This is a genomic window from Cyanobium sp. LEGE 06113, from assembly GCF_015207615.1.
Genome location: NZ_JADEWM010000005.1, coordinates 52,731 through 108,548, shown reverse-complemented (window position 1 = coordinate 108,548; position 55,818 = coordinate 52,731). Strand labels below are relative to the sequence as shown.

The 55,818-nt window shown below is 69.9% G+C and carries 45 protein-coding genes and 11 pseudogenes (1 of these 56 cut by a window edge); 16 read left to right on the top strand and 40 right to left on the bottom strand.

Features of this window, described 5'->3' with window-relative positions:
• The 3 genes and pseudogenes from IQ220_RS09970 to IQ220_RS09960 all read right to left on the bottom strand — a co-directional run.
• On the bottom strand, positions 1-672 hold the 5' portion of the coding sequence (locus IQ220_RS09970; RefSeq protein ID WP_193914716.1) for an ATP-binding cassette domain-containing protein. The gene continues 84 nt to the left of window position 1, outside the view; 672 of the gene's 756 nt are visible here — the first part of the coding sequence; its start codon is at positions 670-672; its stop codon lies beyond the left edge, outside the window.
• Positions 672-1,626, bottom strand: a pseudogene (locus tag IQ220_RS09965) (putative selenate ABC transporter substrate-binding protein). Before IQ220_RS09965 ends, IQ220_RS09970 begins: the two are co-directional and overlap by 1 nt.
• A 56-nt stretch (positions 1,627-1,682) precedes the next feature.
• Entirely contained in the window at positions 1,683-2,915 is a 1,233-nt protein-coding gene (locus tag IQ220_RS09960) for a pyridoxal phosphate-dependent aminotransferase (protein WP_228009100.1), read from the bottom strand.
• A 178-nt stretch (positions 2,916-3,093) separates the two neighbouring features.
• On the opposite strand from IQ220_RS09960, the gene IQ220_RS09955 reads away from it, so the two are divergent.
• The 4 genes and pseudogenes from IQ220_RS09955 to IQ220_RS09940 all read left to right on the top strand — a co-directional run bounded on the left by IQ220_RS09955 (position 3,094) and on the right by IQ220_RS09940 (position 6,774).
• Positions 3,094-3,786 carry a uracil-DNA glycosylase family protein gene (locus IQ220_RS09955; RefSeq protein ID WP_228009099.1) on the top strand — a complete coding sequence of 231 codons (693 nt, stop codon included), beginning with the start codon at positions 3,094-3,096 and terminating at the stop codon, positions 3,784-3,786.
• A gap of 44 nt (positions 3,787-3,830) precedes the next feature.
• Positions 3,831-5,080: pseudogene (gene ispG / locus IQ220_RS09950) on the top strand ((E)-4-hydroxy-3-methylbut-2-enyl-diphosphate synthase).
• A 107-nt stretch (positions 5,081-5,187) separates the two neighbouring features.
• Positions 5,188-6,528 carry a S41 family peptidase gene (locus IQ220_RS09945; protein WP_193914710.1) on the top strand — a complete coding sequence of 447 codons (1,341 nt, stop codon included), beginning with the start codon at positions 5,188-5,190 and terminating at the stop codon, positions 6,526-6,528.
• Positions 6,529-6,537: 9 nt separating this feature from the next.
• The gene (locus tag IQ220_RS09940) at positions 6,538-6,774 is read left to right on the top strand and encodes a DUF6737 family protein (protein WP_193914708.1); all 237 of its coding nucleotides are present in this window, start codon (positions 6,538-6,540) and stop codon (positions 6,772-6,774) included.
• A 192-nt stretch (positions 6,775-6,966) separates the two neighbouring features.
• Here IQ220_RS09940 and IQ220_RS09935 read toward each other — a convergent pair whose 3' ends face one another.
• Positions 6,967-7,143, bottom strand: a complete 177-nt coding sequence (locus tag IQ220_RS09935; RefSeq protein ID WP_193914706.1) for a hypothetical protein — start codon at positions 7,141-7,143, stop codon at positions 6,967-6,969.
• A 91-nt stretch (positions 7,144-7,234) separates the two neighbouring features.
• A pseudogene (mfd, locus tag IQ220_RS09930) lies at positions 7,235-10,803 on the bottom strand (transcription-repair coupling factor).
• 73 nt (positions 10,804-10,876) lie between these two features.
• On the opposite strand from mfd, the gene IQ220_RS09925 reads away from it, so the two are divergent.
• Entirely contained in the window at positions 10,877-11,860 is a 984-nt protein-coding gene (locus tag IQ220_RS09925; RefSeq protein ID WP_193914704.1) for a hypothetical protein, read from the top strand.
• Here the strand turns inward: IQ220_RS09925 and IQ220_RS09920 are convergent.
• Positions 11,825-12,295: a hypothetical protein gene (locus IQ220_RS09920; RefSeq protein ID WP_193914702.1), complete on the bottom strand. Its 471-nt coding sequence runs from the start codon at positions 12,293-12,295 to the stop codon at positions 11,825-11,827. The genes IQ220_RS09925 and IQ220_RS09920 overlap by 36 nt on opposite strands.
• Positions 12,296-12,641: 346 nt before the next feature.
• Here IQ220_RS09920 and IQ220_RS09915 point away from each other — a divergent pair.
• The 4 genes and pseudogenes from IQ220_RS09915 to IQ220_RS09900 all read left to right on the top strand — a co-directional run bounded on the left by IQ220_RS09915 (position 12,642) and on the right by IQ220_RS09900 (position 15,477).
• Positions 12,642-13,438, top strand: a pseudogene (locus IQ220_RS09915) (hypothetical protein).
• 3 nt (positions 13,439-13,441) lie between these two features.
• Positions 13,442-13,792 carry a DUF6464 family protein gene (locus IQ220_RS09910; protein ID WP_186699326.1) on the top strand — a complete coding sequence of 117 codons (351 nt, stop codon included), beginning with the start codon at positions 13,442-13,444 and terminating at the stop codon, positions 13,790-13,792.
• 196 nt (positions 13,793-13,988) lie between these two features.
• Complete coding sequence (locus tag IQ220_RS09905) at positions 13,989-15,197, top strand: DEAD/DEAH box helicase (RefSeq protein WP_225875814.1); 1,209 nt, start codon at positions 13,989-13,991, stop codon at positions 15,195-15,197.
• Between the two features lie 100 nt (positions 15,198-15,297).
• Positions 15,298-15,477: a hypothetical protein gene (locus IQ220_RS09900; RefSeq protein ID WP_186699328.1), complete on the top strand. Its 180-nt coding sequence runs from the start codon at positions 15,298-15,300 to the stop codon at positions 15,475-15,477.
• Positions 15,478-15,484: 7 nt separating this feature from the next.
• Here IQ220_RS09900 and IQ220_RS09895 read toward each other — a convergent pair whose 3' ends face one another.
• The 12 genes and pseudogenes from IQ220_RS09895 to IQ220_RS09840 form a co-directional block, all read right to left on the bottom strand.
• Complete coding sequence (locus IQ220_RS09895) at positions 15,485-15,796, bottom strand: hypothetical protein (protein WP_193914701.1); 312 nt, start codon at positions 15,794-15,796, stop codon at positions 15,485-15,487.
• A 119-nt stretch (positions 15,797-15,915) separates the two neighbouring features.
• Entirely contained in the window at positions 15,916-16,989 is a 1,074-nt protein-coding gene (gene fmt / locus IQ220_RS09890) for a methionyl-tRNA formyltransferase (protein ID WP_193914699.1), read from the bottom strand.
• An 18-nt stretch (positions 16,990-17,007) separates the two neighbouring features.
• Positions 17,008-18,368, bottom strand: a pseudogene (locus tag IQ220_RS09885) (TldD/PmbA family protein).
• Positions 18,369-18,370: 2 nt separating this feature from the next.
• Positions 18,371-19,812: pseudogene (locus IQ220_RS09880) on the bottom strand (TldD/PmbA family protein).
• 81 nt (positions 19,813-19,893) lie between these two features.
• Complete coding sequence (gene acsF, locus IQ220_RS09875; RefSeq protein WP_186699337.1) at positions 19,894-20,997, bottom strand: magnesium-protoporphyrin IX monomethyl ester (oxidative) cyclase; 1,104 nt, start codon at positions 20,995-20,997, stop codon at positions 19,894-19,896.
• Between the two features lie 120 nt (positions 20,998-21,117).
• Positions 21,118-21,576 carry a DUF2996 domain-containing protein gene (locus tag IQ220_RS09870; RefSeq protein ID WP_370566416.1) on the bottom strand — a complete coding sequence of 153 codons (459 nt, stop codon included), beginning with the start codon at positions 21,574-21,576 and terminating at the stop codon, positions 21,118-21,120.
• Between the two features lie 78 nt (positions 21,577-21,654).
• Positions 21,655-22,245: a LapA family protein gene (locus IQ220_RS09865; RefSeq protein ID WP_193914697.1), complete on the bottom strand. Its 591-nt coding sequence runs from the start codon at positions 22,243-22,245 to the stop codon at positions 21,655-21,657.
• Positions 22,246-22,248: 3 nt separating this feature from the next.
• Positions 22,249-22,905 (bottom strand): flavin prenyltransferase UbiX, encoded by a 657-nt coding sequence (locus IQ220_RS09860; RefSeq protein WP_193815011.1) that lies wholly within the window; start codon positions 22,903-22,905, stop codon positions 22,249-22,251.
• A gap of 4 nt (positions 22,906-22,909) precedes the next feature.
• Positions 22,910-25,249, bottom strand: a complete 2,340-nt coding sequence (locus IQ220_RS09855) for an RNB domain-containing ribonuclease (RefSeq protein WP_193914695.1) — start codon at positions 25,247-25,249, stop codon at positions 22,910-22,912.
• Positions 25,250-25,438: 189 nt separating this feature from the next.
• Positions 25,439-25,809, bottom strand: a pseudogene (locus IQ220_RS09850) (TMEM165/GDT1 family protein).
• Positions 25,810-25,815: 6 nt separating this feature from the next.
• On the bottom strand, positions 25,816-26,178 hold the full coding sequence (locus IQ220_RS09845) for a TMEM165/GDT1 family protein (protein ID WP_228009097.1): 363 nt from the start codon (positions 26,176-26,178) through the stop codon (positions 25,816-25,818).
• Positions 26,175-26,564 (bottom strand): YkgJ family cysteine cluster protein, encoded by a 390-nt coding sequence (locus IQ220_RS09840; protein WP_186699349.1) that lies wholly within the window; start codon positions 26,562-26,564, stop codon positions 26,175-26,177. Before IQ220_RS09840 ends, IQ220_RS09845 begins: the two co-directional genes overlap by 4 nt.
• A 182-nt stretch (positions 26,565-26,746) precedes the next feature.
• Between IQ220_RS09840 and psb30 the strand changes: the two genes are divergently transcribed.
• Positions 26,747-26,854 carry a photosystem II reaction center protein Ycf12/Psb30 gene (gene psb30 / locus IQ220_RS09835; protein ID WP_006041509.1) on the top strand — a complete coding sequence of 36 codons (108 nt, stop codon included), beginning with the start codon at positions 26,747-26,749 and terminating at the stop codon, positions 26,852-26,854.
• Here psb30 and IQ220_RS09830 read toward each other — a convergent pair.
• On the bottom strand, positions 26,833-28,170 hold the full coding sequence (locus IQ220_RS09830) for a chloride channel protein (RefSeq protein WP_186699351.1): 1,338 nt from the start codon (positions 28,168-28,170) through the stop codon (positions 26,833-26,835). The genes psb30 and IQ220_RS09830 overlap by 22 nt on opposite strands.
• A pseudogene (gene recJ, locus IQ220_RS09825) lies at positions 28,170-30,081 on the bottom strand (single-stranded-DNA-specific exonuclease RecJ). The gene IQ220_RS09830 and the pseudogene recJ overlap by 1 nt, the downstream one beginning before the upstream one ends.
• A 52-nt stretch (positions 30,082-30,133) precedes the next feature.
• Between recJ and IQ220_RS09820 the strand changes: the two are divergent.
• Genes IQ220_RS09820 through IQ220_RS09810 form a run of 3 tightly spaced genes read left to right on the top strand, consistent with a single transcriptional unit; the run spans position 30,134 to position 32,195 of the window.
• Complete coding sequence (locus tag IQ220_RS09820) at positions 30,134-30,871, top strand: HAD-IA family hydrolase (RefSeq protein WP_193914693.1); 738 nt, start codon at positions 30,134-30,136, stop codon at positions 30,869-30,871.
• 11 nt (positions 30,872-30,882) lie between these two features.
• Positions 30,883-31,215 (top strand): DUF565 domain-containing protein, encoded by a 333-nt coding sequence (locus IQ220_RS09815; protein ID WP_193815567.1) that lies wholly within the window; start codon positions 30,883-30,885, stop codon positions 31,213-31,215.
• Complete coding sequence (locus IQ220_RS09810; RefSeq protein ID WP_193914691.1) at positions 31,215-32,195, top strand: hypothetical protein; 981 nt, start codon at positions 31,215-31,217, stop codon at positions 32,193-32,195. The genes IQ220_RS09815 and IQ220_RS09810 overlap by 1 nt, the downstream gene beginning before the upstream one ends.
• Here IQ220_RS09810 and rpmF read toward each other — a convergent pair.
• Positions 32,159-32,335 carry a 50S ribosomal protein L32 gene (gene rpmF, locus IQ220_RS09805; RefSeq protein ID WP_186699359.1) on the bottom strand — a complete coding sequence of 59 codons (177 nt, stop codon included), beginning with the start codon at positions 32,333-32,335 and terminating at the stop codon, positions 32,159-32,161. The genes IQ220_RS09810 and rpmF overlap by 37 nt on opposite strands.
• Positions 32,336-32,533: 198 nt before the next feature.
• Here rpmF and ftsH point away from each other — a divergent pair.
• Positions 32,534-34,326: pseudogene (ftsH, locus tag IQ220_RS09800) on the top strand (ATP-dependent zinc metalloprotease FtsH).
• Here ftsH and IQ220_RS09795 read toward each other — a convergent pair.
• The 3 genes from IQ220_RS09795 to thrC all read right to left on the bottom strand — a co-directional run bounded on the left by IQ220_RS09795 (position 34,270) and on the right by thrC (position 37,022).
• Positions 34,270-35,253, bottom strand: a complete 984-nt coding sequence (locus IQ220_RS09795) for a cupin (protein ID WP_228009096.1) — start codon at positions 35,251-35,253, stop codon at positions 34,270-34,272. The pseudogene ftsH and the gene IQ220_RS09795 sit on opposite strands and share 57 nt — an antisense overlap.
• Before the next feature lie 127 nt (positions 35,254-35,380).
• Positions 35,381-35,656 carry a MoaD/ThiS family protein gene (locus tag IQ220_RS09790; RefSeq protein ID WP_186699361.1) on the bottom strand — a complete coding sequence of 92 codons (276 nt, stop codon included), beginning with the start codon at positions 35,654-35,656 and terminating at the stop codon, positions 35,381-35,383.
• Positions 35,657-35,756: 100 nt separating this feature from the next.
• Complete coding sequence (gene thrC, locus IQ220_RS09785; protein ID WP_186699363.1) at positions 35,757-37,022, bottom strand: threonine synthase; 1,266 nt, start codon at positions 37,020-37,022, stop codon at positions 35,757-35,759.
• A 154-nt stretch (positions 37,023-37,176) separates the two neighbouring features.
• Here thrC and IQ220_RS09780 point away from each other — a divergent pair, with 154 nt between their 5' ends.
• Complete coding sequence (locus IQ220_RS09780; protein ID WP_225875818.1) at positions 37,177-40,020, top strand: UPF0182 family protein; 2,844 nt, start codon at positions 37,177-37,179, stop codon at positions 40,018-40,020.
• On the opposite strand, the gene IQ220_RS09775 is transcribed toward IQ220_RS09780, so the two are convergent.
• From IQ220_RS09775 to IQ220_RS09700, 16 genes and pseudogenes are all read right to left on the bottom strand, one after another.
• Positions 39,932-40,627: an alpha-ketoglutarate-dependent dioxygenase AlkB gene (locus IQ220_RS09775; RefSeq protein WP_186699365.1), complete on the bottom strand. Its 696-nt coding sequence runs from the start codon at positions 40,625-40,627 to the stop codon at positions 39,932-39,934. The genes IQ220_RS09780 and IQ220_RS09775 overlap by 89 nt on opposite strands.
• A 109-nt stretch (positions 40,628-40,736) precedes the next feature.
• A complete protein-coding gene (fba, locus tag IQ220_RS09770) occupies positions 40,737-41,810 on the bottom strand; it encodes a class II fructose-bisphosphate aldolase (RefSeq protein WP_186699367.1) in 1,074 nt (357 codons plus the stop codon).
• Positions 41,811-42,101: 291 nt separating this feature from the next.
• The gene (locus tag IQ220_RS09765; RefSeq protein WP_193914690.1) at positions 42,102-43,193 is read right to left on the bottom strand and encodes a Gfo/Idh/MocA family protein; all 1,092 of its coding nucleotides are present in this window, start codon (positions 43,191-43,193) and stop codon (positions 42,102-42,104) included.
• 19 nt (positions 43,194-43,212) lie between these two features.
• Positions 43,213-43,650: a hypothetical protein gene (locus IQ220_RS09760; protein WP_228009095.1), complete on the bottom strand. Its 438-nt coding sequence runs from the start codon at positions 43,648-43,650 to the stop codon at positions 43,213-43,215.
• Positions 43,647-44,534: an acetyl-CoA carboxylase, carboxyltransferase subunit beta gene (gene accD, locus IQ220_RS09755; RefSeq protein ID WP_193914688.1), complete on the bottom strand. Its 888-nt coding sequence runs from the start codon at positions 44,532-44,534 to the stop codon at positions 43,647-43,649. The genes IQ220_RS09760 and accD overlap by 4 nt, the downstream gene beginning before the upstream one ends.
• Before the next feature lie 53 nt (positions 44,535-44,587).
• Positions 44,588-45,463: an A24 family peptidase gene (locus IQ220_RS09750; protein ID WP_193914686.1), complete on the bottom strand. Its 876-nt coding sequence runs from the start codon at positions 45,461-45,463 to the stop codon at positions 44,588-44,590.
• Positions 45,464-45,473: 10 nt separating this feature from the next.
• Positions 45,474-45,725: a hypothetical protein gene (locus tag IQ220_RS09745; protein ID WP_228009094.1), complete on the bottom strand. Its 252-nt coding sequence runs from the start codon at positions 45,723-45,725 to the stop codon at positions 45,474-45,476.
• Positions 45,726-45,871: 146 nt separating this feature from the next.
• Positions 45,872-46,773 (bottom strand): annotated as a pseudogene (locus tag IQ220_RS09740) (phosphoribulokinase).
• Positions 46,774-46,883: 110 nt separating this feature from the next.
• Positions 46,884-47,969 (bottom strand): 3-isopropylmalate dehydrogenase, encoded by a 1,086-nt coding sequence (gene leuB, locus IQ220_RS09735; RefSeq protein WP_193914684.1) that lies wholly within the window; start codon positions 47,967-47,969, stop codon positions 46,884-46,886.
• Positions 47,970-48,022: 53 nt separating this feature from the next.
• Positions 48,023-49,114, bottom strand: coding sequence for a UDP-3-O-(3-hydroxymyristoyl)glucosamine N-acyltransferase (gene lpxD / locus IQ220_RS09730; RefSeq protein WP_193914682.1), 1,092 nt, complete (start codon positions 49,112-49,114; stop codon positions 48,023-48,025).
• Positions 49,115-49,125: 11 nt separating this feature from the next.
• A pseudogene (proB, locus tag IQ220_RS09725) lies at positions 49,126-50,252 on the bottom strand (glutamate 5-kinase).
• Positions 50,249-50,788 carry a YqeG family HAD IIIA-type phosphatase gene (locus IQ220_RS09720; RefSeq protein ID WP_193914680.1) on the bottom strand — a complete coding sequence of 180 codons (540 nt, stop codon included), beginning with the start codon at positions 50,786-50,788 and terminating at the stop codon, positions 50,249-50,251. The pseudogene proB and the gene IQ220_RS09720 overlap by 4 nt, the downstream one beginning before the upstream one ends.
• The gene (locus IQ220_RS09715) at positions 50,788-51,330 is read right to left on the bottom strand and encodes a DUF3727 domain-containing protein (protein WP_186700289.1); all 543 of its coding nucleotides are present in this window, start codon (positions 51,328-51,330) and stop codon (positions 50,788-50,790) included. Before IQ220_RS09715 ends, IQ220_RS09720 begins: the two co-directional genes overlap by 1 nt.
• A 41-nt stretch (positions 51,331-51,371) precedes the next feature.
• On the bottom strand, positions 51,372-51,893 hold the full coding sequence (ruvX, locus tag IQ220_RS09710) for a Holliday junction resolvase RuvX (protein WP_193914678.1): 522 nt from the start codon (positions 51,891-51,893) through the stop codon (positions 51,372-51,374).
• Positions 51,883-52,962 (bottom strand): hypothetical protein, encoded by a 1,080-nt coding sequence (locus tag IQ220_RS09705; RefSeq protein WP_228009093.1) that lies wholly within the window; start codon positions 52,960-52,962, stop codon positions 51,883-51,885. Before IQ220_RS09705 ends, ruvX begins: the two co-directional genes overlap by 11 nt.
• Before the next feature lie 178 nt (positions 52,963-53,140).
• Positions 53,141-54,322, bottom strand: a complete 1,182-nt coding sequence (locus IQ220_RS09700; protein WP_370566415.1) for a F420-0:Gamma-glutamyl ligase — start codon at positions 54,320-54,322, stop codon at positions 53,141-53,143.
• 95 nt (positions 54,323-54,417) lie between these two features.
• Here IQ220_RS09700 and IQ220_RS09695 point away from each other — a divergent pair, with 95 nt between their 5' ends.
• Positions 54,418-55,815 carry a PhoH family protein gene (locus tag IQ220_RS09695; RefSeq protein ID WP_193914674.1) on the top strand — a complete coding sequence of 466 codons (1,398 nt, stop codon included), beginning with the start codon at positions 54,418-54,420 and terminating at the stop codon, positions 55,813-55,815.
• Positions 55,816-55,818 lie beyond the last annotated feature (3 nt).

The window sequence follows — 55,818 nt, the reverse complement described above, 5'->3', positions numbered from 1 at the left end:
GCCCTGGCGCAGCCCCAGCACGCGATCGAAGCCAGCCACCAGGTCCGGGCGGTGCAGGCTCAGCAACAGGGCGCGGGGTTGGCGGCCCTGCTCCAGCAGCAGGCGCAGCAGGTCTTCGGCCAGCCGGGGGTCCAGGCTGGCCAGGGGCTCATCGGCCAGCAGCAGCACCGGCTCCTGGCGCAGCAACCGGGCCAGGGCCACCCGCTGCCGCTGACCGCCCGAGAGGCGGGCCACAGGCTGATCCAGCAGGGCCGGATCGAGATCCAGGCGGGCCAGCACGGCGCTGCAGGCGGCGCTCTCCAGCGGCAGCAGCAGGTTGAGCAACGCCCGCGGCCAGCCCCAGACGGCCAGGCGGCCGGCATTGAGGTTCTGCTGCACGCTGAGCTCCTCGATCAGGCGCAGGTCCTGCCAGAGGGTGCCGATGCGGGCCTGCTGCAGGCGGCGGGCGCGTCTGGAGCGGGCCAGGGGCCGGCCCTGCCAGCGCACCTCACCGGCCTCGGGCTGAAGCAGGCCATTGGCCACGCTGAGCAGGGTGCTCTTGCCGGCACCGCTCGGGCCCAGCAGGGCCACGCGCTCGCCCGGCCGCAGCCGCAGCGTCACCGCCTCCAGGCGGGGGCGGCCACGGCCAGGCACGCTCACGTCCTGCAGCTCCAGCACCCAGCAGGGATCCATCAGCGGACCTTGCCCACCTGGCGCCCCACCGCCTCGATCGCCTCGTATTGATTGTTGCTGGCAGGGACGAAGGTCTCGGCGCCGAACAGCTCCAGGATCTGAGCCTGGCGGGGATCCTTGGGGTCGAGGCCGGTGAAGGCCTGCTCCAGCCGTTCGGTGAAGCCCTCGCCGTAGTCCTTGTCGAGGCCGGGCTGCACCACCCAGGTGTAGTTGGCGTAGCCGGGGGTGCGCCACAGCTCCACCACCTTTGTGGTGTCCACCTTGCCCTCCTCGATCCGGCTGCGCCACACCTGCTCGTTCACCACGCCGGCGTCGTAGGTGCCGCTCTGAACCAGGGCGATCAGGCGTCGTGGCTGCCGCTGAAGCCCGGGTTGCCACCGGCGAAGTCGCTCAGCTGCACGCCCGCCTGGCCGAGGAAGTACTGGGGCATCAGCCGGCCGGAGGTGGAACTCTCGGAGCCGAAGGTGAAGCGCTTGCCCTTGAGTTGGGTCAGGTCGCTCTGGACGCTGAAGGCTTGAGGCCACTGCTGGGGTTGGCGATGAACACGCTGTGGAAGGAGCGGTCGATGTTGCGCTGGGCCAGGGCCCGGGCACCGGGTTTCTGAAGCCGGGCCTGGACGCCGGTGAGGCCGCCGAACCACACCAGGTCCAGGTCGCCGGTGCGGAAGGCGCTCACGGCGGCGGTGTAGTCGGTGACGGGCACGAACTGCACGGGCACCTTGAGCTGCTCGCTGAGTTCTTCGGCCACGAGGCCGTAGAGGCGGTTCAGTTTCTCGGGGTTCTGATCGGGGATGGCGCCGATGCGCAGCACCCGTTTCTGGTTGGGCCTGGCAGCCTCGCTGCTGCTGCCGTTCGGTGCTGTGGCGCCGTCGGGGCGGGGGGTGCAGGCCGTTGGCAGCAGGCCGATCAGGAGGAGGCCGGCAAGCGCAACGGCCCAGCGTTCTCGACTGGTCACGGATCCGGGAGAGGCAACGACCCGATGATCCTGCCCTCCCGAGCTCAGGCCCGTCGTCAGAGCCCCGCGAAGAAGCGCTCCAGGCGCTGCAGGCCGTCCTCGATCGCGGCTGGGGAGGCGGCGCAGGAGAGGCGGATGCAGCGATCGTCGCCGAAGGCCACACCGGGCACCACGGCCAGCCCCACTCTGTCGAGCAGGCGATCGCAGAGGGTCATGGAGTCGAGCCCGCAGGCGCTCACATCCGGGAAGGCGTAGAAGGCGCCCTGGGGCTGGGGCAGGGTGACCCCGGGCAGGCGGCGCAGGCCCTCGCTGAGCAGCCTGCGCCTGCGGTTGAACTCGGCGGCCATGGTCTGCACACAGTCGCGCGGGCCCTCCAGGGCGGCCAGGGCGCCGAACTGGGCAAAGCTGCAGACGTTGCTGGTGGACTGGCTCTGCAGGGCCGAAGCGGCCCGGATCACCGGCTCGGCGCCGGCCAGCCAGCCGACCCGCCAGCCGGTCATCGCCCAGCCCTTGGCAAAGCCGTTGACGATGAAGATCCGCTCGGCCAGGTCGGGGGCCACAGCGGCCAGGCTGTGGTGGACCAGGCCTGGAGCGAGCAGGTATTCGTAGATCTCATCGCACACCACGGCCACCCGGGGATGGCGACGCAGCACCGCGGCCAGCTGCTCCAGTTCGCCGCGGCTGATCACGATCCCGGTGGGATTGCCGGGGCTGTTCAGCACCAGCAGCCTGGTGGCTGGGCTGATCGCCTGCTCCAGCTGCTGGGGGTCGAGCCGGAAGCCAGCGGTGGCCTCACAGGGCAGCACGGTGACGCTGGCTCCGGCCAGCCGCGCGATCTCGGGGTAGCTGAGCCAGTAGGGCGCCGGCAGCAACACCTCGTCGCCGGGATCGAGCAGCACCTGGAACAGGTTGAACAGGGCCTGCTTGCCGCCATTGGTGACCAGCACCTGGCCCAGGCTGGTCGGCACTCCGTTCTCGCAGCTCAGTTTGCCGGCAATGGCCTCCCGCAGCGCGCTCTCCCCGGCGGCGGGGCCATAGCGGGTGTGGCCCGCCTCCAGGGCCTGGGCCGCCGCCTGGCGGATGAAGGCGGGGGTATCGAAATCCGGCTCACCGGCACTGAGGCTGCAGATGTCCTGGCCGTCGGCCTTCAACTGCCGCGCCTTGGCGGCGATGGCCAGGGTGAGCGAGGGGTGCAGCCCCCGGGCCCGCTGGGAGAGCTGGACGGCCTCTGCCGGGGGCTGAATCCGGGGCGCCGTGGAATCGAGGGATGGATGAAGCGGAGCGGCCATCTTCAGGGCCGCTGTCGGGGCCACAGCGGCCAACATCCCAGGGTTCGGCATCGGCGTCGGGCCGGCATTTGGTGAGCTCGGCTACATCAAGAGGCCATCCTGCATCACTCCTCACCCGCAGAGAGGTTCGAGGTGGCACGAAAACGCCTGTTTTGTCCAGCTCTGTCACAGGATGGCCATGTCCGTCCCCCGCCTTGCCCCCATGACCGGAGAGGCCCAGCAGTCCGACCTCTTCGGCTTGAGCGCCCCTGCCCCTGGCGCAGAAGGCCAGCTGGGCCTGGAGGAGCTGGCGGCGGCCTGCAGCGCCTGCCGCCGCTGCGGCCTGGCGGCGGGCCGTCAGCAGGTGGTGGTGAGCCGCGGCAATCCAGCCGCTCGCCTGATGGTGGTGGGCGAGGGTCCCGGCGCCCAGGAAGATGCCAGCGGTGAGCCCTTCGTGGGCCGGGCCGGGCAGTTGCTCGATCAGATGCTCAGCAGCGTGGGCATCGATTCCAACCGCGACGCCTACATCGGCAATGTGGTGAAGTGCCGCCCTCCCGAGAACCGCAAGCCGAGCGGCGCCGAGATGGCCGCCTGCCTGCCGTGGCTGGAGCGCCAGATCGCCCTGGTGGATCCTGGCGTGATCGTGCTGGCCGGCGCCACGGCCATGGAGGGGGTGCTGGGGGTGAAGGGAGGCATCACCCGGCTGCGCGGCCAGTGGCGCCAGGGCCGCGATGGGGTGCTGCAGGGCCGTTGGCTGATGCCGATCTTTCACCCCTCCTATCTGCTGCGTAACCCCTCGCGGCAGCAGGGCAGTCCGAAGTGGCTCACCTGGCAGGACCTCCAGGACGTACGCCGACGCCTGGACCAGCTCGCGCCCGAAGCCGCCGGTTGAGCCCTCTCCTGTGACAGGCTTTGGCCACTCTCCGGCCCGCCGCCATGACCGGTACTCTGGCTCGCCCTGACGCCGCTGCCCCGCCAGCCGGTCTCCCCGCCGACTGGGCCAGCAACCCCCGTTACGACACCCTGATCCGGCGCCGCAAGACCCGCAGCGTGCGGGTGGGCGATGTGTGGGTGGGCAGCGAGCACCCGGTGGTGGTGCAGTCGATGATCAACGAGGACACCCTCGACATTGAGGGCGCCACGGCCGGCATCCGCCGCCTGCACGAGGCGGGCTGCGAGATCGTGCGGCTCACGGTGCCGAGCCTGGGCCATGCCCGGGCCGTGGGGGAGATCCGCAAGCGCCTGGAAGACAGCTACCGGCCGGTGCCGCTGGTGGCCGATGTGCACCACAACGGCATGAAGATCGCCCTGGAGGTGGCCCAGCACGTCGACAAGGTGCGCATCAACCCGGGGCTGTATGTGTTCGACAAGCCCGATCCCAACCGCACCGAATTCACTCCCGAGGAGGTGGCGGCGATCGGCCAGCGCATCCAGGCCACGCTCGAGCCGTTGGTGAGCCTGCTCAAGGAGCAGGACAAGGGCCTGCGCATCGGCGTCAATCACGGCTCCCTGGCCGAGCGGATGCTGTTCACCTACGGCGACACGCCTCTCGGCATGGTGGAGAGCGCCATGGAGTTCATCCACATCTGCGACCGCCTCGACTTCCACAACATCGTGGTGTCGATGAAGGCGTCGCGGGCGCCGGTGATGCTGGCCGCTTACCGGATGATGGCCGACCGCATGGACGCCGAAGGCTTCCACTACCCCCTGCACCTGGGCGTCACCGAGGCCGGTGATGGCGACTACGGCCGCATCAAGAGCACCGCCGGCATCGCCACCCTGCTGGCCGAGGGCCTGGGCGACACGATCCGGGTGTCGCTCACCGAGCGCCGGAGAAGGAGATTCCTGTCTGCTATTCGATCCTGCAGGCCCTGGGCCTGAGGAAAACGATGGTGGAGTACGTGGCCTGCCCCAGCTGCGGCCGCACCCTGTTCAACCTGGAGGAGGTGCTGCACGTGGTGCGCAACGCCACCGCCCACCTCACCGGCCTCGATATCGCCGTGATGGGCTGCATCGTCAACGGCCCCGGCGAGATGGCCGACGCCGACTACGGCTACGTGGGCAAGACGCCGGGCACCATCTCCCTCTACCGCGGCCGCGACGAGATCCGCCGGGTGCCGGAGGCCGAGGGGGTGGAGGCCCTGATCGCCCTGATCAAGGAGGACGGCCGCTGGGTGGATCCCTGAAGGCCGTGATCAGGGTTCCCTTTCCAGACCGGTCACCCCTCCATGGGCACCCCGTTCTGCGGCGCTAGCTTGACTGAACGTTTCCCTGGCCTTCCAGGTCTGCTCCGATGGGTCGCAGCCGCACCAGTCTGATTGTGCTGGTGGGTGTCAGTGCTTGCGCTGCCACCGCCGTGATGGCGCGCGAGGCGGTCACCTCCCCCGGCGGTGTCGGCCGTATCTCCGACAGCCCCAAGGAGGTGATCGACCAGACCTGGCAGATCGTCTTCCGCGATTATCTCGACGTCAACGGCAAGTACACGCCGCAGCAGTGGCGCGATCTGCGCCGCGATGTGCTGGCCAAGAGCTACGGCACACCCAAGGATGCCTACGCCGCGATCCGGGGCATGCTCGCCACCCTCGATGACCCCTACACCCGCTTTCTGGATCCGCGGGAGTTCAAGGAGATGCAGATCGACACCTCCGGGGAGCTCTCCGGGGTGGGCATCCAGCTGAGCCTCGACAAGGACACCAAGGAGCTGGTGGTGGTGGCCCCGATCGAGGGATCGCCCGCCTCCCGGGCCGGCGTGATGCCCAAGGACGTGATCACGGCCATCGACGGGGCCAGCACCAAGGGCATGAGCACCGAGGACGCGGTGAAGCTGATCCGTGGCCAGGCCGGCACCACCGTGACCCTCACCCTGCGCCGCAGCAGCCAGACCCTCAGTGTGGCGCTGGAGCGCGACCGGATCGAGCTGCACGCGGTGGACAGCCAGATCAATGTGACGCCCGATGGGGCGAAGGTGGGCTACATCCGCCTGAAGCAGTTCAACGCCAATGCCACCAAGGACATGCGGGCGGCCCTGCGGGAGATGGAGGGCGAGGACGTTCAGGGCTATGTGCTGGACCTGCGCAGCAACCCCGGTGGCCTGCTCGGGGCGAGTGTGGAGATCGCACGTCAGTGGCTGAACGAGGGCACGATCGTGTCCACCAAGACCCGCAACGGCATCACCGACATCCAGCGGGCCACCGGCCGTGCCCTCACCGACAAGCCCCTGGTGGTGCTGGTGAACGAGGGTTCGGCCAGCGCCAGCGAGATTCTCTCGGGTGCCTTGCAGGACAACAACCGGGCCGTGCTGGTGGGTCAGAAGACCTTCGGCAAGGGGCTGGTGCAGTCGGTGCGGGGCCTCTCCGATGGCTCCGGCATGACCGTGACCATCGCCAAGTACCTCACTCCCGAGGGCCGCGACATCCACAAGTACGGCATTGACCCGGATGTCCAGGCGAAGATGAGTGAGCAGGAGGCGCAGCGCCTCAGGCTGGAGGATCTCGGCACCAACAAGGACACCCAGTACCGGGTGGCCGAGACCACCCTGAGCAAGAAGCTGAAGGCCGCCAGCACCGTGGGTCGCTCGTACAGGCCCGGTGAAGCCAACGTTCCGGCTGCCCTGGAAGCCTCCTCAAAACCTTGAGGATCTGGTGTGAGCGACGCTGATCCCAGCAGGGGCTCAGGCGACAGCCTCTGGTCTGTCAAGCCTTGGTGGTGTCAACCCTGGAGCATTGTGCTCAGCGGGGTGGTCGTTGTGGTGTTGAGCTGGCTGTGGCTCGGTCGTTGGTGGCTCACCGCACCGCTGGGGGTGGCTGTGTCCCTGTGGTGGTGGCTGTTTCTGGTGGTGGTTCCCACGGCCTATGCCCGCCAGTCCCAGGAAATCAGCTAGGCGAAGCCGCTGCCCCGGCGGTGCGTTCGGCCCTCAGAACACAAGGGGCGGGATGGGGTCGAGGGGAGGTGTCGGTGGCATCCCCATGGATCAGAAAGCCAGCGCTGCCCGCCGTGATCGAATCCAGCTCAACCTGCGGGTGCAACAGCAGCTGCGGTGCTTTTAGCTCTGGCGATGGAGCCACCCAGGAGCTCAGGCCACCGGCTGCATCAAGCCTCCACCGGGGCTGGAGTCATCATCGTCGTTGTTTTCGTTGGAGTCGCTGAACAGGGCGTACAGACCCAGGGCCAGCAGGCTCACCAGTCCTGAAACGAGGGTCATGCCGCTCTGGACACCCAGCGCACCAGCCGAACCAACGAACTCACCCATGAAACCCTCTCGTTTCCGAGAGTGTAACGAAGTTTTGCGCAGATGAGGGGATGGGGCGGGATTGGGGGGGTCCAGGGGCTCGAGTGCCGGCTCACACCGCCAGCACCGCCTCGTTCCGGGCCTTGGCCTGTTCTGCCCGCTGGGTTTCGTTGAGGCCATCGGCGCCGGGGATCTGGGCTTCCATCTGCTTCAGCCAGCCCATCAGCTCCTCCAGCTGCCGTTCCATCGGCAGCACCCCCAGCCCTCGGGCCAGCACCTTGGCGGTGCTGCCGCTGCCGCCCTGGTACACCAGCCGGCCGTGCAGATGCTGGGGTAGGCCCTGGCGCAGCAGCCGGAAGGCGGGCTCCTCCATCGGGGTTTCCAGGGCGATGTTGGGTTTTTCGGGTTTGATGCGCGAGAAACCGCAGCGCTTGGCCAGCAGCTTCAGCTCCATCAGCTGCAGCAGGGCGTTCACCGGGGCGGGAATGGCGCCGTAGCGGTCCACCCAGCCGGCCGCCAGTTCCACCAGGGCCTGCTTGCTGCCGCAGCCGGCGGCGGCGCGGTAGGCGGCGATCTTCTCGTCGTTTTCGCTGATCCAGTCGCCGGGGATGAAGGCGGTGATCGGCAGGTCGATCTGGGTGTCGTCCACGGCCGGGATGTCCTGGCCCTGGATCTCCGCCAGGCTCTCCTGCAGCATCTCCATGTAGAGGTCGAAGCCGATCAGCTCCATCTGACCGCTCTGCTCCACCCCCAGCAGGTTGCCCACACCGCGGATCTCCATGTCGCGCATGGCCAGCTGGTAGCCGCTGCCCAGCTGGGCGAACTCCTGGATGGCCCGCAGCCGCTTCCGCGCCGCTTCGCTCAGGGAGGCATCGCCGGGATAGAACAGCCAGGCGTGGGCCTGGATGCCGCTGCGGCCCACCCGGCCGCGCAGCTGATAGAGCTGGGCCAGGCCGAACTTGTGGGCGTCCTCGATCAGGATCGTGTTCACCCGGGGAATGTCGAGGCCGCTCTCCACGATCGTGGTGCAGAGCATCAGATCGGCCTCGCCGGCGTTGAAGGCCACCATGGCGCTCTCCAGTTCCCCCTCGGCCATCTGGCCGTGGGCCACCAGCAGCCTCAGGCCCGGGAGCATCTGCCGCAGCCCCTCGGCCACCTCCTCGATGCCCTCCACCCGCGGCACCACATAGAAGATCTGGCCGCCGCGGTCGAGCTCCTGGCGGATGGCACTGCGCACCGCCTCCTCATCGAGCCGGCCAGGTGGGTCTTGATCGGCCGCCGCAGGGGCGGCGGCGTGGTGATCAGGCTCATCTCGCGCACCCCCGACAGGCTCATGTAGAGGGTGCGCGGAATCGGCGTGGCGCTGAGGGTGAGCACGTCCACGTCCTTGCGCAGCGCCTTGATCTTTTCCTTCTGGTTCACCCCGAAACGCTGCTCCTCATCCACCACCAGCAGCCCCAGCTGCTTGAAGCTGGTGCTCTTGCCCAGCAGCTGGTGGGTGCCCACCACCACATCCACCGTGCCGGCGGCCAGACCCTCCTGGATCACCTTGCGCTCGGCGCTGGTGCGAAAGCGATTCAGCAGGCTCACCTTCATCGGGTAAGGCGCGAAGCGCTCGCTCAGGGAGCGCCAGTGCTGCTGGGCCAGCACGGTGGTGGGGGCGAGCATGGCCACCTGGCGGCCGGCGGTGACGGCCTTGAAGATCGCCCGGATCGCCACCTCCGTCTTGCCGAAGCCCACATCGCCGCACACCAGCCGGTCCATCGGCTCGGGCTTCTCCATGTCGCGCTTCACATCGGCGATCGCCTTCACCTGATCGGGGGTGGGGTCGTAGGGGAAGGAGTCCTCCAGTTCGCCCTGCCAGGGGCCGTCCTCGGGGAAGGCGAAACCCTGGGCCTTGAGCCGGGCGGCGTAGAGCTTCACCAGATCGAGCGCCACCTTGCGCACGGCCTTGCGGGCCCGCTCCTTGGCCTTGGTCCAGGCGGTGCCGCCCATGCGGTTGAGCTGGGGCGGGCTCTCGCTGGTGGCGCGGTAGCGGCCCAGGCTGCCCAGCTGGTCGGCGGCCACCCGCAGCAGCCCATCGGCGTACTGCACCACGAGGTAGTCGCGCTCCTCAGCGCCGATCGCCAGCTTCTCCAGCCGCAGAAAGCGGCCGATGCCGTGGTTGCGGTGCACCACGAAGTCGCCGGGTTGCATCTTGCCGGGGTCCACCGTGCGGCTGGCCGCCTTGCGGCGACGGCGCACGTAGCCGCTGGCGGCCAGGGCGTGCTGGCCGAAGAACTCCCGGTCGCTGATCAGCACCAGCTTCCAGGCGGGCAGCTGCAGGCCCTCCAGTTCGGCGGTGCCGCGGAGTTTGAGCGCCACCGGCGTGTTCTGCTCGATCAGGCGTTCGATCGCCGGCTGATCGCCTGGGTTGGGCACGAAGCGGGTGATGCAGTCGTGCTCCTCCAGCAGGGCCACCGCCCGCGAGGGCTGGGCCGAGAGCAGCCACACCCGGGCGCGGTCCTGCTGGAACCCCTTGATCAGCGACGCCAGCTTGCCGAAGGCATTGGGGTGGGCCGGCACCGAGCGGGAGGCCAGATCGAAGCTGTTGGCGTGCCCATCGCTCTCGTGCAGCTCGGCCAGATCAAAGCCGGCGAAGGCCTGGGCCTGCGCCAGGGCCTGCTCAGGCGGGCGGTGCAGCACGGCCGGCAGCGGCCCGCCCAGCTCCAGCTCCAGCTCGGCGTGGTGCTCCTCGGCGTGCTCGAACCACTGCTGGCCATGGGCCAGGCACTGGCGCCGTTCGTCCACGGCGATCAGGGTGCCTTCCGGCAGGTAGTCGAGCAAGGAGGCGGGCTGCTGCCAGGCCAGGCCCAGCAAGCGCCGCAGCCCCGGCGGGGTGCCGCCCTCCAGCAGCTGCTCCAGGGCCTCAGGGGCCAGCAGCTGATCCAGCTCAGCCGGCATCGACTGCCGCAGGGCCTCGGCGATCAGCGGCGTGTAGCCGGTGGGGGTGAGGCGCGCCACCTCGGTGGTGTCGAGCGAGCGCTGGCTGGTGGGATCGAACTCCCTCAGCTTCTCCAGCTCCTCGCCGAAGAACTCCAGCCGCACCGGCAGCTCGGCGCTCACCGGAAACACATCCACGATGTCGCCGCGGCGGCTCCAGGTGCCCTCCTGCTCGATCGTGGGCACCCGCTCGTAGCCGAGCTGGGCCAGGGTGGCGGCGAGCTGCTCCAGGGGGATGGTCTGGCCCTTGCGCAGGCTGATGCAGCGGGCCTCGAGGGCGGCTGGAGGGGGAAGGTGGGGCTGCAGGGCCCGCTCTGTGGCCACGATCGCCAGGCGGCGCCGATCGGCTGCGCTCGATTCCCGATCGAGCAGCTCGCTGAGCACCTGCAGCTGGCCCCAGGTGATCTCGCTGGTGGGGTCGAAGCCCTCGTAGGGGCTGCCCTCGCTGGTGGGGTAGAGCTGGCTGCTGCGCCAGCCCATCAGTTCCAGCAGGGCCGCCCAGCGTCCGGCCTCCTCCAGGGTGGGCACCACCACCAGCAGCGGTGCCTCGGCCACGCCGGCCAGGGCACTGCTGATCAGGGTTCGGGCGGCCCGGCCGGCGCCGCTCAGCCGCAACCTGGTGCTGCGCCGACTGCGCTCCAGCAGCTCAGCGGTGAGCGGCGCCTGCTGCAACTGGCGCACCAGGGCGGAGAGGGGCATGGCGGCGCGCTGGCAGAGGCAGCCACCGATCTTGCCAACCGGCACCCCGCGGCGGAGACGACAGAATGCGCGCGTGGCACCCTTCCTCTGCCCTTCCTGCCATCCCAGACCCCTGACCGCGCGGCGTCAGCCCAATGGCGTCTGGGTCTGCGGCCGCTGCGGCGATCCCCTGCGGCGGCTGCCGGCAAGGCGGGTCATGGCGCTGCCCCGGGTGGCGCCCGTGGCGGTGGTTGCCGGCCTGCTGCTGTCCCTGGGGGTGGGGCTGACGCTGCTGCCGAACCGCTGGCGGCTGCGGGAGTCTGCTGCCGTGCCGACCACCCAGCTGGCCGCAGAGCAGCAGAAACTCAAAGAGGCTTCGGATCTGGCGCCGCCGCTGCAGCCGTTGTGGGACGCCCTGGCCCTGGCGCCCCAGCCCGGTGGCCTGCGGAACATCGACCAGGAGATGTTGCTGCAGCAGCTGAGAGCGGCCGACGCCGCCTGGATTCCCACGGCTGAGCGGTTCCCGGACGGCAGCACCCGCTACCACTACCAGCGCCGGGCCGGCGAGCCCCAGCTCTCCCTGGCTGAGATCCGCCACAAGATGGCCAATCCCCCCAGCTTCGACGCCGAGCAGGCCGCCATCAGGGATCTGATCGAGGTGCTGATCCAGGCGGGCGTGCTGATCGAGCTGGCGCCGCCCCGCAAGTCCGGGGCGGCGGCTGAATGGGACCCCCAGGTCCGCACCCTGCGCATCAAGCCCCGGGTGATCGCCAGCGGCAGCACCGAATTTGCCGAGGTGCTCAACCACGAAGCCATCCACGTGGCCCAGAGCTGCAGCAATGGCGGCGTGCGGGCCATGCCGGGCCTGCTGGGCCTGAGCCGCGATCTCCCGCCCCATCTCGACGCGGTGCTCGGCGATGCGGTGTACCTGAGCGCGTCGCCGCAGATGAAGGAGCTGGAAAAGGAGGCCTATGCCAACCAGAAATGGCTGGATCTGGGCCTGCGGCTGGTGCGGCAGCACTGCAGGCTGGCGGCACCTCCTTCAGGTGGCGGGGGAAGCCTGGCCGGCGCCAGCTGAGGGCTTGGCGGCCAGCAGCTTCTCCTCCAGCTGCATGTTGAACTCCAGCAGCTGGGTGTCGTTGAGGTGCTGGCGGCTGCTCAGGCCGAAGAGCTGATCGAGGCAGTGGCGACCCTGCTGGGCGTCCCAGCCCAGCTGACCCAGCAGCAGATCGCACTGGGCCAGCAGGTCGCGGCGTCGCAGAGGAACTGCTGCGCTGGTGGGATCACTGCCGGCGGGCAGGGCAGTGAGGGCCTGCAGGTAGCTCTGCAGGTCGGCGTAGGCGGTGAGCCTGCTGCGGCTGGGATGGCCGAAGGCCCGCTCCAGATAGACGCCCTCCTGCGCGCGCTGCCAGCTCAGCCGGCCCAGCTGGAGGTCGATCTGGGCCAGCTCGCTGCTCCAGTCCTCGGGGTCAGGCTCCGGTTCCTGGGGGCGCTCGGCCGCTGCAGCGGCCACTGCAGGTGGATTGGCTGGAGAGGCCGTTGCTGCAGCCTGCGCAGCGGCGGGAGCTGCTGGTGGCATCGGGGCAGGGGCAGAACCTGGTCCAGCCTTGGCGATGGGCACCGCCACAGCCACGGGGATGGCGGGAGCAACTGCTTCGCCAGGCGGGCGCGGGCCCTGTCCTCAGCCTCCTCGGCCGTCTGGGCTTCCCCCAGGGCACTGCCCAGGGTTTCCCCCTGCCGATAGGCGTGACCTCCACCACCCGCTGCCCGGGCTCGGCGTGGACCAGGCGGACCTGCAGTTGCATCGGGAGTTCGGCTCGGGGACTGGTCTTCCTAGAGTGATCCCCTTGCAGGGTCTGATGGAAGCCGAGTCGATTCAATCCCTGACCCCGCTGCTGCAGGAGGTCGACCGCTGGCATGAAATCCTGCTCGTGCTGCCCCTGCTGGTGGCGCTGGAGGCGGTGCTGTCCGCCGACAATGCCGTTGCTCTGGCGGCCATCTCCCGCCGTCTCCACGACCGTTCCCGCCAGGAGACGGCCCTCAACCTGGGCCTTTTGCTGGCCCTGGTGTTCCGGGTGGGTCTGATCCTGGCGCCCGCTGGGTGCTGGACTTCTGGCCCCTGCAACTGGCCGCTTCGAGCTATCTGCTCTGGCTGTGTGGCCGCCATCTGGTCCAGCTGACCGCCGGCGCCCCGCAGGTCCAGGAGCTGGCGGAAGCCGAGGCCCCTGGGGCCGTCAGCGCCAGCATGGCCAGCGTCGTGGCCACCCTGGCGGTGACGGACCTGGCCTTCTCGGTCGACAGCGTGGCCGCCGCCGTGGCGGTGACCGATCGTCTCCCCCTGGTGATCGCCGGTGGCGTGATCGGCGTGATTGCCCTGCGGCTCACGGCTGAGCTGTTCATCCGCTGGATCGAGCTGTTCCGTCACCTGGAAACCGCCGGCTATCTGGCCGTGGGTCTGGTGGGTCTGCGGCTGCTGCTGCGCCTCGCCAGCCCTCAGCTGGAGCTGCCGGAGTGGGCCTTGCTGTCTCTCGTGGCCGCCCTGTTCGTCTGGGGCTTCTCCGTGCGCCGTAGCCCTGCGCCGCAGTGCGCTGAAGAGCTGCCGGTGGTGGAACAACCGGTGGAACAAGCGGTGGAGCCAGCGGCTCCCCTGAGCTGAGCCATGCAGGTGGAGGTGCGACTGATCGGCAGCGACCGGCTGCTCGACACCTACGAGGTGGAGCATCAGGGACAGATTCCGCAACCGGGCCGCTGGCTGAACCTGGGTGATCAGAGCGTTCTGGTGCTGCAGCGCCGCCATCGCTACCGCCTCAGTAATGGCCGCTACGCGCTGGGCAGCGTGGCTCTGCAGGTGAAGCTGGAAGCCCAGCCCGCCGATGCCAGGCCCTGGGGCCACGGCTGGGTGATCGGCGACCCCGACTGCCGCTACAACGCCCGCAGCCCCCTGCTGCGCTGCGCGGTGCTGCCGGAGGGGCCCTGTGAGCGCTGCAGCCACTTCGAGCCGCTGCGCTGACGAATCCGCACCGCCCGTAGGGTGAAGGTCTGCAAGCTCTCCACCTGCCCCCCATCACCCGCTCATCCCGCCCCGCCGCCCCCATCCCCCGCAGGGGCAGGCTTCCGCTGCAACCACCGCGGCCCCTCTCTCCAGCGAGGGCAGCCCGGCTCCAGGCTTCGGGGATCTGGGGCTCGGCCTGCCGATCCTCAAGGCGGTGGCCGAGAAGGGCTACACCACCCCCTCGCCGATCCAGCTGCAGTGCATCCCCGCCGTGCTGGCCGGCCACGACGTGATGGCGGCCGCCCAGACGGGCACCGGCAAGACGGCGGGCTTCACCCTGCCGATGCTGGAGCGCCTGCGCCATGGCCCCCATGCCCGCGGCAGCGTGGTGAGGGCCCTGGTGCTCACCCCCACCCGGGAGCTGGCCGCCCAGGTGGCCGAGAACGTGGCGGCCTATGGCCGCTACCTCGACCTGCGCAGTGACGTGGTGTTCGGTGGCGTCAAGGCCAACCCCCAGATCAACCGCCTGCGGGCCGGTGCCGACATCCTCGTGGCCACGCCGGGCCGGCTGCTCGATCTGCAGCAGCAGCGTGCGCTTCGCCTCGATCGGGTCGAGGTGCTGGTGCTGGATGAGGCCGACCGCATGCTCGACATGGGCTTCATCCGCGACATCCAGAAGCTGATCGCCCTGATGCCCCCGAAGCGGCAGAACCTGCTGTTCTCCGCCACCTTCAGCCCCTCGATCCGCAAGCTGGCCCAGGGTCTGCTGCACCAGCCGGTGCAACTCCAGGCCACTCCTGAAAACCAGGCGGCTCCCACCGTGGAGCACCTGCTCCACCCCTGCGACATGGCCCGCAAGCCGGAGCTGCTCACCCATCTGATCGCCAGCAACGGCTGGCAGCAGGTGCTCGTGTTCTCCCGCACCAAGCACGGCGCCAACCGCATGGCCGACCGCCTCAGCCAGGCCGGCATGGCGGCCGCCGCGATCCATGGCAACAAGAGTCAGGGGGCGCGCACCCGTGCCCTGGCGGGATTCAAGAGCGGCTCAGTGCGGGTGCTGGTGGCCACCGATCTGGCCGCCCGGGGCATCGACATCCACCAGCTGCCCCACGTGGTGAATCTGGATCTGCCCAACCAGGCCGAGGACTACGTGCACCGGATCGGGCGCACGGGCCGGGCGGGTCACCCCGGCCAGGCGATTTCGCTGGTGGCCGCGGAGGAAAGGGAACTGCTCGCGGCGATCGAGGGCCTGCTCGGCTCCAGGCTGCCCAGGCAGCCCGTGGCCGGATTCGAGCCCACCGTGCTGAACGCGCCACCCCTGGACCTCAGTGGTGGCCGGGGAGGACGCCGTGGTGCTGGTGGCGGCGGTTCCCGTGGCCGGGGCGGCGGACGCGGCGGGGCTGGGGGGCGTTCCAGCCGCTGACTGGCGGCTGCCCAGGCCGGCTGCGGGTCTGAAAACGGCAACAATGGACACAACCGCCCTGGCCGCTCTCGGCTCGGATGGCACCGCACCGAACGACCCCATGCCTTACGAGCCCGGTTCCACCGAATGTCGCGTGCTGATCGACTGCAAGAGTCAGATCGAGTCGATGCTGCTGGCCCTTGGGCGCATCGAGAACAGCGCCCACATCCGTGACCAGCTGCGGTCGGTGCACAATCAGCTGGAGGGGCTGCACGGCCTCTATCGGCGCAGCAACAGCTAGCTGGCCGTTAGCCGAAAGCGCTATTCAGGTCAGACGGGTGCTCGATGTCATGGCAGAGGCTGTAGGCACAGGCCAGGGTGGCCACACGCTTCAGGCCGCCTGGCAGGTCCGGGTGGCACACCAGGTAGCCCCTGGCCAGATCGCGAAAGATCTGGCAATCGGGGCTGGCCTCGGCCACATAGGTGAGGGAGCCCTGGGTGATCCCAGCCCCGCCGGCCGCGATCGCCTGCTTCAGGGGTGACAGCACGGTTGCAGCCACATCAGCCTGGCCAGCGGGGCTGCCCTCGGCGTGGGACTTGGAAGGGAAACCGTTGGCCATGGCACCTGCCTCAAGACCAGACCCCTCAGCTCTACGCCCCAGGATGGCCGCCTGCTGTGTGCGAACCCTAACCACACAGAACGTATTGAGAGCGGCCGGCGGCGGCGGCGATGCAGCTGTCAGGCCGGGGTCGCCGTTGCTGCAGGCTCACCCGCAACCGCCCCCAGGGCCTCGCCCGGAAGGGCGCTGAGCTGCTGGATCAGAGCCTGGCCGGAGCAGGCCCGCTTGCCCTCCAGCTGACCCTCGCGCACCAGAACGGGGCAGCCCCCACTGGCCACCACCAGCCCCAGACCGGGCTCGACGGCCAGCACGGTGCCGGGCTGCGGCGATGGCGTGGCTGGTGGGTCAGCAGCGGCGGGCCATCGGCCACAGAGGGCGGCCGCCTCGCCACTCAGCTGTCCCGCCAGGCGCTGCACCAGGGGTTCGGTGGCGAGCAGCTTCAGTCTTTGGCCCCGCCAGCAGGTGTGCGCGCCGGGGTAGAGGCCCATGACACGGCGGTGGATCGCCAGGGCCGAGTCGCTCCAGGCGATGCGGTAGTCGTCCTTGGTCAACAGGCGGGCGTAGGTCATGCCCTCCGGGCTCTGGGGGCGCAAGCCCAGCCGCCGCCAGCGCTCAGCTTCAGGGCCCTCGCCGGCGGCGGCAATGCGGGGCAGCGCCTCCAGCAGCAGCTCGGCGGTGAGCCGGGAGAGCCTCTCGCCCAGCTGCCTGGCATTCTCCAGCAGGCCGATGGGCAGGCGCTGCTCCAGCAGCACCGGGCCCGTGTCGAGGCCGGCCTCCATCGCCATGATGCCCACCCCGGTTTCGGCATCGCCCTCCAGCAGGCTCCACTGAATCGGCCCTGCACCGCGCCAGCGGGGCAGGAGTGAGCCATGGCCGTTCCAGCAGCCCAGGGGAGGCTGGGCGAGCACTTCCGGCGGCAGGATCTGGCCGAAGGCCACCACCACCGAGAGGTCGGCAGCCAGGGCCGCCAGCTGGGCCTGGGTCTCGGGGTCGCGGCGAATCCGCTGCGGCGTGATCACCGGCAGCTCCAGCTCCAGGGCCCGTTGCTTCACGGGTGAGGGCAGCAGCTGCTGGCCGCGACCGCGGCGTCGATCGGGCTGGCTCACCACCCCCACCACGCTGTGGCCGGCCGCCACCAGGGCCTCAAGGCTGGGCACGGCGTAGGCGGGTGTGCCCCAGAACAGCAGTCGCATCGCGATGGGGGCCGGGGGTCAGGCTTCGCCGGTCACCGAGAGGCCGTCCACCCACACAAGGGGACAGAGGCCATCAGGGGTCAGCTTGGCTTCGCCTTCGAATCCCACCACCGCCTGCAGCAGCTCGCGGATGTCTCCCGCCACGGTGGCCGCCTCGATCGAGCGCCGCTCGCCGCCCTGGAGCAGCCAGCCGTCGAAGGGCAGGGAGAAGGAACCCTGGCTGGCCTTGACGCCGGCGTGAAGAGCGGAGAGCGAATCGATCCACACCAACGGCGTGTCGGCCGCCAGGCGATCCAGCCCCTGGGCGCCGCCGCCGCTGCCTGGAGTGGCGCCGATTTCGAACCAGTCGGGCCCCACCGACACCTTGGCGCCCATGCCGGCGTGGCCGGTGGGTTGAGCGCCGAAGGCCCGGGCGGTGGCTTCCGAGTGCAGGAAGTTCTGCAGCACCCCGCCCTCCACCAGGGCCAGGCGCCGGGTCGGGGTGCCCTCGCCATCGAAGGCGGCGGCGCCGATGTTGCCGGGGTGGAGGCCGTTGTCGTGGATCGAGAGGAAGGGCACGGCCAGAGCCTGGCCGAGGGAGTCGCGGTTGCTGAGGCTGACGCCATCCAGCACGGCGCGGGCGTGAACAGGCTGCTGAAGGCGCCGATCAGATCCAGAAAGGCCTCTGGACTGAACACGCAGGTGTAGCGCCCCGTGGCGATCGGCCCGTAGTCCAGGTGGCTGATGGTGCGCTCGGCGGCCTCCTGCACACAGCCGTCGATGTCCAGCGCGCCGGCGCCATAGGCCAGGCGCATGGCGCCGGCACTGCGGGGTTTGCGGCCCGCTTCCTCGGCTCGGGCATAGAGGTAGAGGCTGGCGGTGGTGAGCTGCTGCTGGCGGCAGGCGCCATCGCTGTTGAGGTAGAGGCGCTCACTGCTGCGCTGGGCCAGGCCGTTGTAGGGGACGGTGGCAATGGCGGGATGCCGCTCCAGCAGTTGGTGCTCGGCCTGCTTGAGCGTGCCGAGCAGCTCAAGGATCGGCTTGGGAGCGTGCCTGGGCTGCTCCAGGGTGGCCAGCGGGGCAGTGGCCAGGGGAGAGAAGGCGGGTGTGTCGGCGGCGTTGCCGAAGGCGCTGGCCGCCTGGGCGCCGGCCAGCGCCTTGTCGAGGCCACCATCGGAGAGGTCGGAGGTGCTGGTGACTCCCACCAGGCCATCGCCGTTCCAGACACGGATGGTGATGGCGCTGCGCTGGGCACCCTTCATCTGCTTCGCCTCGCCCCGGTCCACCTGCACCGAGGTGTCGGTGCTGCAGGAGGCCCCCAGATCCCACTGGCTGATGCCGTGGCGCTGGGCCAGTTCGGCGAGACGCTGCTGCAGCGTCGTGGCGTTGAGGGTGGTCATGGTCAGCGACCCCCCACGGTGATCGAGTCGACCTTGATGTGGGGCTGGCCCACCGTGACGAAGATGCTGCCGCTCACCGAGCCGCAGAAGCCGGCGGCCAGGTCGAGGTCGTTGGCGCACATCGAGATGCGGGGCATCACCTCCTTGGCCTCGCCGATCAGGGTGGCTCCCTTGACCGGGCGGGTCAGGGCGCCGGCCTCAATCAGATAGCCCTCCTCCACCGCGAAGTTGAACTGGCCCGTGGGGCCGACGCTGCCGCCCCCCATCGACTTGCAGTAGAGGCCCCTGTCGACGGAACCGATCAGCTCCTCGGGGCTGTGGGGGCCCGGGGCGATGTAGGTGTTGCGCATGCGGCTGGCGGCCGCAAAGCTGTGGCTCTGGCGACGGCCGCTGCCGGTGCGCTGGTGGCCGGTGCGCATCTCGCCGGCCCGGTCGCTGATGAAGCGCTGCAGCACGCCGTTCTCGATCAGCACCGTGCGCTGGGCCTCCATGCCTTCGTCGTCGATGCAGAGCGAGCCGAAGGCGCCGTCGCTGAGGCCCTCATCGATGGCCGTCACGGCGCTGTGGGCGATGGGCTGGCCGATGCTCTCGGCGAAGGGGGTGGTGCCGCGCTCCACCTGGGTGGTTTCCAGCAGGTGGCCGCAGGCTCGTGGAAGATCACGCCGCCGAAGCGGTTGGCCAGCACGGCGGGCATCTGGCCCGCCTGCACATAGTCGGCGTAGAGCATGGTGGCGGCGCTGTTGCACACGTCCACGGCGCTGGCCTCGACGTCCCAGTGGCGCAGGTCGTCCGGCCGGCCTGAGGTGCCGTAGCGGCGGCCGAGGCCGGCGCGATGCTCGCCGTCGGCGGCGAGAACGTTCAGGCCCACGGACTGGTGCAGCCGGATGTCGCGGGCAAAGGTGCCGTCGCTGGCGGCCACGAGGATCTCCTGCCAGTCGCGGGCGTACTGGCTGCGGCGGGCCTGCAGGTGGCGTCCGTGCTGCTCAAGCCTGGCGGTGGCCTGCAGCAGTTTGTCGCTGCTCTCCTGCAGAACGGGGCAGCGCTGCAGCCAGTCGCGTTTGGTCTGGGCGAAATCTCTCAAGGCCGGCAGGCCGGCGAAGGCGCTCCGCAGGGCGCCGCTGTTCTGGGCAGGAGCTTCCAGGCCGAGCATGCCCAGTGCCTGCTCCAGGGCCTGCAGCAGCCCCCGCTCGGAGAGGTCGTTGGTGCTCACGAAGCCATCGCGCAGATCGCGGAACACCCTCAGGCCCGCCCCCATGCCGAAGGAGGGACTCACACTGGTGATCGTGTCCTGTTCGGCCAGCAGGCCCAGGTGGTCGGTGCGCTCCAGGAACACCTCCACCAGGTCCGCTCCGGCGGCCCGACCCGTGGCGAGCAGCAACTCCAGCCGTGCTTGCCAACTCTGGTCGAACAGCTCAAGGGTCGGCGCTGCGGCGGAGAGAACCACGGGAAACGTTCGGGTGAGCGTGGAACACGGTTGTAGCAAAAACCCCTGGGCCGCAGGGCCTGGACCAGGGGTGGGCCGTGCTCAGCGCACCGCAGGCTGGAAGGCTTCGCTGCGGATGGGTTTCATCAGGAACAGCTTGGCCATCTCGGCGCCGTTGGCGATCCAGTAGGGCAGCTTGCGCAGGGCCTTGAGGGGCGCCGGAGCAGTGCTCTGGTCGGCCTTGGTGAGGGCGGCGTTGTTGTCAACAAGACGCTCCAGCCGCACCCAGAAGCGGGGATTGCGCACGTCGAGCACCACCGGGAACACCCGGGCGGAGGTCTCGTTGGTCTTGTCGATCACGTACTTGTCGTAGGCGCGGGCATCGAGCCCCAGGGCTTCGTAGAACTCCTTGCGGGCCACATCGCGCACATACATGGTGGCGAACACCGCCAGCAGGAAGAAGCGGCACCAGAGCCTTGCCTGCAGACCACGCACGGTGTCAGGCTGGGCCTTCATCAGGGCATCAAAGAAATCGCCGTGGCGGTTTTCGTCCTGGCACCAGTTTTCGAAGAAGTTGAAGATCGGGAAGATCTTGCTTTCAGGGTTTTCCTGCAGGTGGCGGTAAATGGCGATGTAGCGCCAGTAGCCGATCTTCTCGCTGAGGTAGGTGGCATAGAAGATGAATTTCGGCTTGAAGAAGGTGTAGGCCTTGTTGGCCGTGAGGAAGCCGAGGTCGAGCTGGAGGCCGAAGTCGCTCATCGCCTTGTTGAGGAAGCCGGCATGGCGGGCTTCATCGCGGGCCATGTGGGCAAAGCACTCCGCCAGCAGGGGGTTCTTCTGCTTGATGCGGCGGCTCAGTTCCTTGTAGAGCAGAAAGCCGGAAAACTCCGAGGTGCAGCTCTGCTCCAGGAACTCCACGAACACCTTGCGGGTTTCGGGGTCGAGCTTGTCTGCCGCGCCATCGAACTCGGCATTGCGCACGAAGTGGTGCCGGTTGTAGTCCTTGCGGAACTCCTCGCAGATGGCCTCGAGTTCCACTTCGTTCGGCCGCAGATCCATGGCCGCCATGGCCTCGAAGTCTGTGGTGTAGAAGCGGGGCGTGAGGATCGTGTCCTTGGCCGGATCCTTGATGGCCGGGCCATCCGGGGTGCCGATGGCGGCTCCTGGCGTGGCGCTCGGGTCGGCTACGGCGGTGGGAGGCACCATTCGATGGGCTGCACAGGGCGTGGCGGCATCGTAGGCGGCCTCGGCAAGGGTGCGGCGGGGATGTAACGCCGATCGGTCAGGTCAGCCGGAAGGCTGAATCGACACCACCGGTCGGCTCGCTCAGTTGGGCCCGAGCCACTTCTGGCCGTTGAGGCGCGACACCACGCGCGACACCAGCAGGGGCAGGGTGACTTTCTTCTCGTCGATCAGAAACGACTCCACCTGGGAGGGTTCGGCGCCGGACTCGGCCACGATCACGGTCTTCGCCGCGGTAAGGCTCTCACTGGTGAAGCAGAGCCAGAAGCGGCGCTGGCCAGGAAGCGTGCCCACCACCATGGAGCAGTCCATGCCGACCACCGGCATCGGCCCCTGCTGGAAGGAGAGCTGGGGTGCCGGCCCCCCGTAGGCCTGGATCTCCTTCTCCAGGGCCGGGATCAAGAGGTTCGGCACGAACGAGCCGAAGGGCTGGTCTTCGGGAGCGGGGGGCTTGGCGGCTGCCTTGGGCTTTGCCGGGGCTGCTTCGGCAGCCGCAGCGCTGCTTGGCTTGGGGTTGCTGGCGTCACTCACCGACTCAGGCACCGACTCACGCCTCAACGAGGAATGGCCGAACTGTAGGGCGATTTCAGCGGCATCAAGGTGCTCAGGTCGCCTCGCTGATCACCACTCGTTCTGGAGCGGGCTGCCCCAGTCATCGCCTGACGCCGCAGCCGGCTGGCTGGCCCTGGGGGCCGCCTGCGCCGTGTGTTGCGCTGCTGCATGGGAGGCCGCGGTTTTGGCCCTGGCAGGGGCTGTGGCGGTGGCCCGGCGAATCACCCGGAAGGGCACGGCCACGGTGGGCACGGCCTCACCGGCCGCCCGGGTCGGCCCCGCCACTGGGGTGTCGAGAGGCGGCTGTGGGGCAGGAGCGGGGGTGTTCCAGGGCTCCGGCTGGCCGGCGTCATCCCCTGCGTCGGGCTCAGGCCAGGGGCGCCCGCGGCTGCCGTTCTCCCGTTCCAGAGGCTGCCGCACCTGTCGCTGCAGGGGTCGCTGCTGGCCGGCGGCCAGGGCCAGGCCGGTGCCGAGGGCACTGAGGCCGGCTCCGGCCGTGGCCGCCACCATGATCCATACCCCGATCGGCAGGGCCGGCGAGGTCCAGATCAGCAGGCGCAGCGCCACGGCGGGCCTGGGGTTGAAGGCGCCGATCAGCAGGGCTGCCAGCAACGGGGCGAGCAGGGGGAGCAGCAGCAGCTGGCGCAGCAGGGGGGTCAAGGTTCAGACCTGGGTGGGGATCCCTTCGGGCCGTGGCTCCAGCGGCCCCATCCCGCGGACCGGGCCCTGCCATCGCTGCAGGTCACCCAGGTCGTAGCCGAGCACGTCAAACACCCGGATCACCAGGAAATCCACCATGTCCTCAATCGTGCTGGGCTGCTGGTACCAGGCCGGCACGGGTGGGGCGATCCTGGCGCCCGCCTCAGCGAGGGCGGTGAGGTTGCGCAGATGCACCAGGTTCCAGGGGGTCTCCCGGGGACAGATCACCAGGGGCCGCCCCTCCTTGAGATGCACATCGGCCGCCCGCTCCACCAGATCGAGGGCCACTCCTGAGGCGATCCGACCCACCGTGCCCATGGAGGCCGGCAGGATCACCATGCCCTTGGTGCGGTAACTGCCGCTGGCGATGCCGGCGGCCTGGTCGTTCCAGCGGTGGCAGCGCAGGCTGCCGCTCCGGCAGCCGGTCTGTTGGCGCCAGAACTGCTCCTGAGCCTCCGGTTCGCTCGGCACCCGCAGGCCGAGCTCCGCCTGCCACACCCCGATGGCGCCGCGGCTGGTGACCATCTCGACCCGTTCACCGGCCTGGAGCAGCAGCTGCAGAGCCCGCTGGGCCAGGGGCTGGGCGGAGGCCCCGGAAACGGCCAGCACGACGGGATCCATCGGTTCAGGCCTCGCTCAGCACGGCGACCGGGGTGAAGGGGTCGATCTCAGGATCCCCGCTCTCGGTGTGAGGGATGGCTGCCTCGCCGGAATCGGCGCCCTCTGCCATGGGAACGGCGAGATCGATCTGATGGCGCAGGGCATCCACCTTCTGGATCTCCACCTCCACGGCGTCGCCGAGCATGTAGGTGCGGCGGTTCTTGCGCCCCACCAGCCGGTTCTGGCGGGAGCGGTACTCGTACCAGTCGTCCTTGAGCGAACTCACGTGCACCAACCCCTCCACCTGGGAGGGCGGCACTTCCACGAAGAAGCCATAGCTCTGCACGCCGCTGATCACCCCGGGCAGCACCTGGCCGACGAGGGGCTCGGCCTGGCGCGCCTGGGCCATGGCCAGCAGATCCGCCTCGAACTCCACCAGAAAACGGCGACGCCCGTTGAGCCGCTGCAGCAGGCCCTGGTCCCTGGTCTGCTGGAACGGAGCAAGGGCGCTGTTGGGCAGCAACGCCCAGTCGATCGTGCCGTGACAGGAATCGGCGGCCAGGTCTACGCCGATCTTGTGGCGCACGCTGGGACGGTCCTTGCCTTCGCTGAGGAGCAGGGTCAGCAGCTGCTGGTTCCAGATGTCGACGTAGTGGAGGGTGGGGCAGCACCAGGGGGCCAGGGCCGCCGGCCTGCCATCGCGTTCCTCCTCGGAGAGTCCGGCCACGGCATGGCGACCGGGCTGCTCCGAGAGGCTCACCGGTTTCAGCACGCCTCGAAGCTGCTGCTGCAGGGGACGGCAGCGGTCGGTGGCAGCAAAGGCGGCCGCAAGTTCGGCCCCACTGGCGTGGCCCTCCTCACCGAGTTCGAGGGGGATGTCCAGAGCCAGGGCTGCCCGGGCCACGTCGTTGAGATCGGCGGCCTCGGGAGGCGGGTTCAGGGCGTAGATGGCGGGGAGGTTCAAGGCGCTGAGGTGATCGCCAAGGGCCATCTCGGCCATCAGGAAGGCCTCCCGCAGGATCGCTGTGGGGTGATGGGCCGGCAGCTCCACGAACCAGCCCTGCCCGCCGCCTTCCGGTGACGGCACGGCCAGGTCGCCCAGGCTGTCGATCAGGGGCATGGACAGCTTGAGATCGATGGAGCCCTGGGCCAGACGCCGCTGGTGCAGCTGCGTGGTGAGCCCCACCAGAGCCTCCAGCTGGCCCAGCTGCTCCTTGATCGGCTTGAGGGCCGCCGGGGTGGTGCGGGCTTTGGGCTTGCGCTCCGCCAGGGCTTCCAGGGCCTCGGCTCCCACTGTGGCGACGGGCTTCACCAGGCTTCGGCAGAAGCGGTAGTGCTCCAGCACGCCTTCCGGGCTGAGCTCCAGGGCGACCGAGAGCGCCGCCTGGCTCTCGCCCGGCTTCCAGGCCGTGGCCTTGATCAGGCCGGGGCTGAGCAGGGGGAGCCACTGGCGCCCGGTGCAGAGGGCGTCGGCCTGCTCGCGCAGCCAGAGGTCGAGGCTGCCGTTGGCGCTGAGCCGCTCAGCCACGGCGGGGCTGTGGACCCACAGGGTCCAGCCCCCCTCCCGCTCCTCCAGGGCCAGAGCCGCCAGCTCGGGGGCGTTGCGTCCCTGCCAGCCACTGATCAGCAGGCAGGGCTGGCTGGTGAGATCGGCACGCTCCTTGGCGGCAAGACTTTTCAGCGCCGTACGGGGCGCCGTGGAGCGGGTGTTGAGCCGGTGCTTGGTGAGCAGCAGGTCGAGGTCGGCGGCCTCGCCGCCCCGGATCGGCAGGCGGCGGGCCACGTGGCCCTGGGGAGCGAACTGCGCCACGGGGTAGCGATCAATCGCCACCTCCACCACGGAATGCTGCTCGGGATCGAGATAGCTCGAATCGCCAGCCGGCAGGGTGACGGCGGTGAGCAGGCGGTCGTCGAGGGGCAGGGCCACCAGGCGTTCGTTCTGCTCCTCCACCTGGGCCAGCATCGAAGTGGTCTGGCGGGCCAGGATGCAGCGCACCCCCCCCTCCGGGGAGCGGCGCCTGCCGCCCTCGCGGGTCACCTGCACCAGCACCCGGTCGCCGTTCCAGGCGTGGTTGAGCTCGTGGTCACGGATGTAGATGTCCTCGCCGCCGTCCTCCCGCAGAGCAAAACAGAAGCCCTTGCTGGAACAGCGCAGCCGGGCCGGAATCAGCTCGGGGGTGTCGCAGCGCTGCAGCCCCTGCTCGGCCTGCTCCAGCAGTCCCAGTTTCACCAGGGCGTCCACGCCGATCAGCAGCATGGCTTTGTCGCGGGAGTTGCTCAGGCCGAGGGCCTTCTCCAATTTCGTGATCGGCAGCGGCTCTCCGGCGGGGAGCTGGTCGAGCAGGTCGGCGACCGAGAACTTCATCAATTCAGCAGCTGGGTGGCGGGATCCGCCGGGGGGCAGCCCAGGGGGCCGGCGGCGGCGTGGGGGAGGCGATGAACCGGGCTCGGAGCGATGCCCATGTCCACAGACGTCCGTTCAATCAGTGGCGACTCTAGGCAGCCGGGTGGGCAGGGGCAGGGCCCGTACGATCCGGCGCACTCCCGGCGCCCCTCAGGAGCTCGCGTCCTGATCGCTGGGCGGCCCCTGGGCATCAGGCGCCAAGGCTGGATCCGCGCCGCCCACGGAGATGGCCTGGGCGGGCTCCTCTTGGGCTGCCGCCATCAGCAGCAGCCGAACGCCCAGCACCAGAAAGCCCACTGAGGCGGCGAGCTGCAGGGTGTCGGTGGGAATCACGGCGGAGAGGGAGCCACCGGCCCCGGCACCCAGCAGGCTGGCCAGCACCAGGCGCTGGAGCTGCCGGCAAACACCGCCCCGGGCCGCGGCGAGGTGCCGCTGATCGTGACAATCGCGAGCTGGGTCTTGTCGCCGAGTTCGGCCAGAAACACCGTGACAAACGTGGAGGCCAGCAGGGCAAGATCCATCGGGCTTCAGGAGAGGGGGGGCAGGCTCGGAGCGGGGGCCACCAGGTGGAGCACCGCCTGCCGGCCCAGCCACAACCCCAGGGCCACCATCAGCCCGCCGGCCAGCCGTTCCAGTTGCTGGGCCGGCATCACCCGGGCCAGCCAGCGCCCCAGCAGCACCCCCACGAGGCTGGAGCAGATCAGGGCCAGTGAGGCCCCCAGAAACACCTGCAGCGGGCGGCCCGACTGGGCCGAGAGCAGCAGGGCGGCCAGCTGGGTCTTGTCGCCGAGTTCGGCCAGGAACACGGTGGTGAAGGTGGTGATGAACGCCACCCCCCAGCTGCTCCGTTCGGCCGCTGGGTGAGCGCTGCCCTGGCTGTCGCTGCTCATGGCCGCCGCCGGATCGTCCGCAGAAATCGACGCATCACCTTGTCACGGCCCCCGTATTCCGAGCGGATCTGTTCCAGGCAACAGGCGATGGCCATGGCACCAGGTTCGGCCTGGGCCGCGCCGTCAGCACCATCCATCAGGCCACCGAAGAGGGGCACCAGGGTGCTGACGTGGCAGAAATCAGGCCGCTCCTCGTAAATCCGGCAACGACGCCCGCCCGTGTCGTAGTGGATGCACCAGCCATCGGCTCCCACCATGGAGAGGTAGCGGGTCTGCTGGTCTGGGCTGAGGGCGGCGATGGCCTCGGGCCGCAGAGCGGGATCGAGGCGGCAACAGGCGCCGCAGCCCTGAATGCATTGCCAGTGCCGCTGCTGCCGTGATGCCATGGCTTCCCCGAACGGGCATCGCCAACGGATTGGCCCCGCTCGACCCTATCCAAAGCGCCGCCATGCCGCCGGCCCGGCCAGAGCAGGCCCTGTGACAACCAGTCACAGCCTGCGAGGCGCCCTGAGAGATCAAGGGAGAGGCGACTAGAATCGCGCTCATTCCCTATCCAGCGCCGGTTGCCATGGGCATCGACTTTCACCTGATTGCCAACTTCGGTGCCCTGGCTCTGATCACCCTGGCTGGCCCCGCCGTGATCTTCATCCTCTTCTACCGCCGCGGCGCCCTCTGAGCGTCCTTCTTGGCTTCGCCGTCCAGGTCGGCGAGGGCGTGATAGATGGGCCTTGACTCCAGCCTGCGTCCTGCATAAGCCCCCAGCACGGCGCTGAGCAGGATCCCGAACAGCAGCTGCTGGTCACCGGCCAGCCGCAGCGAAAACAGAACGGTCATCATCGGCAGCTGGGTCGCACCGGCCAGCCCCGCGGCCATGCCGAGGGCCACGCCCACCTGGGCGCTGGATCCCAACAGGGCCAGCACACCGCTGCCGAACACCGCCCCGATGGTCAGGGCTGGATCGATCAGGCCGCCAGGCACCCCGGCCCCCAGGGCCAGAAGCGGGGCCAGCAGCCGTGACGCCAGCACCAGCAGCCAGCCCATCTGGCCGAGGGGTGAGCCTGGAACAGGCAGCGGACCGCGCTCCACCAGCAGCTGGCCCATCAGGGCCTCCCCATCGCCGCCGCTCCAACCGCCGCTGCCCAGCGCCATCAGGGCCAGCCCGCCCCCGAGCGCCAGGCCCCAGCGCCAGGGCTGGCTGCGCACCCGCGGTTGCAGCCAGCCGCTGACGTTCAGCAGCAGGCGTGCAAACAGGCCGCCAAGCAGGCCGCCGCCCACCCCGATCGGCACGGCCAGAGCCAGCTGCTGCCACTCGGGCATGTTGACGTCCAGCAGCCCCAGGGGGAACAGCGGAATGCCGCTGAGGTTGCTGATCAGGGCGGCTGCCGAGCAGGTCACCAGCGCAGGCCACACCAGCGAACTGCTGTAGCGGCCAACGAGCTCCTCCATCACGAACAGGGTGCCCATCAACGGGCTGTTGAAGCCCCCGGCCAGGCCGGCTCCAGCCCCGATCGCCATCAGGTCGCGGGTCGGTACCCCCTTGAACAGGCGCGGAAAGCGCCGCTGCAGAAACTCGGCCACGGCGGCACCGAGGTGCACCACGGGGCCCTCGCGCCCGAGGGGCATCAGCGCCAGGCTGGCGGCTGTCCAGAGCCCGATGCGTGCCACGGTGGGGCTGGCTCCCAGCAGCTTCTCGGCCCGCTCGGGATGCTCCAGGCTGCGAAGCGTCTGGGGGATGCCCGAGCCTGCGCCATGGGCCAGGCGCCGGGCCTGCAGGGCCAGCAGCAGGGGCATCACCAGCACAGGCGCCGCCGCAATGGCGATCGTGAGGGGCGTCCAGCCAGCTCCGGTGAAGGCCGGCAGTTTCTGCTGCAGGAAGGCCTGGGCCATGTCCACCAGATTCAGGGGCAGACAGGTCAGCCCCACGGCCACCCCCACCAGGAGCAACCGGGCCAGGCTGCCCAGGTCGTGGCGGTGCAGGGGCAGGCGGGACATCAGGCGGCGAGACCGAGGGCCAGGGCCGCATCCTGAAGCAGGGCGCGGAGATAGGGGTGTTCAGGCGTGCTGCTGCTGAGCAGTTCCTCCCCGGCGGCGTTGCGCACCACGACGCCATTCCCCTGGCGCCGGCACCAGTAGGAGCGCCCGCAGCGCTGCAGGCGCACCTCCCCCTGCTCTCGGGGTCGCCGCAGCCCCTCAGGCCAACCAGTTCCAGTTGGAGCCGCTCCTGGCCCTGCCAGCGATCCAGCCGCAGCCGGTAGGCCACATCCACCCAGGCGGGCAGGTCGGCCGATCCCTGCCAGCGCCAGCCCATGGCGCGCAGGCTGCAGTCACCCTGACGCAGCTCCAGCTGCAGGTGGCCGCCCCGCAGCAGCTTCTGCTGGCTGACGCGGCAGGCCGAGCTCCAGTACACCGGCTGGGGATGGCCGATGCCGAAGGGCTCCAGCCGTTGCTGCTGGTGCAGGAAGTCGCGGTCGATCTGCTCCAGGCGGAGCAGCACCTCGGGTTCCACCGGGTGGCCGCCGCCCTGGATCTCCAGCCAGGCGCGGGCCAGGCCGTTGAGCCGCTCCTGCAGGGCCGCCACGTGCTCGGCGCGCACCGTGAAGCCCCCTGCTGCCGGGTGGCCGCCATGGCGCTCCAGCAGGTCGGCGCAATGGCTGAGGGCCTGGTCCACGGCAAAGCCCCGCGGGCCCGCACCGAGGCCCGCAGCCTGCCCCCCCCCTCGCCGGCCAGCAGGGCCGCCGGCAGGCCGAGGCGCTCCACCAGCCGGGCGGCCACGATGCCGATCACGCCGTGGTGCCAGTGGCCCTGGGCCAGCAGCACAAAGGGGCTGCGCTGGGGGCCGTCGGCCTCCAGCAGGGCCAGGGCTTCGGCTTCGATCGCCTCGCAGAGTTCACGCCTCTGGCGGTTGAGCGCCTCGCACTCTCGCGCCAGTTCCAGGGCCCGCTGCCCGTCCTCGGTGGTGAGCAGTTCCACCACCAGGGCGGGATCGCCCAGGCGGCCGACGGCATTGATGCGCGGGGCGATCTGGAAGCCCACGGCCTGGGCATCGAGGGGCGCCTCCTCCACCCCGGCCAGCCGCTGCAGGGCCTGCAGCCCCGCCAGGGGCGAGCGGCGCAGGTGCGGCAGGCCATCCAGCAGCCAGCGGCGGTTCACGCCGTTGAGGGGCGCCATGTCGGCGATGGTGCCGATGCAGAACAGGTCGCGGGCCATCTGCAGGGCATCGGGGCGCCGCAGCGCCTCACACAGGGCCGCCGCCAGGACGTAGGCCAGCCCCACCCCCGCCAGGCCCCGGAACGGGGAGTGCTCCGGGGTGCGCTGGGGGTGCAGCAGGGCCAGATAGGGCGGCACCACGGCCGGGATCGTGTGGTGATCGGTCACGATCACCTCCACCCCCAGCTCCCGGGCCCGCAGCAAGGCCGCCGCCGCCGCGATGCCGTTGTCCACGGTCACCAGCAGCGTCACGCCCTGGTCTGCCAGCCGCTCCACCATGGCGGGATTGAGGCCGTAGCCCTCCTCCAGGCGGCTGGGGATGGCGGCCAGCGGCTGGGCTCCAAGTCGCTTGAACACCCCCAGCAGCAGGGCGGTGCTGGTCATGCCGTCGGCGTCGTAGTCGCCACAGATCGCCACCGCCTCGCCCTGGCGGCAGGCCTGCTGCAACCGTTCCAAGGCCTTGGCCAGATCCGGAAAGTGCTCGAGTGCTGGTGGTGCGGCGGGAGGCTCCAGCAGGGCCGCGATGGCCGCGCTCGTTCGGTGGCTGCGGCGGGCCAGCAGCGCCAGCAGCGGCGCTGGCAGGGGCGCCATCCCTGGCGGATTGAGCTGGGCCAGGGTCTGGGGATCGGCCAGCTCCCCCAGGGGGGTGGGCAGGTGCCAGCGTTGCTCGTCGAGCGGGGGCAGCAACGGGGCCATCGGCGAGGGTGGGGGCCATTCTGGTGGGCACCCGACGCTTCCCCCTGGCTCGATGGCCCTGCGTGCCCTGCTCTGGGATGTGGACGGCACCCTGGCCGAAACCGAGCGCGACGGCCACCGCGTGGCCTTCAACCGGGCGTTTGCGGAGGCCGGGCTGCCGCTCCATTGGCAGGAGGGCGACTACGGCCGCTGGCTGGAGATCAGCGGTGGCCATGAGCGGCTGCGGGCCGCCCTCACGGAGCTGGAAGGCGAGCCCCCCGAGCCGGAGCAGGTTCGGGCACTGCAGGCCTGCAAGCAGCGCCACTACACCAGCCTCCTGGCCACGGGAGGCCTGGGCCTGCGCCCGGGGGTGGCGGAGCTGGTGGTGGAGGCCCGGGCCGCCGGCCTGGCGCAGGCCATCGTGACCACCAGCGGCCGCCAGGCCCTGCAGGGGCTGGAACAGCAGTTGCTCGGATCCCTGGGCCCGGCTTTCAGTCTGCGCCTCTGCGGTGAGGACGTGGCACGCAAGAAGCCCGATCCCGAGGCCTATCAGCGGGCCGTGACGGCCCTGGGCTGGCAGGCCGCCGACCTGCTGGCCATCGAGGATTCCCCCCAGGGCCTGGCGGCGGCCACGGCGGCCGGGCTGCCCTGCCTGCTCACTCTCAGCCACTACAGCCGCCCGCTGCCCCTGGAGCGCTTCGCCTCGGCCCGGGCGGTGGTGAGTGGCCTCGGCGCTGACGCCATGGTGCTTCGCGGCCCGCCTTGCCAGGCTGGGCGGATCACGCTCTCCTATCTGCAGAGCCTGCTCTGAGATCCCACCCCTTGCAGTCGACCCGTTTCAACCGGTTCAGTGTGGGCCTGGCCCAGGGACTGCTGGCCAGCCTGCGCGGCAACTGGCGTCACCGCAGCGTGGTGCTGCTGGCCCTCTTGCTGGGCTTCTATGCCGGCGGCAACCTCACCAGCTATCTGCTGCTCTTCTTCCCCGGCGGGCGGCCGATGGCGGTGCTGGCGCTGGTGCTGCTTCTGGAGCTGGTGGTGCGCTTGCGGGGCCGGCTGGTGCAGGAAAGGCCCGGGCTGGGCTGGGTGGTGCTGGACAACCTGCGCATCGGCCTGGTGTATGCCGTGGTGCTGGAGGCCTTCAAGCTGGGCACCTGATGGAGCCCTGGCTGCAACGGCACTGCGGCATCGCCGATCTCGAGGCGTGGCGCCGGCTCTGGACCGCCGAGCACCTGGCGGAGCTGCCGATCCAGGTCAGCCTGGCCGAGGCCTTTGCCCTGCCGCTGCTGGCGCGGCTGCAGCGACGGGTCGGCCAGGGGGCGCGGCCGATCCTGGCCCTCAACGGCCCGGTGGGGGCCGGCAAGACCAGCCTGGGGCGCGCCCTGCTGCAGCTGGCTCCCCGCTTCGGGCTGCGGCTGGGGGTGGCCTCGATCGACGATTACTACCTGCCCTGGCCGCAGCGCCAGCGGGCCATGGCCGGCAACCCCTTCGGCGTCAGCCGCGTGCCGCCCGGCAGTCACGACCTGCCCCTGCTGGCCGAGAGCCTGGAGGGTTGGGCGGCGGGGGAGCCCTGGCGGCTGCCGCGTTTCGACAAGCGCCTGCGCGGCGGTGAGGGCGACCGTGCCGGCATGGACAGGGTGACCTGCGAGGCCGTGGTGCTGGAGGGCTGGCTGCTGGGCTGCAAGCCGCTGGGCCCTGCTGGCCTCGAGCGAGCCCAGCTCTTTGCTGGAGCCCCGGGTGCGCCGGAGCTCACGGCCCGGGAAAGGCTTTGGTTGCCCCACTGGGACGAGGCGCTGGAGGCCTATCAGCCCCTGTGGCGGCGCTTCGAGGAGCTCTGGCTGCTGCGGCCGCTCCACTGGAGCCTGCCCAGACGTTGGCGCTTCCAGGCCGAAGCCCGCCAACGGAGGAGACGTGGCGACAGCCTTGGCGAGGGATGGCTGAGCGGCGCCGCCCTGGATCGGCTGGTGCGCGCCAGCCTGTGCAGCCTGCCGCCGGGCCCTTATCAGGATCCCCTCGCCTCGCAGCCCGGCAGGGTGGTGGCGCTACTTGATGGTCGGCGCCGCTGTGTTCGATGCACGTCCGGCGGAGAAGCCGGCGGGGATCAGTCTTCGGACTCTTCTTCGCTGTCCATGGGATAGACGAAGCCCTGGGCGCGGCCGCTCAGCACGGCCTTGCCGATCGACAGAGCCTTGCCGGCGGCGGTGGCCGCCTTGGCTTTCCAGTGGGCGTGGCGCTGGTTGCGCTTGCCCTTCGATGTTTTCTTCTTGGGGACAGCCATCCCAGATCTCTCACAACCAAACAAGGATCCTCCGCTGCCGTCTGGCCTTTCGTCAAATCGCTAAAGTCGCCTGAAAGCCGGACCCCTGTGAGCAAGAGCCCGTCTCCGGCTGCTGCAAGCGTTCCTGATTCCGAAAGCGCCCCCGTGCCAGGGCCAGGCTCCTCCCCTGCAGCGGCCCCAGCTCCAGACGCTGACCCTGTGCCGGCCGGGACAGAAGCGCCCTCCTACAGCGGCCTGCTGGCCGATCTGCGCGAGGGCAGGGTGCAGGAGCTGGTGCTCTCACCCCGCCGCCGCGATGTGGCGGTGACGTTCAAGGACGGCAGGGAGGCCCGCGTGCCTGTGTTCAGCAACGACCAGTTGCTGCTGAACACCGCGGCGGCCGCCAATGTGCCGCTCACCGTGCGCGATGACCGCGCTGAGCTGGCCACGGCCTCCTTCCTCTCCAACGGCCTGCTGGTGCTGCTGCTGGTGGGGGCCCTGGTGCTGATGCTGCGCCGCAGCACCAAGGTGGCCAACCGGGCCATGGGCTTTGGAGCCAGCAAGCCCAGGGTCCAGCCTGAGAACACCGTGCAGGTGCGCTTTGAGGACGTGGCCGGAATCGCCGAGGCCAAGGAGGAGCTGCAGGAGGTGGTGACCTTCCTCAAGGCGCCGGAGAGTTACACCGCCATCGGCGCGCGCATCCCCAAGGGGGTGCTGCTGATCGGGCCGCCGGGCACGGGTAAGACCCTGCTGGCCCGCGCATCGCCGGCGAGGCGGGGGTGCCCTTCTTCTCGATGGCGGCCTCGGAGTTCGTGGAGATGTTCGTGGGGGTGGGGGCCAGCCGGGTGCGGGACCTGTTCCGCAAGGCCAAGGCCAAGGCCCCTTGCATCATCTTCATTGACGAGATCGATGCGGTGGGCCGGCAGCGGGGCGCCGGCATCGGCGGCGGCAACGACGAACGCGAGCAGACCCTCAACCAGCTGCTCACCGAAATGGACGGTTTCGAGGAGAACTCCGGCGTGATTCTGGTGGCCGCCACCAACCGGGCCGATGTGCTCGATCGGGCCTTGATGCGCCCCGGCCGCTTCGATCGCCGCGTCACCGTGGATCTGCCCGACCGCCGAGGGCGGGAGGAGATTCTCGCCGTGCATGCCCGCACCCGCCCCCTGGCGGAGGAGGTGTCCCTGGCCAGCTGGGCCAGCCGCACGCCGGGCTTCTCCGGCGCCGATCTCTCCAACCTGCTCAACGAGGCGGCGATCCTCACGGCCCGGCGCCGGCTGAATGCCATCGACAACCAGGCCCTCAGTGATGCCCTGGAGCGCATCACCATGGGCCTGGCGGTGGCCCCGCTGCAGGATTCCGCCAAGAAGCGCCTGATCGCTTACCACGAAGTGGGCCATGCCCTGCTCACCAGCGTGGTGCCCCATGCCGACAGGCTGGACAAGGTGACGCTGTTGCCCCGGGCCGGCGGCGTCGGCGGTTTCGCCCGCACGATGCCGGATGAAGAGGTGCTCGATTCCGGGCTGATCAGCAAGGCCTACCTCCAGGCCCGCATGGTGGTGGCCATGGGCGGCCGGGCGGCCGAGCTTGTCGTGTTCGGACCGAGCGAGGTGACCCAGGGCGCGGTCGGCGACCTGGAACTGGTGGCCCGCATCGGCCGCGAGATGGTGACCCTCTACGGCTTCTCGAGCCTGGGACCCCAGGCCCTCGAGGGCAGTGGTGCCGAGGTGTTCCTCGGGCGTGACTGGCTGCGCTCGGAGCCGCCCTACTCCCAGGACACCAGCACCCGCATCGATGCACAGGTGCGCGACCTGGCCCGCCGGGCCCTGGCGCAGGCCGTGGCGGAGCTGCGGCCCCGCCGGGCCCTGATGGACACCCTGGTGAACAGGCTGATCGCTGAGGAGACCATCGACGGCGACAGCTTCCGCAGCCTGCTGGAGGCCGATGCCCAGGCCTCAGCCGGCCAGGCCACCGCTGAAGCGGATGTCGAGGCTGCGCAGGTAGGTGTGTAGGCCGGCGTCCTGGATCGGCAGCAGCCGCGCCATGCGCCCGCTCTCGTTGGTGTGGGCGTGCCAGTGGCCCGGCGGCGTCACGAAGGCGGCGCCGGGCTCCCAGATCGAGCGGCTGGGGTTGCGGATGGTGCCGTCCTCGTTGAGCTCGGTGCCCACCAGGGTGTAGCAGCCCGGATCGCAGTCGATCACCAGATCCAGGGCCACCGACTGGTGCCGGTGGGGCCGCTGGGCCGTGGCTGCCGGCACCAAACCCAGCATGGCCCAGAGGGTGTGGGTGGCGGTGCGGCTGGTGGGGCAGTCGGCGTTGGCCAGCAGCAGGCTGAGGCGGTTGCTGCGGGCCGAGCTGGGATCGGCGAGCAGGGCCTGCAGATCCCGCTCCAGCATCGCGGCCGGGAAGTGGGTGGCCTCAAAGCGCGGCGTGGTGGGCTCAGCGCCGAGGAAGCGCAGCAGGGGAGCGTCGTGCACCCAGTAGAGAACGCTGTCGCAGCTGGCCTGCAGCAGGGGGGCATCGCCGCTGGGCAGGGTGATCACATCCCCCTGCTGCCAGGCCAGGCTGCGGCCGCCCCAGTGCAGCTCACCCTCGCCGTGCAGCACGTAGAAGAGGGCGCTGGTGGCAGCGGCGGCGGCCTTGAGGCCCTCGCCGGCCAGGATGCGCAGGAAGTTGGCCGAGAGGGCGGGGCTGGTGGCAGGGCCGCTGCAGCCCAGGGTGGCGCTGATGTCGAGGGGGATCACGCCAGTGGGGCCGGAGCGGTGCACTTCGGGGCCCCAGTGGTGATCGGGGATGGGCTCGGTGAGGCCGCGGCGGATCGGATTGGCGGCCTGGCGGTAGTCGAAGGTCTGGGCTTTCTCCTGCCAGCGGCAGGCGTCTGGATTGCTGGCCGCCGGGGCCGTGGAAGAGCTCAGGGGCTGCAGGGGAACCTGGGTCATGGGATGGGCCGGGTAGGCGCTCCGCCGGCTTCGCGGGGAAGGGCGGAAACGTTGCGTTGAGTGACGTTATTCAGCAGCAACCCCGACTGCCTGACTGCCGCCATGGCTACGGCCCGGGCGCTTCGGCTCAGCCGCCGGCCACGGCCGGCACGATCGACACCTCGTCGCCGTCCTTGAGGGCGGTGGTCTGGTTCTCGAGGAAGCGGATGTCCTCGCTGTTCACGTAGATGTTGAGGAAGCGGCGCAGCTTGCCGTTTTCATCGCAGAGACGGGCCTTGAGGCCTGGGAAGCGGCCCTCGAGGGCCTCGATCAGGCCGTCGATGCTGGAGGCCTCCAGCTCCACGCTGGCCTCCTCGCTGGTGAATTTCTGCAGGGGAGTGGGGATCAGAACCTGGATGCCCATGGGGGGAAGCGGGGGGACGGGAGGAGGTAAATGACCTGGCTGGAGCACAGCGAGGCGTGGGGCCGGAACCTTAAGGTTGTCCTGCTCGGGGCGGGAACCTTCAAGCTGCGTGGCTGGCCTGGGCCTGCTGCCAGGCCGCCTTGAAGCTGTCGAGCTGGGCTTCGATGGTGTAGGGCTCGCCGATCACGTCGGCCACGGCCTCGGTGGTCTTGAGGCCGTTGCCGGTGATGTAGGCCACGGTGGTTTCATCGGGATTGATCTTGCCCTGTTCCGCCAGCTTCTTCAGCACGGCAATGGTGGTGCCGCCTGCGGTTTCGGTGAACACGCCCTCGGTTTCGGCCAGCAGCTTGATGCCCTCGATGATCTCGGCGTCGCTCACGGCGGCGATGCTGCCCTGGGTGCGGTTGGCGATGTCGATGGCGTAGGGGCCATCGGCCGGATTGCCGATGGCGATCGACTTGGCGATGGTGTTCGGCTTCACCGGGGTGATGAAGTCACGTCCGGCGGCGAAGGCCTGGGCGATGGGGCTGCAGCCCTCGGCCTGGGCGCCGCTGAAGCGCACCGCTTTTTCGTCCACCAGGCCCACCTTGATGAACTCATCAAAGCCCTTGCGGATCTTGGTGAACAGGGAGCCCGAGGCCAGGGGCGCCACGATGTGATCGGGGAGCTGCCAGCCGAGCTGCTCGATCACCTCGTAGCCGAGGGTCTTGGAGCCCTCCGAGTAGTAGGGACGGAGGTTGATGTTCACGAAGCCCCAGCCGAAGGTGTTGGCCACCTCGGAGCAGAGGCGGTTCACCTGGTCGTAGTTGCCGTGCACCGCCATCAGGGTGGGGTTGTAGATCAGGGTGCCGAGCACCTTGCCCAGCTCCAGATCGCTGGGGATGAACACACAGCACTCGAGGCCGGCGTGGGCGGCGATGGCGGCGGTGGAGTTGGCCAGGTTGCCGGTGGAGGCGCAGCTCACCGTCTTGAAGCCGAGTTCCTTGGCGCGGGTGAGGGCCACGGACACCACCCGATCCTTGAAGGAGAGCGTCGGCATGTTGACGCCGTCGTTCTTGATGTAGAGGCTCTTGAGACCGAGCCGCCGGGCCAGGTTGTTGGCCTTGAGCAGCGGCGTGAAGCCCGTGCCCACGTCGATCGGGTCGCCCTCGATCGGCAGGAAGTCGCGGTAGCGCCAGATCGAGGCGGGGCCGGCTTCGATCGTGGCCCGGCTCACCTTGTTGCGGATCGCCTCGTAGTCGTACACCACCTCGAGGGGCCCGAAGCAGACGTCTTCACAGACGTGGCGGGCGGCGGCTTCATAGGCGTGGCCGCATTCCTTGCAGCGCAGACCGGTGAAGGTGGAGCGGGAGAGGGTGGCCGTCACAGCGATCGCCCGTTGTTGATGCCGAACCCTAACAGCGCCTTCCAGGGACTCGTTTTAATGCCGAGTTCTGGGATCGGAATTAATTCCAGGGTCTGAGCCGGTGAGCTCTGCCGCTGGGGCTTGTCGCTTTGAGCAGGCTGCCTAGCCTCAGCCCGTGACCCGTTCCGACCGCCCAGCACCCCGCGGCCGCCTCCCGTGGCGGCTCGGCCTGCCGTTGCTGCTGCTGGCTGCCTGCCTCGCCGCGGTGCTGGCCTCCCGGCTCTGGGTGGAGTGGAGCTGGTTCTCCCAGTTTTCGCTCGACTCCGTGCTGCTGCGCCGCTGGGGCCTGCAGCTGCTCGGCCTGGGCCTGGGCCTGGGCCTCACGGCCCTGCTGCAGGCCTGGCTGCTCTGGTTCTGGCGTTTGCCCGGCGCCGCCAGGGGGCGTCTGCCCCTGCCGACGCTTCCCTACGGCCTGCTGCTGCTTGTGCTGCTGGCGGGCACTCTGGTTCCCCTGGCCCTGGTCTGGGGCCTGACGGCCCGGCTGGCCTTTCAGCCCTTCGACCCGCAGCGCCTGCACGGCCTGATCGGCCTGGCGGGGCTCAGTCCCGGTCCGCTGCTGCTGGCCGCGGTGGTGGCCGCCGTGCTGCTGGGGTTTCGCCCCGAAGCCGGGGCGCGACTGCTGCACGCCGTCCTGGGGCTCGGCCTGGCCCTGGTGCTGGGGCGGGGCTGGGGTCTCTGGAGTCTGGCGGTGGTGGCCGAGCCCAGCGGCATCCGTGAGCCGCTGCTGGGCGCCGACGTGAGCTTTGTGCTGCTGCGCTTCCCCGCCCTGGCCCTGGCGCTCACCCTGGCCCTGGCTCTGGTGCTGGGCAGCCTCTGCCTGGCGCTCTGGGGCCTGCTGGCACGGGGCTCCCAGCTCAGCGACGGCCGCTTTGAGGGCTTCAGCCCGCCCCAGCTGCTGGCCCTGCGGGCGCCCCTGGCCCTGCTGGCGCTGCTGCTCGCCCTGGCCTTCTGGCTGGGCCGCCACCAGCTGCTGCTCAGCACCACCGGCAGCGTGCCGGGGGCTGGCTGGCTGGATGTGCATCTGGCCCTGCCCCTGCGCACTGCAGCCGCCGCCGTGGCCCTGCTGCTGGCGGTGGTGCTGTTGGTGCCGCTGGCCCGGGAAGGGCGGCGGGCCCCGCTGGCCCTGGGCCTGGCGCTGCTGCTGCCCCTGCTGCCCCTGGCCGAGGGGCTGCTCGGCCCCCTGCTCCAGAACCTGCTGGTGAACCCCCAGGAGCTGGAGCGGGAGCTGCCTTACCTGGCCCGCTCGATCGGGGCCACCCGCCGGGCCTTCCAGCTCGACGGCATGACGATCGTGGATCGGGTGCCCAGCGCCCGCCTCACGCGCCAGGACCTCACCGCCGGCGAGGCCACCCTCAGCAACGTGCGCCTCTGGGACAGCGAACCGCTGCTGGCCACCAACCGCCAGCTCCAGCAGCTGCGGGTGTACTACCGCTTCTCAGAGCCGGTGGTGGATCGCTACCGGCTGCGCTCCGAGGAGGGCCTGGGGCGCCAGCAGGTGTTCATGGCGGCCCGGGAACTCGACCAGGGAGCCCTGCCCAGCACTGCCCGCACCTGGCTGAACCGCCACCTGGTGTTCACCCACGGCAACGGCTTCACCCTGTCGCCGGTGAACACCAGCGGCCCCGAGGGCCTGCCCGACTTCTTCATCTCCGATCTGGGCCCCTCCACCCGGGTGGAGGGCAACAGCCAGCTGGGCATCACCAAGGCCGAGGTGCAGCAGGTGGTGCCCACTCAGGACCCCTTCCTCTACTTCGGCGCTCTGCCCTCCCCCTACGCGCTGGCGCCGACGGCGGTGCAGGAGTTCAACTATCCCCAGGGCGACGAGAACTTCTACATCCACTACAGCGGCGGTGCCGGGGTGCCCCTGGCCCAGGGCTGGCAGCGCCTGGCCGCAGCGATCTACCTGGGGGAGCCCAAGCTGCTGGTGGGTGGTGAACTCACCGGCGACACCCGCCTGCTGCTGCACCGGGAAGTGCGCGACCGGCTGCGCACGGCGGCTCCCTTCGTGCGCTTTGAGGCCGATCCCTACCTGGTGTCGGTGCAGCTGGATGGCTCAGCACCGTTCAGCGCCGACCAGCACCAGTACTGGATCGTGGATGGCTTCACCACCAGTGCCTTCTACCCCTACAGCGCCGCGGTGCCGGACCGGCCTGAACTGCGCTACGCCCGCAATGCGGTGAAGGCGGTGGTGGATGCCTTCACCGGCCAGATGGTGCTGTACGTGGCGGAGCCCGCCGATCCGCTGATTCGCAGCTGGCAGAAGCTGTTTCCAGAGCTGTTCCAGCCGATCACGGCGATGCCCGCGGCGATCCGGGAGCACATCATGTATCCCCGCTGGCAGTTCGAGGTGCAGACCACCCAGCTGCTCCGCTACCACGTGACCGATCCGCGCATCTTCTACAGCGGCGACGACGTGTGGCAGGTGCCCAAGGAGCTCTACGGCGAGGAGCAGGTGCGGGTGGAGCCCTTCCATGCCAGTGCCCAGCTGCCGGGGGAGAAGGAGCCGGAGTTTCTGCTGCTGCAGCCCCTCACCCCGCTGGCCCGCCCCAACCTGGTGGGCTGGCTGGCCGCCCGGAGTGATGCCCCCCACTACGGCGAACTCACCCTGCTGCGCTTCCCCAGCCAGCTGCCCATCTACGGGCCTGAGCAGGTGCAGGCCCTGATCAACCAGAACCCGCGGATCAGCCAGCAGTTCGGCCTCTGGGACCGGGCCGGTTCCAAGGTGATCCAGGGCAATCTGCTGGTGGTGCCGATCGGCGAGGGTCTGCTCTATGTGGAGCCGGTGTACCTGCAGGCCCGGGCCGGCGGCCTGCCCACCCTGACGCGGGTGGTGGTGAGCGACAGCTCTCGGATTGCGATGGAGGCCAGCCTCAGCGAAGCCCTCGAGGCCCTGCTCGACCCCGGCCGCTCCACAGCGGCCACGGCGGTGGAGCCGCTGAACGGATCCGACGGAACGTGAGGTTGATGCGTTCCTGGCGCAGTCGCAGGCGCCGGGGCACCTGGTGCAGCCAATGCTCCTGGGTGGGGGGATCCATCACCAGCAGATCCCCATGGCCCAGCTCGTAGACCAGCGGCTTGCCTTGATTGCGGCCAGGGGCCCTGGGCTTGAGCCGGAAGCTGCGGGGAGCCCCGAAGCTCAGGGACGCGATCGGCGCCCGGGGATCGAGCTCCGGCTCGTTATCGGCATGCCAGCCCATCGCGTCGCGACCATCGCGGTAGCGGTTCAGCAGCAGGGAGTTGAAGCGGCAGCCCGCCGCGGTCTGCACCCGCTCTCGAAGCTGCTGGAGCAGGGGCGACCAGGGCTCGATCGGGTCGGCAACGCCGCTGTAGGTGTAGGAGCAACCTGGATCTCCCACCCAGCAGGTGAGGCGTGGCACGGGGTGGGTGCAGCCAAACAGGGTGATGGAGTCATGCTTCCAGGGCACCTCACGCCTGAGTTGTTCCATCCACCTGTCGGCCCCGGGGCCGGCCCAGCTGGGCCAGAAGCGCAGGGCAAGGCCAGGTAACTCCTGGGTATGTGGAGCAGCGCTGAGGGAGGGGTCAAAGATGCCCAGCTGGCCGCTCATCGAGGCTCGCTCCAAGGCGGGATCATCGGCGACGAAGCAAACAAAAAAGGGGGCCTAGGCCCCCTGCATGGTTTGGGCCCGCCTTGGCGGGCCGTGGGAGTAGAAGCGATCAGGCGGGCACGGCCACCTTGGGCTCCAGTTCGCCCTTGGCGTAGAGGGCGGCGTAGTAGTTGATGTCGCGCTGCTTGATCTTGCTGGCGTTGCCGGCGCACCAGAACTGCTGGTAGCGGTCGAGGCAGACCTGCTTCATGTAGGCCCGGGCAGGCTTGTTGAAGTGGCGGGGATCGAAGTTGGCGGGATCCTTGGCGGCTGCTTCCCGCACCGCAGCGGTGAAGGCCAGGCGGTTGTCGGTGTCGATGTTCACCTTGCGCACGCCATTGCGGATGCCTTCCTGGATCTCTTCCACGGGCACGCCGTAGGTCTCGGGGATGGCGCCGCCGTACTTGTTGATCATGTCGAGCCACTCCTGGGGAACCGAGGAGGAGCCATGCATCACCAGGTGGGTGTTGGGCAGAGCCTTGTGGATCTCAGCGATGCGGCTGATCGCCAGCACCTCGCCCGTGGGCTTGCGGGTGAACTTGTAGGCGCCGTGGCTGGTGCCGATGGCGATCGCCAGGGCGTCCACCTTGGTCTTGGCCACGAAGTCGGCGGCTTCGGCGGGATCGGTGAGCAGTTGCTCCTTGGAGAGAGCACCCTCGAAGCCGTGGCCGTCCTCGGCCTCACCCTTGCCGGTTTCAAGGGAGCCGAGGCAGCCCAGCTCGCCCTCCACGCTCACGCCGATGGCGTGGGCCACGTCCACCACCTCTTTGGTGACGCGCACGTTGTACTCATAGGAGGCGGGTGTCTTGGCATCGGCCTCCAGGGAGCCGTCCATCATCACCGAGGTGAAGCCGTTGGCCGCGGCGCCGAAGCAGGTGGCGGGGCTGTTGCCGTGGTCCTGGTGCATCACCACCGGGATGTCCGGATAGGTTTCGGTGGCGGCCAGGATCAGGTGGCGCAGAAAGGCCTCACCGGCATAGGCGCGGGCACCGCGGGACGCCTGCAGGATCACGGGGCTGTCGGTTTCATACGCCGCCTCCATGATCGATTGCACCTGCTCCAGGTTGTTCACGTTGAACGCGGGAATGCCGTAACCGTTCTCGGCAGCGTGATCAAGCAGCAGCCGAAGCGGAACCAACGCCATGGGAAACCTCGCAGAAAGGAGACGGAACTGGAGGCGAGTCTAGGTGATGCCCCCCGCGGCTTTGGCTCGTGGCGTGGTAAGCGAGGCGACTCAGTCGATCAGGTGCTGACGGCGCAGGGCCTGCAGGCTGAACGCGTCCTGCTTGGCGGCGCGGCGGGCGGCCTCGGCCTGGCGGGCCAGCTGACGGGCGGTGGTGATGGACATGGACGTGGCTCCGAAAGGGCGCACCCGGTGAAGCCCGGGCTCAACGCCCCTGAATCGTAGCGGTTGTTACCGAATGCCGGTGTTTCGTCAGGTGCTCTGGCGGGCCTCATCGCAGCAGCGCTGGCTGCTCGCGGCCTCGGCCAGCCCCGGCACCATCGGCCGCCCCTGCCGCACCGCCTGGCTCCACCAGCCGTGCAGGCGGGCCACCGGCGCGATGCGGCCGTCCTCCCAGCTGCGCGGAAAGGCCAGGGCCGGATCGGGCTCAAGCCGGCGCAGCGGCTCCCCGGCCTGGGAGCACCAGAGCTGGAAGCCGTGCACGTAGTCGGCCTGGTTGTCGGAGCCCAGCACGGCCGTGCCCTGGCGGCCGTAGAGCTCCAGCCAGCAGCCGCGGCCGCGGCGGGCCACCGAAGAGAGGGCCACCTGGGCGGGCACGATGCGGCCATCGGCCGCCTCCAGCTCCAGCTGCACCAGGGCAACGTCTTCGGCGTCCACGGCGGCCAGCCGGCCGCTGCCATCCGGCAGGGGACGTTCGCCGATGGCGGTGCTGAGCTGGCCATGCACCCGCCGGCCCGGACCCACGAACCACCGCAGCATGTCGAAGGCATGGGTGCCGAGGGCCCCCAGCACTCCGCCGCCGGCCTCGGCCTGGGAATACCAGCTCCAGGGCCGGGAGGCATCGGCCCGGCTGCCCATCAGCCAGTCGAGCTTCACCAGCACCAGATCGCCCAGCTCACCGCTGCGCAGCAGGGCGTCCAGCTGCTGGAACTGGGGCACCGCCCGGTATTCAAAGTCCACCGCCACCGTGAGCCCCCGGGCCAGGGCCAGCCGCTGCAGCTCCTCCACTTGGCCGGCGTTGAGGGCCACGGGCTTTTCAAGCATCAGGTGCTTTCCCGCCTCCAGCGCCTGCCGGGCCAGGGCAAAGCGTGGTCCTGGCGGCGTGGCGATCACCACCGCCTCCACCCTGGGATCCGCCAGCAGGGCGGCGAAGTCGCTGTGGCCGGGCAGCTCCTGCTCGCCGCAGACGCGGTCCAGCCGCACCTGGCGGGGGTGCCAGAGGGCCACCGGTTCAGTGCCGGCACAGGCCCGCAGGGCCGGCAGGTGTACGGCCGCCCCGAAGCCGAGGCCGGCCACGGCCACGCCCAGGGGGCGCTGGGAGAGGGTGGCGGGGCTCACGGCCATCGGAGCAGGGAGAAGGGATTCAGGCAGCCTGCAGCAGCGCCGCACCGGCCAGGCAGCTCTCGGCGATCACCGAGCTGATCAGGTCGTCGCCGGCGGCGGGCTGCCACTCGGAGCCGAACTGGGGTAGGCCATTGATTGAAGTGTCCCGGTAGAGCTTCTGGCCGCAGTCCACCTCCATCACATAGAGATCTCCCATGCGGGGCTGGTCAGAGTCGCTGGCGGGCTGAAAACGGCTCAGCACCGAGAGGTTGCCGTCACGGCTGCGGCGCAGGCTGCCGGCATCCCACCACTGGCGCCCCTCGTCCGTTGCTGGCACCTCGTGCCAGTCCACCGAGCCGGCAGCGGCCGGTGCCACGTCCAGCCACCGTCCCAGCTCCAGGCCCGGCAACGGTGCCAGCAGCAGCAGGCCCAGCACCAGGCCAGCGAACAGCGACCACAACGACTGTCGCGGGCTCATGGGGTGGCTCCTGTCGCCACCTGTTCGCGGCAGCCGTGCAGGCGCAGCAGCTCCGCCAGGGTGGCCCGGAAGTCGGGACGCGCGACGATCGCATCCACGAAGCCATGGTCCTGGAGGTATTCGGCGGTCTGGAAGTCGTCGGGCAGCTTTTCGCGCAGGGTCTGCTCGATCACACGCCGGCCGGCAAAGCCGATCAGGGCCTTGGGCTCCGCCAGGATCAGATCTCCCAGCATGGCGAAGCTGGCCGTCACCCCACCGGTGGTGGGGTGGGTGAGCAGGGGGATGTAGAGCAGTTCAGCGGCGCGGTGGCGTTGCAGAGCGCCGGACACCTTGGCCATCTGCATCAGGCTGAGCATGCCCTCCTGCATGCGCGCCCCGCCGGAGGAGCACACGATCAGCAGCGGGTAGCGCCGGGCTGTGGCCGTTTCGATCAGACGGGTGAGTTTTTCGCCCACCACCGAGCCCATCGAGCCGCCCATGAAGCGGAAGTCCATCACGCCGAGGGCGAGCGGCAGGTCGCTGCTGCGGCATAGACCGGTGACCACGGCATCGCGCAGGCCGGTGTTCTGCTGGCAGTCGCGCAGCCGGTCGGTGTAGCTGCGCCGGTCCTTGAAGGCGAGGGGGTCGGTGGGGGCCACGTCGGCATCGAGCTGCTCGAAGCTGCCCGGATCGGCAATCAGGCGGATGCGCTCCTCGCTGTGGATGCGGTGGTGGTGGCCGCAGCCCTTGCAGACACTGGCATTGGCGATCAGGTCCTTGCGGTACACCACCAGGCCGCAGTCCGGGCACTTGCTCCAGAGGCCATCCCCCTCTTCCGGCTCCTGGGTGACGCGCACCACCGGCGGCGGCTTGCGGCGATCGGCGAACCAGTCGAACAGGGACATCGGCGCAGGGCGAGACGCATCGGGCTGGAGGAACCATTTAAGGCGCTTGCCGATCAGCCAGCTCCCACCAGACCCCAGCGCCCCAGCAGTTCGATCCAGAAGCCGTTGCCCAGCAGCCACACCCCGGCCCCGCCGCTGGCCAGAAAGGGGCCGAAGGGCATCGGATCGTGGCGGGCCAGCCGGCCGCTGAGCCGACCGGCCAGCCCCACCAGGGCGCCAGAGCCCACGGCCAGCGCCACGGTGATCCCCAGGCCGCCCAGCCCCAGCCAGGCGCCCAGCAGGGCAGCGAGCTTGGCATCGCCCAGGCCCAGGGCCGGTTGGCCGACCACTCGTTCAGCGAGGGCGCTCATCGCTTCAAAACCGAGCAGCCCCAGACCGGCGGCCAGCAGATGGTTCAGCACCAGGGCCCGGCCCACTGCCCCCCCCTGGGCCAGGCCGAGCAGGGCCGTGGCGGCCAGACCCAGCAGCAGTCCGAAGCGGCAGAGCGGTTCGGGCAGCCAGAGCCGATCCAGGTCGATCAGGGTGAGGGGAATCAGCCAGCTGAGCAGCAACCAGCCGGCCAGCACCCTTCCCCAGGCCAGCGGTTCAGGCCCCATGGCGCTGGGCTCGGCCAGCACGGCTGCCACCCAGAGCCCGGCGGTGAGCAGCTCCACCAGGGGATAGCGGACTGGGATCCGGCTATAGCAGTGGCGGCAACGAGCGCCCAGCCCAAGCCAGCTCAGCAGCGGGATGTTCTCGAACCAGGCCAGACGGGTGCCGCAGCGGGGGCAGTGACTCGGGGGGCTCAGCAGGGATTCTTCCCGGGGCAGGCGCCACACCACCACATTCAGAAAGCTGCCAACACAGGCCCCCAGCACAAAGGCTCCCCACAGCCAGAGTTCCGGCGGTGAGGGGGCCGGTGCTGTGAGGTTGGTCAGGAGGAGCTCCATGGCTGTGGATTCAGCTGGGCCTGGCCCAGCGCAGGCGGCTGCCTCCGCCCCGGGTGAGCCGGCCCCGGATCAGCTCGATCGGAATGAACTGCTCATCTGGCAGCAACACCGGCATCTCCAGCACCACGCGTCCCCGCTCGGCCTGGAGCACCACGCCGCAGGGCTCCGGGCCGCCGGGGCAGTGCTCCATGTAGCTGAACAGGGCCCGTCGGGCCAGCAGCACCACCTGCTGGCTGTTGATGCGATCCAGACGCAGATTCAATCCGGGAGAGGCAGACGCTCCAGGGATCAGAAAGGAAGGACAGAGTGGTCCGGATGGGGCGTTGCTAATGGTCTCACCGCCTCCAGATTGCTCAGCACAGCATAAGCGCTGTTGCCGTTATGCGGATGCAGCCGTTGCTGGCCAGCTCAGGCTGCGGCCTTTTTCACCTCGATCATGCGGTGGATGATCGGGGTGAGGATCAGCTCCATGGCGAAGCCCATCTTGCCGCCGTTCACCACGATCGAGGTGGGGCTGGACATGAAGGAGTCGTGGATCATGTCGAGCAGGTAGGTGAAGTCGATCCCCCACTTCTCCCGGGCACCCTTGCGGAAGTGGATGATCACGAAGCTCTCATCCGGGGTGGGGATGTTGCGGATCTTGAACGGGTTCGAGGTGTCCACCGTGGGAACCCGCTGGAAGTTGATGTCGGTGAGGCTGAATTGGGGGCAGATGTGTTGATGTAGTCCGGCATGCGGCGCAGGATCGTGTCCACGATTGCCTCGGCCGAATAGCCACGCTCGGCGCTGTCGCGGGAAATCTTCTGGATCCATTCCAGGTTGGTGATCGGCACCACGCCCACCAACAGGTCCACCAGGGCGGCCACGTCGTAGCCATCGCCCACGACGCCGCCGTGCAGCCCCTCATAGAACAGCAGATCGGTGGAGGCGGGAATCGGCTCCCACGGGGTGAACTGACCCGGATCGAGGTTGACGCCCAGGCGGCCGTTGTGCTCGGCGGCCTCTTCCACGGAGTGGAGGTAGTAGCGCTTCTGACCGCCACCGGTTTCGCCATAGCTGCGGAACAGCTCCTCGAGCTTGTCGAAGAGATTGGCCTCCGGACCGAAGTGGGAGAAGTTCTCACCACTCGCCATCGCCGCAGCCATGGCCTCTTTCATCGGCCCGCGCTCATAGCGGTGGTAGCTGTCGCCCTCCACCACGGCCGGGGTGATGCCCTCGCGCTGGAAGATGGTCTCGAAAGCCCGCTTCACAGTGCTGGTGCCCGCGCCGGACGACCCGGTGACAGCAACAACCGGATGACGCTTCGACATGCGCGGGGATCAGTGAAACTCCGGCTGAGTTTGACAGGTCGCCCCCCCAGGCCCAGCCAAGCCCCATGGAACGTTGCCTGGCCAGCCGGCTGGCCAGGTTGGCTGCCGGTTCAGCCCTCCAGGGCGGCCAGCAGCTGGTCGGCCATGGCGGCGCAGCCCAGCTCGGTGCAGCCGGGGGCCATCAGGTCGCCGGTGCGATACCCCCGGGCCAGAACCAGATCCACAGCGCTCTCCAGGGCGGCTGCGGCGGCCTCCTGCTGCAGGCCCACCCGCAGCATCATGGCGGCGCTCAGCACCATCGCCATCGGGTTGGCCCTGTCCTGGCCGGCGATGTCCGGGGCGGAGCCGTGGATCGGCTCAAACAGGCCCGGCCCGTCACTGCCGAGGGAGGCCGAGGGCAGCATGCCGATCGAGCCACTCAGCATCGCCGCCTCATCGCTGAGGATGTCGCCGAACAGGTTGCCGGTGAGCAGCACGTCGAACTGGCTCGGCTGGCGCACCAGCTGCATGGCGGCGTTGTCCACGTACAGGTGGCTGAGAGCCACCTCCGGGTAGGCGCTGGCGTGGAGGCTCTCCACCCGCTCGCGCCACAGCTGCGACACATCCAGCACATTGGCCTTGTCCACGCTGCAGAGCCGGCCGCTGCGCTCCTTGGCCAGCTCGAAGCCCACCTTGGCGATGCGGTCGATCTCGTGGTCGCTGTAGGCCATGGTGTTGAAGGCGCGCACGCCGGCGTCGGTCTCGACGCGTCCCTTGGGGCTGCCGAAGTAGATGCCGCTGGTGAGTTCCCGCACCACGATCAGATCCACCCCCTCCACCACCTCGCGCCGCAGGCTGCTGGCCTCGATCAGGGCGGGCAGGATCTTCACCGGCCGCAGATTGGCGAACAGCCCCAGGCCGGCTCGCAGGCCCAGCAGGCCGGTTTCAGGCCGCTGCTGGCGGGGCAGGCTGTCGTACTGGGGTGAGCCGATGGCGGCCATCAGCACCGCATCACTGGCCCGGCAGGCCTCCAGGGTGCTCTCCGGCAAGGGAACGCCGCAGCTGTCGATCGCGGCGCCGCCGATCGGCTGCTCGTTGTAGTCGAGGCTGAAGCCGTGCCGGAGGCTCACCGCGTCGAGCAGCTGGCGGGCGACGGCCAGGATCTCCGGCCCGATGCCGTCGCCGGCGAGCAGGGTGATCCGGTGGCGGGAGGACATGGAGGGAGGCGACCGAGCCTGGAGCGTGAGGCTACGCGTCGGCCTCAACGGCCTCAGCGTTCGCCCCCGGCCTGCTCCTGGGCGCCCAGGCGCTTCTCCAGCTGCCGCAGCTGGCGGCTGAGTTCGGGCAGCTTGCTGAAGGCCGCCGAACAGCGCAGCCACAGCCGGTTGGGGATGGCGGGATAGCCGCTCACTACCTCGCCGGCGGCCACGCTGCCGTGGATCCCAGACTTCGAGGAGGCGATCGCCCCGTTGCCCATCACGGCCCGGTTGGCCAGCCCCACCTGGCCGGCGAGGATCACGCCGTCCCCCAGGCGCGCTCCGCCGGCGATCCCCACCTGGGCGGCCAGGGCACAGCCCCGGCCCGTGGTCACGCCATGGCCGATGTGCACCAGGTTGTCGATCTTGGTGCCGGCGCCGATGCGGGTTTCGCCCACCGTGGGGCGGTCGATGGTGCTGCCGCAGCCCACCTCCACGCCGTCTTCCAGCACCACCCGGCCGGTCTGGGGCATCTTGCGCCAGCCGGCGGCGGTGGGCACGAAGCCGAAGCCCTCGCTGCCGATCACGGCGTTGGCGTGCACCACGCAGCCCCGGCCCAGGCGCGTGCCGGCATGGAGCACCGCGCCGGCGTGCAGCGTGCAGCCCTCGGCCAGCTCCACGTCGTCGTAGAGCACCACGGAAGGGTGCAGGCAGCAGTGGGCCCCGATCGCGGCCCTGGCCCCCACCACCACGTTCGCGCCGATGTGGCTGCCGAGCCCCAGCTGCGCTGATGGGTCCACCACGGCGCTGGGGGCCACGCCCGCCGGCAGGGGGTCGGCTGGAAACAGCGCCTCCAGTGCCTCGGCGAAGCCCAGCCGCGGGTCGGGCAGGGCCACCCAGGCCAGGCCGCGGGCGCTGGCCAGCTCCTGCAGAGCCTGGGCCTCCTCGCCCCGCGCGGGCAGGAGCACGGCGGCGGCGTTGCAGCCCTCCAGGGCTGCGCTGAGCGCGTGGCCCGGCTCAAGGAAGCAGATCTGGGCGGCCCCGGCCTGGTCGAGGGCGGCAGCCCCCTCGATGCCGGGGTCGCCAGCCAGGTGGTGGGCCACGGCCCCTGCACCACCGGCGGCCTGCACGTCGCTCAGGAGGCCGAGCAGGTCGCTGAAGCGCATGGCCGCTGGAACTACGAGCTGGGCCGGATCGTAGAGCGATCGCGGTGACCGGCCGCAGCCTCACCCACCAGGGCCATGTGGTCGCGGTGCACCACCTCCACCCCGGCCTGGCCGATCAGCTGGCGCAGCTCGGCGCTGCCCCGGGTGGCGAGGCCCCGGCCCAGCTCACGGCCGTCGTTGCTGAGCAGACGCACGGCCTCCCGGGGCAGAAAGTCGCCCTCCACGGCCAGCACGCCCACCGCCAGCAGGGAGGCCCCATGGCTGATCAGGGCCTGCTCGGCCCCCACGTCGAGCCGCACACTGCCCTGGGGCAGCAGGGCATGGGCCAGCCAGCGCTTGCGGTCGGGCAGGGGGGTGGCGGCGGGCTGGAACAGGGTGCCGACCCGCTCGCCGGCCACCAGGGCATCGAGCACGGCGGGATCACGGCCATCGGCCAGGTGCACGCGGATGCCGCTGGAGGTGGCGATGCGGGCGGCCGCCAGCTTGGTGGTCATGCCGCCCGTGCCCCACTGGCCACCGCCGCTGGCTCCCTGGCTGAGGCGCTCCAGCTCCGCCAGGCTGCCCACCTCGTTGATCGGTTCGGCGCTGGCGTCCTGGCGGGGATCGCCCGAGTAGAGACGGTCCACGTCGGTGAGCAGGATTAGCTCGTCGCGCCAACGGCCACGGCCACCAGGGCCGAGAGGGTGTCGTTGTCGCCGAAACGCAGCTCATCGGTGGCCAGGGTGTCGTTCTCGTTCACCACGGGCACCACCCCCCAGGCGAACAGCTGGGCCAGGGTGCGGCAGGCGTTCTGATAGCGCCGCCGCGAGGCCAGATCCCCCCGGGTGAGCAGCACCTGGGCCGCCTTGAGGCCGCGCACGGCGAAGGCGTCCTGGTAGAGGCCCATCAGCCGCCCCTGGCCGATGGCGGCGGCGGCCTGCAGGGCTTCCACCTCCGTGGGGCGGCGGGCCAGGCCAAGAATGGAGCAGCCCAGCCCCACCGCACCGCTGGTGACCAGGGCCACACTGTCGCCCTGGCGGCGGGCCCGGTTGAGGCTGGCTGCCAGGTCGGCGATCACTGCGGCGGTGGGTCGTTCGGCCGAACCGCGCAGCAGGCTGGTGCCCACCTTCACCACCCGGCGCAGGGGGGTGGTGCTCATCGGCCCCGGCCACTGCCCATCCCACTGCCCAGCCCACTGCCCAGCCAGTGGGCCATGCGCAGCTCCAGCCGCTGCAGGCCATCGCGACGGCAGGGCTGCCCCTGGGGATCGATCGGTTTGACCAGCACCGTGAACAGCCCCAGCCGGTTGCCGGCGATCACGTCGGTGAACAGCCGATCGCCGATCAGGGCCACCTGGTGATGGGGCAGGGCGAACTGGTTCAGCACCTTGCGCAGGGCGCCACGGCGGGGTTTGCCGGCTGAGGTGGTGAAGGGCAGGTCCAGCTGCCGGGCCACGGCGCCGATGCGTTGCCGCGACGGGTTGTTGCTGAACAGGTGGATCGGCAGCTGCTCGCGGGCCGCCTGCAGCCAGCGCAGGGCGCTCTCCGGCAGGATCGTGGCCGTGCCCCTGGGCAGCAGGGTGCGGTCCACATCGAGCACCAGGGCGCGGATGCCCTGATCCAGCAGGTCCTGCATCGGCAGTTCCGCCAGGGTGCGATCGATCAGCCAGTTCGGCCGCAGCAGCTGACGCAGCATCACGCCAGCCCCTCCCGCTCCTCCAGCTCGGCCTCGATGCGGGGCTGCACCCGATCGAATTCCTCGCCTTCCACCACCAGGGCGCCGTTGCCCTCCATGCGGGCCACCACGAAGAAGGGATCGAGGGGGATGTAGAGGCCGTACTCCTGCTCGTCGGCCATGAAGGTCACCAGCAGCTCGTAGGTCTCTGTCTCGTCATCCTCTTCGTCTTCCTCGAGCTCGTCGGGATCGGGCTCATCGAGTTCGCCGCTCACCGTGAGGGTCACCGCCGAGCGCACCAGGGTGAGGTCATGCTCCTGCAGCACCACATCGGCCACCGAGAGGATCGGTTCGCTGGCCTCCAGGGTGTCGATCAACTCGGGCAGGTCGTCATCGTCGTTGAGGCGGAACAGGCACACCGGCGTGTCCACCGGCGTCAGCAGGCCGTAGTCGTGGCCATCGAGGGGAATCAGCTGTTCCAGGAAACAGAGCAGCTGGCGGCCCTGCTGATCCCGCACCAGGAGGGTGGGCACATCGGAGCGGATCTCGCCGGAGCCAGTCATGAATGAACCTGCGGTGCTCGCCATCGGAGGAGCTGTGCCCCTCAGGATGGTGCAACTTGGGACTCCGCGCCCCTGGCGATGGTCGCCCGCTCCACCGGCGCCTGCATGGCGGGTTCCGGACCCTCCTGCAGCCACTGCTCCAGCAGCAGCTGGGCGGCCGCGCTGTCCAGGGCACCGGAGCGGTCGCCGTGGAGGCCATGGCGCTCGGCCGCCGACCAGCTGCTGCCGTGCTCGTTCACCCAGGCCAGGGGCAGGCCGGTGGCTTTGGCCAGCTGCTCGCCGTAGCGGCGGCAGTGGCGGCACTGCTCGGTGGGCTGGCCAGCGCTGTCGAGTGGAAGGCCCACCACCAGGGCCTCGACCCGCCGCGTCGCGATCAGGGGTTGCAGGCGGGTCAGGTCAACCGCAAAGCGCCCCCGGGCCAGGGCCGGCAGTGGGCTCACGGTGAGGCCCAGCGGGTCGCAGCCGGCCAGGCCGATGCGACGGCGGCCCACATCAACCGCCAGCACCGAGCGGGGCCGCGGGGCCTGCCGCCGCCTGCCTGCGGCGAGCGCCTCAGGGGGCATCGGCCAGACCGCCCTGCCCTGGGCCCACCGGCGTGGGCATGGGCTGGCGACGGGGCTGCCACTGTTCCCACACCGCTTCCAGCCGACGGGCGGCCAGCTGGGCAGGGGCCCGCAGCTCCTGCCGGTGCCAGACGCTGCGGGCCATCAGCACCCGTTCACCGCGCTCCTCGGCACCGCTCTGGGCCAGCCAGCGCTGGCCGTTCTCCTGGCTCACGTCGCAGCCGAGCCAGAGGGCATGACCCTCGGCGAAGCTGTGCTGGGCCTGGCTGAGCAGCAGCGCGGTGGCGTCTCCGAACAGGTGCTGCCAGCCGGGATGCACGGTGAGCTTCACGTCGTGGCCGCCACCGGCGTGCTCACCGATCCAGCGCACCGCAGCCACGGCCTGCTCCCGGCAGGGATCGAACAGCATCCAGCCGCGGCCGTGGCTCTGGGCCAGGAGGTCGTCAACGCGTCGGTCCAGCAGCTGGCGCAGCTGGGCGGCACAGGCGGCCTGCTCCAGATGCCACAGCTCGGGCGCGGTGCGTCGGTTGAGGGGGCGCAGCTCCAGGCCGGCGGCGTCGCCACGGCAGGGGCTGGTCGGGGGCCAGCGCCACAGCCGATCGGTGCGCAGCGGCTGAAAGCCCTGCTCCCGCAGCACCGCCAGACGGTCGCGGTCGAGGCTGGAGGCGGTGGCGATCCAGCTGCTGGCCCCCCGGCCCCGCCGGATCGCCTCCCTCAGCAGGGTGCCGGCCAGCTCCCGCCGCGCCTGCGTGGCCGAGAGGCGCAGGTGCTGCACCTGCCAGCAGCTGCCGCTGCGGTTGAGCCGCCGGGTCACGATCAATCCCTGGGGCGTCTGCTGGCGCAGGGCCACCAGCACCTGCGGGCCCAGGGAGGGCCGGCTGCTCAGCAGCTGCAGCAGCCTCTGGGGCATGGTGAGCAGCACGGCGCGCTGCAGCAGCGGGTGCAGGGGCAGGTAGGCGGGATCATGCAGCAGCGGAATGTGCCAGCCAGCCAGTGGCTCCAGCCGCAGAGGGGCATCGAGCCCGGAGCCTTCGCCGCCAGCAGAGCCGTGGCTCGGTGGAGCCTCCATGGGGGTGCTGGCAGTGGATGGGGGAAGCACCGACATCCCTGGCAGACCTCGTAATGGACCTTGACAGGCTCGAGTGTGGGCTGAGCAGTGGACTGGCTCAAATCAAGCCACTCTGGGCTGATGCTATCGCCGCTGAAGCGGCACCGCTTGGCCGCCGCCGCGGCTGGGGCCGTGGGGTTCAGGCCGGCCGCACCAGCACCACGGGGGTGCGTTCGTTGGCATTGCCCGCCGGGTTGGGGCGCAGGGCGCGCTGCAACAGGGTCTCGTCGCAGCCACTGCTGGAGGCCAGCACCTTCACCCGGCCCAGGTCGTTCACGTCCACCACGGCCACCGCCACCCCCAGGGCCGCCGCCATGCGGGCGCAGAAGACTTCCGGCTGGTGGGGCCCCAGCACGATCGTCTGGTCGTAGGGGGGCGTGGTGCCGGTCACGTCGTCGATGAGGCGGGCCTGATCCCCTGCCAGCCGGTAAAACCAGCCCTTGGAGCCCACCAGCTTGAGGGCCGTGCCCACCAGCCAGGCGCCCAGTACCCGGGCCGGGCCCACCACGTCGATCAGGCTCTGCAGCCCGCAGGCGGTGGCGAGGGAACTGGTGGGGTGGAACACCCGGCAGAGCAGCCGCGCCAGCCCTGAGGGCGTGACCATCTCCGGGTGCTGGTAGCGGCCCTGCATCACCGCCAGGGGGGTCTCCCCCAGGGTGAGCACGTCACCTGGCTGGAGCAGGGCACCGGCGTAGCGCCGCAGCACGGCCTCGGCGTCATCGAGGCTGCCGAGCAGGTGGGTGCGCACGGGCAGTACTGCACAGCGTTCCCCTGCACGCCAGGTGGCGGTGGCGGGCTCCACCGGGGTGGGCAGCCGCAGCGGCACCAGAATTCCGTCCCGGCGCCAGAGGCGGCCGAACGGGCCGTAGTTGACCCACAGCACTTCGAGCCAGAGGGTGTCGAGCAGGGCGTCGAGGTCCTGGCCGGGGCCGGGGCGCAGCTCAAGGCTGAGGCGCGCGCTGGTGGCCTTGCGGCCCTTGACGATGTAGGCGGCCCAGTAGCCATCGGCGCGGCCCTCCTCGTCGGGATGGTCAGCACGCACCCGGCTGAGCAGCTGCACGCCTGCCAGGTCGCCGCGACCCAGCAGGGTGGGGCGCAGCTCCAGCTCGGGCACGAACACCTCCATGCGGGGATGGGGGTTGCGGATCGTGATCGTGCCGCTCACCCGGTAGCCCCCCGGCAGATCGGCGGGAGAACGCTCCACGTTGAAGCCATCGGCGCTGAGCTTCAGGGGAGAGGCCGGCCGCAGCCGGTGGCGCAGCTCCAGCCACAGCAGCAGCAGCCCCAGCAGCAGGGCCAGCACCAGGACGATCTTGAACACGGCAGCGAGGAACAACGGCAACGGCGTGTGGCTCGCCGGAGCGTACGTGCAGCCGGGGATCTAGCGTCGCTGCCAGCTGGCCGGGCGGCCTGGGGATGCGCAAGACCTTCGTGCTCGACACCAACGTGCTGCTGCACGATCCGGCTGCGCTCACCCGCTTCGAAGACAACGCGATCGTGATCCCGATCGAAGTGGTGGAGGAGATCGACCGCTTCAAGCGCGACCCCGCCGAAAAGGGTCGCAATGCCCGCCAGGTGTCGCGTCTGCTCGACGACCTCAGGGCCCAAGGCAACCTGGCCGACGGCGTGCCCAACGGCGACCAGGGGGGAACCCTGAAGGTGGTGTTCTGCCGCGCCGAAACCCTGGCGCAGCTGCCCCCGGAGCTGAAGGCCGGCAACGGCGACAACAACATCCTCGCCGTGGCCCTGGAGGCCCAGCGCCTGGAGGCGGTGATCGGCAGCCAGCCGCCGGTGGTGCTAGTCACCAAGGACACCAACCTGCGCATCAAGGCCGATGCGGTGGGTCTGATCGCGCAGGACTACAGCACCGACAAGGTGGCGATCGACGACCTCTATCCGGGGGTCTGCGAGCTGTGGGCCCGTGCCGAGCAGATGGATCAGGTGAAGCACGGGGCCGGGCTGAGCGTCGACGGCCTGAATCTGCCGGCCCCCCCTCAGGCCAACGAGGGGGTGATGCTGATCGACCTGGCCCAGCCAGCCCACACCATGCTGAGTCGCTTCCAGGCCCAGACGGGCACCCTGCAGCCGCTGCAGCGGGCCCAGAAGGTTCGCCTGGGCCGGATCCAGGCCCGTAACCGCGAGCAGACCTTCGCCCTCGACCTGCTGCTCGATCCCGACATCCAGCTGGTGACCCTGGTGGGCAAGGCGGGCACGGGCAAGACCCTGCTGGCCCTGGCGGCCGGCCTGCACCAGGTGGCCGATGAGCGCCTCTATGAACGCCTGCTGGTGACCCGGCCGGTGATCGCTCTGGGCAAGGAGCTGGGCTTCCTGCCCGGCGATCTCGAAGAGAAGATGGGTCCCTGGATGCAGCCGATCATCGACAACCTCGACTTCCTGCTGGGTGGCAGTGCGGAGGAGGCGGGTCGCAGCAACGGCCCTGGGGGCACAGGAGGCGGGCGAAGTCAGCGCTCTCAGCGCGGCAACTGGTCAGATCTCAAGGGCATGGGACTGCTGGAGGTGGAGGCGATCAGCTACATCCGCGGCCGCTCGATTCCCCGCCAGTTCATGGTGGTGGATGAAGCCCAGAACCTCACTCCCCATGAGGTGAAGACGATCGTGACCCGGGTGGGTGAAGGCACCAAGATCGTGCTCACCGGTGATCCCTATCAGATTGACAATCCCTATGTGGACGCGGAGAGCAATGGCCTCACCTGGCTGGTGGAGCGCTTCAAGGGACAGCCGCTGGCCGGCCATGTGACGCTGATGCGCGGTGAGCGCTCACCACTGGCGGAGCTGGCGGCGAATCTGCTTTGACAG

What these genes read in the sequence shown, in the direction of transcription:
- IQ220_RS09860 (WP_193815011.1), bottom strand. Translation starts at nt 22,905, where the DNA reads ATGGATCCCGTCGTGCTGGCCGTTTCCGGGGCCTCCGCCCAGCCCCTG.
- IQ220_RS09845 (WP_228009097.1), bottom strand. Translation starts at nt 26,178, where the DNA reads ATGAGCAGCGACAGCCAGGGCAGCGCTCACCCAGCGGCCGAACGGAGC.
- IQ220_RS09830 (WP_186699351.1), bottom strand. Translation starts at nt 28,170, where the DNA reads ATGTCCCGCCTGCCCCTGCACCGCCACGACCTGGGCAGCCTGGCCCGG.
- rpmF (WP_186699359.1), bottom strand. Translation starts at nt 32,335, where the DNA reads ATGGCTGTCCCCAAGAAGAAAACATCGAAGGGCAAGCGCAACCAGCGC.
- IQ220_RS09855 (WP_193914695.1), bottom strand. Translation starts at nt 25,249, where the DNA reads ATGAAGTTCTCGGTCGCCGACCTGCTCGACCAGCTCCCCGCCGGAGAG.
- IQ220_RS09810 (WP_193914691.1), top strand. Translation starts at nt 31,215, where the DNA reads ATGGAGCCCTGGCTGCAACGGCACTGCGGCATCGCCGATCTCGAGGCG.
- fba (WP_186699367.1), bottom strand. Translation starts at nt 41,810, where the DNA reads ATGGCGTTGGTTCCGCTTCGGCTGCTGCTTGATCACGCTGCCGAGAAC.
- IQ220_RS09820 (WP_193914693.1), top strand. Translation starts at nt 30,134, where the DNA reads ATGGCCCTGCGTGCCCTGCTCTGGGATGTGGACGGCACCCTGGCCGAA.
- IQ220_RS09960 (WP_228009100.1), bottom strand. Translation starts at nt 2,915, where the DNA reads ATGGCCGCTCCGCTTCATCCATCCCTCGATTCCACGGCGCCCCGGATT.
- IQ220_RS09955 (WP_228009099.1), top strand. Translation starts at nt 3,094, where the DNA reads ATGTCCGTCCCCCGCCTTGCCCCCATGACCGGAGAGGCCCAGCAGTCC.
- IQ220_RS09775 (WP_186699365.1), bottom strand. Translation starts at nt 40,627, where the DNA reads ATGAGCGGCCAGCTGGGCATCTTTGACCCCTCCCTCAGCGCTGCTCCA.
- IQ220_RS09895 (WP_193914701.1), bottom strand. Translation starts at nt 15,796, where the DNA reads ATGGCCAACGGTTTCCCTTCCAAGTCCCACGCCGAGGGCAGCCCCGCT.
- leuB (WP_193914684.1), bottom strand. Translation starts at nt 47,969, where the DNA reads ATGTCCTCCCGCCACCGGATCACCCTGCTCGCCGGCGACGGCATCGGG.
- psb30 (WP_006041509.1), top strand. Translation starts at nt 26,747, where the DNA reads ATGGGCATCGACTTTCACCTGATTGCCAACTTCGGTGCCCTGGCTCTG.
- fmt (WP_193914699.1), bottom strand. Translation starts at nt 16,989, where the DNA reads ATGCGACTGCTGTTCTGGGGCACACCCGCCTACGCCGTGCCCAGCCTT.
- IQ220_RS09750 (WP_193914686.1), bottom strand. Translation starts at nt 45,463, where the DNA reads ATGGAGCTCCTCCTGACCAACCTCACAGCACCGGCCCCCTCACCGCCG.
- IQ220_RS09695 (WP_193914674.1), top strand. Translation starts at nt 54,418, where the DNA reads ATGCGCAAGACCTTCGTGCTCGACACCAACGTGCTGCTGCACGATCCG.
- IQ220_RS09910 (WP_186699326.1), top strand. Translation starts at nt 13,442, where the DNA reads ATGCAGGTGGAGGTGCGACTGATCGGCAGCGACCGGCTGCTCGACACC.
- acsF (WP_186699337.1), bottom strand. Translation starts at nt 20,997, where the DNA reads ATGGTGCCTCCCACCGCCGTAGCCGACCCGAGCGCCACGCCAGGAGCC.
- IQ220_RS09705 (WP_228009093.1), bottom strand. Translation starts at nt 52,962, where the DNA reads ATGGAGGCTCCACCGAGCCACGGCTCTGCTGGCGGCGAAGGCTCCGGG.
- IQ220_RS09945 (WP_193914710.1), top strand. Translation starts at nt 5,188, where the DNA reads ATGGGTCGCAGCCGCACCAGTCTGATTGTGCTGGTGGGTGTCAGTGCT.
- IQ220_RS09935 (WP_193914706.1), bottom strand. Translation starts at nt 7,143, where the DNA reads ATGGGTGAGTTCGTTGGTTCGGCTGGTGCGCTGGGTGTCCAGAGCGGC.
- accD (WP_193914688.1), bottom strand. Translation starts at nt 44,534, where the DNA reads ATGTCCCTGTTCGACTGGTTCGCCGATCGCCGCAAGCCGCCGCCGGTG.
- IQ220_RS09765 (WP_193914690.1), bottom strand. Translation starts at nt 43,193, where the DNA reads ATGGCCGTGAGCCCCGCCACCCTCTCCCAGCGCCCCCTGGGCGTGGCC.
- lpxD (WP_193914682.1), bottom strand. Translation starts at nt 49,114, where the DNA reads ATGCGCTTCAGCGACCTGCTCGGCCTCCTGAGCGACGTGCAGGCCGCC.
- IQ220_RS09720 (WP_193914680.1), bottom strand. Translation starts at nt 50,788, where the DNA reads ATGCTGCGTCAGCTGCTGCGGCCGAACTGGCTGATCGATCGCACCCTG.
- IQ220_RS09840 (WP_186699349.1), bottom strand. Translation starts at nt 26,564, where the DNA reads ATGGCATCACGGCAGCAGCGGCACTGGCAATGCATTCAGGGCTGCGGC.
- IQ220_RS09790 (WP_186699361.1), bottom strand. Translation starts at nt 35,656, where the DNA reads ATGGGCATCCAGGTTCTGATCCCCACTCCCCTGCAGAAATTCACCAGC.
- IQ220_RS09795 (WP_228009096.1), bottom strand. Translation starts at nt 35,253, where the DNA reads ATGACCCAGGTTCCCCTGCAGCCCCTGAGCTCTTCCACGGCCCCGGCG.
- ruvX (WP_193914678.1), bottom strand. Translation starts at nt 51,893, where the DNA reads ATGCCCCCTGAGGCGCTCGCCGCAGGCAGGCGGCGGCAGGCCCCGCGG.
- IQ220_RS09715 (WP_186700289.1), bottom strand. Translation starts at nt 51,330, where the DNA reads ATGACTGGCTCCGGCGAGATCCGCTCCGATGTGCCCACCCTCCTGGTG.
- IQ220_RS09760 (WP_228009095.1), bottom strand. Translation starts at nt 43,650, where the DNA reads ATGAGCCCGCGACAGTCGTTGTGGTCGCTGTTCGCTGGCCTGGTGCTG.
- IQ220_RS09900 (WP_186699328.1), top strand. Translation starts at nt 15,298, where the DNA reads ATGCCTTACGAGCCCGGTTCCACCGAATGTCGCGTGCTGATCGACTGC.